This window comes from Saccharothrix sp. DSM 118769 (assembly GCF_052936295.1).
On record NZ_CP193627.1, the window covers coordinates 8,185,998 to 8,242,593 of the forward strand.

Genomic DNA, 56,596 nt, shown 5'->3' on the forward strand with positions numbered 1-56,596 from the left:
ACCGCCTCGCCCAGCAGCACCCCGATGCCGAGGTAGAGCAGGAGCGAGGGCAGGCCGAGCCGGATCGACACCCGCACCGCGATGACCGAGAGGAGCAGCACCGCGGCGGCGAGGCCGAGGAAGCCCGTCACACCACCCACCCGACCTCCCGCCGCCGCCCGTCGGGGCCATTCTTCCCGCTCACGCGGAAATGGACTAATCCGGCAGCAGCGGCGACCACCATCCGAACGCCCCTAGCGCGACCGATGCGCGGGCGTGCATGTTGATGTGCGGGTCCGCCGCCCCGGTCACCTCCACTTCCCTGCGGGAGAACACCGTGAAGTTGCGAACGATCTCCACCGCGCTGCTCCTGACCAGCGCGCTCCTCGGTTCGGGTGCGGCCACCGCCGCGCCCGCCGCCGTCCTGGCCGGGCCGAACATCCCGGTCAGCGCCGTCCAGGCCGACCTCGCCCAGCTGCAGTCGATCGCCACGTCGAACGGCGGCAACCGGGCGCACGGCAGGCCCGGCTACCTCGCGTCGGTCAACTGGGTGAAGTCCAAGTTGGACGCCGCCGGCTACACCACCCGGGTGCAGTCGTTCACCAGCAACGGCGCCATCGGCTACAACCTGATCGCCGACTGGCCGGCGGGCGACGCGAACAACGTCGTCATGGTCGGCGGGCACCTCGACAGCGTCTCCGCCGGGCCGGGCATCAACGACAACGGCACCGGATCGGCGAGCATCCTCGAAGTGGCGCTGGCCGTGCGGTCCAGCGGTTTCCAGCCGGGCAAGCGCTTGCGCTTCGCCTGGTGGGGTGCCGAGGAGCTGGGCCTGGTCGGCTCGACCTACTACGTGAACTCGCTGTCCACAACGGACCGGTCGAGGATCAGGAGCTACCTGAACTTCGACATGACCGGCTCCCCGAACCCCGGCTACTTCGTCTACAGCGCGTCCGGGCAGCCGTCCGGCTCGCTCGCCCTCCAGCAGGTGCTCCAGGGGTACTTCGGGTCCATCGGCGTGCCCACCGAGCTGACCAGCGTGGGCGGCCGGTCCGACCACGCGGCGTTCGCCCGCGCGGGCATCCCGGTCGGCGGCACGTTCACCGGCGCGGAGGGGGTCAAGACCTCGGCGCAGGCGCAGAAGTGGGGCGGCACGGCGGGCACGGCGTTCGACCGCTGCTACCACCGCTCGTGCGACACCTCGTCGAACGTGAACGCGACCGCGCTGGACCGCAACGCGGACGCCATCGCGCACGCCGTGTGGACGCTGGGCGCCTGACAGCGGGCAGGCGGCGCGGCGGGCGGCGGGCGGCCTCAGTCGCCGAGCAGCCGTTCCAGCACGTCCCGGGCGTCGGCCGGGGCGGGGTCGACCTGCACGACCTTGTCCCGGCCGCGCTCGCCCGCGACCACCTCGACGTCCTGCCTGCGCACGCCGAACGCCCTGGCCAGGGCCTTGCGCACGGCCTCGTTGGCCTTGCCCTCGACAGCGGGCGCGGCGACCGCGACGACCAGCGCGCCGCCGTCCCACCGACCGCCGACGGCCTCCCGCCGCGCGCCCGGCTTGACCCGGACCGCGAACCGGAACGCCTCAGGCACGGCCGACCACCGCCGCCAGCGCCTCGTCCACCGCCGCCGCGTCGACCTGCCCGGAGGACGCCAGGTGGGCCTGCCCGAGGTAGACCGAGCAGGCGAGCACCGCCCGCCGCCGGGCCGCGTCGGGCGGGAACCCCAGCGCGCGGAACAGCGCCTCCAGGCAGGCTGCCCGCCGTTCGGTCACCCGGCGCAGCACCGGCGCCACCGCCGGGGCGTCCCGGGCGGCGAGCATCGCGACCTCGACCGCGGTGTCCGCGGGGCGCTCCAGCGCCGCGGTGAGCAGCAGCCGCAGCCCGTCCTCCGGGCCGGCCGCCGCGACCGGGGCGAGGACGGCCTCGGCGTAGTCGCGCTCCCAGCGTTCGAGGGTGGCCCCGAGCAGGTCCTCCCGGTCGGCGAAGTGCCAGTAGGCGCTGCCCTTGGTCGCGCCGAGCCGGGCCGCCAGCGGCTCCACCGCGACCGCCGCCACGCCCCCCGCGGCCAGCGCCTCCAGGGCGACCGCGGTCCAGTCGTCCCGCGTCCTCCTGGCCACGTTTCCATACGCTACCGTACGGTCGCCCGCCGCGCGGTTCACCCCGACAGGTGATCACCGCGGGTCCGCTTGCCGCCCGCCGCCACGAGGAGGAGCGTCGGACGACCGGCGTGACGGGTTTCCTCCACAACCCGCGGTCCCGTCCGTCTACTCGGTACGGGCACCGAGCGAGGGGGAGGAGGGTTCGTGCCGGAAGACCCCGACGACGAGGCCGGCTTCACCGACTTCTACCACCGCGAACGCACCAGGATGTGCCGGTTCGCGGCGGTGGTGTCGCCCCACCTCGACCACGAGTCGGCGGTGCAGGACGCCTTCGTCGGCGCCTGGCGGAACTGGCCGGTGATCGCCCCGTCGGCGCGACGTGCTTGGCTGGTGAGGACGATCCGCAACCTGCTGGTGGACCAGGCCCGCCGGCGGGAGCGGCCGAGCGAGCTGTCCGACGAGGTCGTCGCCCGGCAGCGCGGCACGTTCCGCGTCCTGGTGCAGCGGCACCGGGACGCCGAGGCGTGGCACGAGCTGACCAGCACGCTGGCCGCCGTCGCGGCCCTGCCGGAGCACCTGCGCACCGCGCTGGTGATGCGGTTCTGGGACTTCGACGACGACGAGATCGCCGACGTGCTGGGGTGCCGGCGGGACTCGGTGCGCCGGTACGTGTCGGAGGCGCGGGCGAAGGTCAGCACGCGGGTGGGCAACGAGGAACGCCGCGTGCGCGGGAAGGGGACTGCATGAGCGACGAACTGGACCCTCGGCTCGACCACCTGCGCGCGGAGCTGTCCGAGGCCATCCCCGACGACCCGGAACCGGACGACCTGGGCCTGGCCGCCGTCATGGCGCAGGGCTCGCCGCACGACCGCCAGGCCGCCCTCGTGGTCGCCGGCCGGGCCGGGTCGCGCGAGGCGCTGGACGCCCTGGTCGTCGAGCTGACCCCGCTCGTCTGGCACGTGGCCCGCGGCAACGGCCTGGACCAGGCGACCGCCGAGGACGTCGTGCAGACGGTGTGGCTGAGCCTGCTGCGCCACCTGGACCGCCTGGCCGAGCCGCGGGCCGTCGCCGGCTGGCTGATCGTGGCCACCCGCCGCGAGTCCCAGCGCGCGTGGCGGGAGCGCCACGGCCGCCCGGCCCTGTCCGCGGACTCGGCCCTGGACGTGCCCGACGACCGCTGGCTGCCGGAGCCGGAGGCCCTGCGCGACGACCGCGACCGCCGCCTGTGGCGCGCGTTCGGCGAGATGACGAGGCGCTGCCAGGAGCTGCTCCGCCTGACCGTGCTGGCGGGCCGGGCCGAGTACCGCGCCGTGGCGGAGGCCCTGTCCATGCCGAGGGGCTCCATCGGCCCCACCCGGGGTCGGTGCCTGGGGCAGCTCAGGGACCGGTTGGAGAAGGACGGCGTCATCTGACGGCGGGTCCCCGCGGACCGCCGACAGGCCCGGCACCGCCGTACCCGACCCGCCACCGACAAGCCTGGCCCACCGCCGACCTGCCCAGGCCGCCACCGACGTGCCCGGCCCACCACCAACGTGCCCGGCCCACCGCCGACCTGCCCCGATCGTCCGGCGGACCCCGGATTGTCGGTGCCCGCCGGCAAAATAAAAGCAGGGGTCCCCCGGGCGGGGACCCCTGCGGTCAGCTCAGACCCTGGCCACCGAGACCCGGACCTTCTTCCCGTCACCCACGACGCCGTCGGAGCCCTCGGCCACCGCGCCGTACTCGACGGCCTCGGTGAGGGTCTCCTCCCGCACGAACGCCTCGAACGCGCGCACCGCCGCGTCGACGTCGCCCGGCAGGTCCAGCACCAGCGAGATCCGGTCCGACACGTCCAGCCCGGCGTCCTTGCGCGCCTGCTGCACCACCCGCACCAGGTCGCGCGCGACGCCCTCCGCCGCCAGCTCCTCCGTCACGACCGTGTCGAGCACGACGAGACCCGAGTTGTTCGGCAGCGCCGCCGTCGCGCCCCGGTCCGTGGCGACCAGCCGCTGCTCGTACTCCTCCGGGAACAGCTCGATCCCGGCGGCCACGACGCGGCCGTCCACCTCGGCCCAGTCACCGGCCTTGACGGCCTTGATGACCTTCTGCACGTTCGGCCCGAGCCGCGGCCCGGCCGCCCGCGCGTTGACCGCGAGCTGGAAGTGCCCGTGCGCGTCCACGTCGTCCGTCAGCTCGACGGACTTGACGTTCACCTCGTCCCGCAGCACCTCGGCGAACGGCTCCAGCAGCGCCACGTCCGGCGCGGCGATGACGAGCTTCGCCAGCGGCAGCCGCACGCGCAGCTTGTTCGCCTTGCGCAGCGACAGCGCGGTGGACGCCACCTGCCGCACCTTGTCCATCGCCGCCACCAGGGCGTCGTCGGCCGGCAGGTCGGCGGCGGCCGGCCAGTCGGCCAGGTGCACCGAGCGCCCGCCGGTCAGCCCGCGCCACACGGACTCGGCCGTGAGCGGCAGCAGCGGCGCCGCCACCCGGCTGACCACCTCCAGCACGGTGTGCAGGGTGTCGATCGCGTCCTGCTCGCCCGCCCAGAACCGGTCGCGCGAGCGCCGCACGTACCAGTTGGTCAGCACCTCCAGGAACTCGCGGACCGTCGCGCACGCGCCCGAGATGTCGTAGGCGTCCAGCTGCCCGGTCACGGTCGCGACCAGGTCGTGCGCCTTCGCCAGCGCGTACCGGTCGAGCACGTGCGCCGAGTCGGTCCGCCAGGTCCCCTCGCGCCCCTCGGCGTTGGCGTACAGCGCCAGGAAGTACCAGGAGTTCCACAGCGGCAGCACGGCCTGGCGCACCGCGTCCCGGATGCCCCGCTCGGTGACGACCAGGTCGCCGCCGCGCAGGATCGGCGACGCCATGAGGAACCACCTCATCGCGTCGGACCCGTCGCGCTCGAACACCTCGTTGACGTCCGGGTAGTTCTTGCGCGACTTGGACATCTTCTGGCCGTCGTCGCCCAGCACGATGCCGTGCGCCACGCAGTTGCGGAACGCGGGCCGGTCGAACAGCGCCGTGGCCAGCACGTGCATGGTGTAGAACCAGCCGCGCGTCTGGCCGTTGTACTCGACGATGAAGTCACCCGGGTAGTGGTCCTCGAACCACTCGCGGTTCTCGAACGGGTAGTGCACCTGGGCGAACGACATCGAGCCGGACTCGAACCAGCAGTCCAGCACCTCGGGCACGCGGCGCATCACCGAGCGACCCGTCGGGTCGTCCGGGTTCGGCCTGGTCAGCTCGTCGATCACCGGCCGGTGCAGGTCGGTCGGGCGCACGCCGAAGTCGCGCTCCAGCTCGTCCAGCGAGCCGTACACGTCGACCCTCGGGTACGCCGGGTCGTCCGACACCCACACCGGGATCGGGGAGCCCCAGAACCGGTTGCGGCTGATGTTCCAGTCGCGGGCGTTCTCCAGCCACTTGCCGAACTGGCCGTCCTTGATGTGCTCCGGCACCCAGTTGATCTGCTGGTTCAGCTCGACCATGCGGTCCTTGAACTTCGACACGGCGACGAACCACGACGACACGGCGCGCTGGATCAGCGCGTTGTCGCACCGCCAGCAGTGCGGGTACGGGTGGTCGTAGGTCTCGTGGCGCAGCAGCAGGCCCGCGTCCTTCAGGTCGCGGATGATCGGCTTGTTCGCCTCGAACACCTGGAGGCCCTCGTACGGCGGCACCTCGGCGGTGAACCGGCCGTGCGCGTCCACCGGCACGACGACCTCGATGCCCGCCGCGTCCGTGACGACCTTGTCCTCCTCGCCGAAGGCGGGGGCGATGTGCACCAGGCCCGTGCCGTCCTCGGTGGTGACGTAGTCGGCGGCCAGCACCTGGTGGGCGTTCTCCCGGCCGACGAAGAAGTCGAACGGCGGCGCGTACTTCCGGCCCACCAGGTCGGCGCCCTTGCAGCGGGCCACGACCGGCGGCTCCTCGCCCAGCTCGCGGGCGTAGGCGGGCACGCGGGCCTCGGCGAGCAGGTAGCGCTCGCCGTTCGCCTCGACCGTGACGTAGTCGACGTCCGGGTGCACGGCGGCGGCCAGGTTCGACGGCAGCGTCCACGGCGTCGTCGTCCAGACGAGCGCCAGCTCACCGGTCTCCAGGCGCAGGCCGACGGTCACCGCCGGGTCCTGCCGGTCCCGGTAGGTGTCGTCCATCTTCGTCTCGGTGTTGGACAGCGGCGTCTCGCAGCGCCAGCAGTACCAGAGCACCCGGAAGCCCTCGTAGACCAGGCCCTTGTCCCACAGGGTCTTGAAGGCCCACATGACGCTTTCCATGTAGTCCAGGTCGAGGGTCTTGTAGTCGTTGTCGAAGTCCACCCAGCGGGCCTGCCGGGTCACGTAGTCGCGCCACTGGTCGGTGTAGCGGAGCACCGAGGTGCGGCACGCCTCGTTGAACTTCTCGATGCCGAACGCCTCGATCTCGCTCTTGGACGAGAACCCGAGCTGCTTCTCCGCCTCGACCTCCGCGGGCAGGCCGTGCGTGTCCCAGCCGAACCGGCGCTCGACGTGCCTGCCGCGCATGGTCTGGTAGCGCGGGACGACGTCCTTGACGTAGCCGGTCAGCAGGTGGCCGTAGTGCGGCAGGCCGTTGGCGAAGGGGGGGCCGTCGTAGAAGACGAACTCGTTGGACCCGTTGTCCCCCGCCGGGCGCGCGTCGATCGACGCCTGGAACGTCCCGTCGGACTTCCAGAAGTCGAGGACGCCCTCTTCCAGGGCGGGGAAGGACGGCTGGGAGGGAACGGACCCCTCGCCTGCCTTCGGGTAGGCCATCGTGCTGCTCCTCGCGTGCGTCCATCCGGCTCACGGGGACGACGCGCCGACGGACGGCGCACCGCGGTACCACCCCGCTTGCCAGGGCGCGAAGGCTCTGGCCTCTCGTTGACGGCTGTCACGGGCCGCACCCGTCCGGTTCTACTGGGGCTCGCGCCCGTTCTTCCGGAGGCTCCCCGGTGATGGCCGGATCGACGCCTTGCTACGACCAAGGGTAGCCGAGCGGTGCAAACCGCTTTGAGTAGTTCCCCCCATGGCGGCGGGACAAGCCGGCTCGACAACCTGGTGGGGCAGGTACCGATCACGAGGGGGACACCGTGGGAAGAACCACCGCACTGCTGCTGGCGGCCCTGGCGCTGCCGGCGCTGGCACCACCGGCACTGGCATCACCGGCGCCGGCACTGCCGGCACTGGCACTGCTGGCCTCGGCCACCGAGGAGCGGGTCGCGACGTTCGAGGTCCGGTCCGAGGCGGGGTCGTTCCCCGTCGGCGAGCGGGACGTGGACTGGTCCACCCCGGGGGACGACGTCCGGGTCTGGGAGTCGGGGGGCGTCCTCAAGTTCGACGTGGACTCGGTCGCGGGTCCCGACCTCATCCGGGTCGAGCTGGCGGCGGCGGGCGGCGCGACGCTGGAGGTCGGCACGTACACCGACCCCACCTGGCGGGCCGACCCGGCGAAGCCGACCCTGCGGGTGATCGCCAAGGGGCTCGTGTGCGCCCCGGTGTTCGGGCACTTCACGGTCCACCACGTCGAGCGCGACCCCGGGACGGGGGCGCTCACCGACGTGGACGTGGAGGTCGAGCAGCGCTGCGGCGCCGCCGACGCGCCCGCGTTCCGGGGGCGCGCCACGCTGAGCAGCTGAACACCTGACCGGTCGAGCAGACCGGTCGGTCCGCTGATCCGCTAGGACGCCTCGGTCTCGGCCGGTTCCCCGGAGCCGGCCGAGCGCGCGGCCGCGGCCAGCGAGGAGTCCGGGCGGCACACCGCGCACGGCGTGAACCCGAGCTGGCGCGCCTCCCCGATCGGCAGCCCCAGCGAGGTCCGCTCCCCCAGCCACGAGCACGTGGCCAGGTGGTAGCGGGGTCGCTCGTCGAGCACCCTGACCTCGTCGGTCAGGTCGGCCACGACGAGCGCGTCGGCGGCGTCCGCGTCCTCCTCGCCGGGCTCGGCGTCGGAGCGGTCCACCTGATCGGGTGAACGGGGGGTGTCGCGCACCCCCTCGGTCCCGGCCTGTTGATCACCATCGCTAACCTGGTGGTCGGCGACGACCGCCGCGGCGCCGGCAGCCCCGGCGCCCGACCGGCGGCGGAGCCACCAGTCGAGCACGAGGACCACGGCAGCGGCCCCGCTCGCACCCACCGACAGCCACGCCCAGAACGTCTGGGTCGTGGTGAGGGCGGGCACGAGCAACCCCAGGGCTGCCAGCACCAACAGCAGGACGATGAACAGCACGTCGAGCAGACTAGATCAGCAGCGCCGATCAGCCGGCCTCGGCACGCGCCCCGAACGAGTAGCCACCGGGCTGGCGGCTGTCGGACGGTGCGGCCGGGCCCCGGTCCTGGAGGTCGCGCAGCGACGACTCCAGCATGGTCTTGAGCCGGGTCCGGTACTCGCGCTCGAAGGTCTGGAGCTTGTCGATCTGCTTCTCGAGCGTGTTCTTCTCCTGGGTGATGTTGCCCATCACCTCGGCGTGCTTGCGCTGCGCGTCGCGGTCGAGCGCACCGGCCTTCTCACGGGCCTGCCGCTCCAACGTCTCGGCACGCGTCCGCGCGTCGTTGAGCATGGTCTCGGCACGCGTGCGCGCCTCGTTGACCATGGTGTCGGCCTTCGCGCGGGCCTCGCTCAGCAGCTGCTCGGACTTCGTCCGCGCCTCCGACAGCATCCCGTCGGCCTCGGCCTTGGCCTCGCCGGTGAGCCGGTCGGCCATCTCCTGGGCCAGACCGAGCACCTTGGCGGCCTGGACGTGGTGGTCCCCACCACCACCGGGCGACGTCTGCTCCAGCGCCGAGGGGGGCGGCACCGGCGCGAGCCTGCGCGGCTCGTCCACCACTCGGCTGGGACCGACGCCTGCCGCGACCTTGGCACGGGCGTCTTCGAGGTCGGCACGCGCGGTCTCGACCTGCTGGTCGAGCTGTTCGACCTGCTGGCGCAGGTCGTTGTTCTCCTCGATCAGGCGAGCGAGCTCGCCCTCAACCAGGTCGAGGAACGCGTCCACCTCGTCCTCGTTGTAGCCCCGCTTGCCAATCGGCGGCTTGCTGAACGCGACGTTGTGCACGTCCGCGGGGGTCAACGGCATCAGATCACCTCACGCACTCCTGGGCTGTGGACATCCCCGGTCCCCTCACCTGGGATCGGCTACTCGCATCAGAATGATAACGACCAGCAACAGCACAATAATGGACAAGTCCAGCCCGATGCCCCCGATCCGCACGGTCGGGATGAGCCGACGCAGCAGGCGGACCGGGGGATCGGTCACGGTGTAGACGGTCTCCAGAGCAACTGCCACCCCGCCCGCAGGCCGCCATCCCCTGGCGAAACTGCGGACCAGCTCGACGACGACACGCGCCGTGAGCAGCAGCCAGAACGAGAACAGGACGTAGTAGACCACGAGCCAGAGGGCATCCACATCGTCAACTGTGCCACCACTCAGTCCCGCTTGAGGAACCCGCCCTCGGCGAGGCGCCTCCGGTCCTCCGCAGTCACCTCGATGTTCGGAGGTGAGAGGAGGAACACCTTGTGGGTCACCTTGTCCATGGACCCGCGCAGCGCGAACACCAGGCCGGCGGCGAAGTCGACGAGGCGCTTGGCGTCCGCGTCGTCCATGTCGGTGAGGTTCATGATCACCGGGGTGCCGTCGCGGTAGTGCTCGCCGATGGTGCGCGCCTCGTTGTAGCTGCGCAGGTGCAGGGTGGTGATCCGGGCCAGCGGGTTGCCCGCCGGCTCGGGGGTCGGGCGGAGCCTGCTCACCGGCTCGCGCTGCGGCTCCACGGCCAGCGCGCCGTGCGTCTCCGGGCTCCACGACGACCGGCGCGACCGGGTGCCGCGCTCGGGCTCGTAGTCGTCCGCCTCGTCCAGCTCGGCGCGGTAGGCGCCGGCCGGCCTGCGGCGGGGGCCGCGCTGCTCCGGGTACGGCTCGTAGTCGTCGGACTCCGGGTACTCGGACCGGTAGTCCGAGTAGCGGCGCTCGCCCTCGTAGGCGTCGGGGTCGTCGGCGTACTCGGCGGGGACCATCCCGAAGTAAGCCTTCAGCTTGTGAAACCCGCTCATGGTTCGAGCCCTTCCTCCGCCGATCCCTACCCGCAAGGACGTCGCGGTCGTCCCAGAGGTTCCAGACAGTTACGGCGAGGCTAGTCTCCGGCTGCCCATCAACGCTGTTCCGACACGCACGCACGTCGAACCGTGTGCGATGGCATCTTCCAGGTCACCGCTCATCCCCGCCGAGAGCACGGTGGCATCGGGATGATCGTCCCGCAAGCGGGTTACCGCTTCGTATAGAGCGGCAAACGCCTGCTGTGGAGACATGGAGAGGGGTGCGACGGTCATCACACCTCGCAGAAAAAGTTCACTCGTAAGTGCTACGTGATCGGCCAGTCGCGGTAGGTCACGGATCGGGTAGCCGCCGCGCGCCTCGTCGCCGTCGATGCTCACCTGGAGCAGCACCTCCACCGGCTCCGTCGCGGCCTTGGCGAGGGCGTCGGCGAGCCGGGTGGAGTCGACCGTGTCGACCCGGTCGGCCCAGCCGAGCACCGAGCGCGCCTTGTTCCGCTGGAGGGACCCGACCATCCGCCACGCCGCGGTCGCACCGGGCCGCAGCTCGGCGAACTCGGCGACCTTGCGGCCCGCCTCCTGGTCCCGGTTCTCGGCGAACTCGGTGAGCCCCAGGTCGGACAGGATCGCCACGTCGGACGCGGGCCACGTCTTCGTGACCGCGAGCAGCGACACCTCGTCCTCCGACCGCCCGGCGGCCCGGCAGGCCCGCGAGATCCGCCCGCGCACCTCGGCCAGCGACCGCGCCAGCTCCTCCCGGCGTTCCCCGTCGTCCACCCGCACCGCCCCGCGCTCCACGCCGTCGCGCTCCACGCCGCCGTCTGCCACGCCGCCGCCCTCCCGCTCGCTCACCGCTCCTCCACCCACACCACACCGGCCAGCCGCCCGGTGCCGGGCGTGCGGCGGTGGCTGAACAGCGTCCGCTCCTCCACCGTGCAGCGGGGGTCGACGCCGATCTTCCCGATCCCGGCGTCCGCGAGCTGCTGCCACAGCCCGGCCCGCAGGTCGAGCGCGGGCCGGCCGGCCCGGGTCTTGCTCGCGCTGCCCGGGAGGTGCTTCTCGACGTCGGCGCGCATGTCGGCGGGCACCTCGTAGCACTGGCCGCACACCGCGGGCCCCAGCAGCACCTCGACCCTCTCGCGGACGGCGCCCAGCTCGACCATCCGCTCCACCGCGGCGGGCACCACCCCGACCCGCGCGCCGACCCGCCCGGCGTGCACGGCGGCGACGACCCCCGCCTCGGGGTCGCCCATCAGCACCGGCACGCAGTCGGCGGTCAGCACCACCAGCCCCAGCCCGGCCTGGTCGGTGACCAGGGCGTCGGTGGCCTCCAGCGGTTCGGCGACCGGACCGCGCACCACCCCGACCGTCCGGCCGTGCACCTGCTCCATCCAGACCAACCGGTCGGGCGCCAACCCGATCCCCTCGGCCAACCGCTTCCGGTTGGCCTCGACGGCCGCCGGGTCGTCACCGACGTGGTCGCCGAGGTTGAACGAGTCGTAAGGCGGCTTGGACACCCCACCCTCACGGGTGGTCAGGACACGACGGATGCGCACCCCCCAAGCCTCCCAGACCCGCCCCACCCCCGAGAGTCCAACACCCAGGACCCGAGAGTCCAACGCTCAGGTCCCGAGAGTCCAACGTCCAGGCCCCCTGAGTTCTTCACCCAGGACCCGCACCCGGCAGGTGCCGAAAACGCTCAGGACCCCCGAACGTAGAACTCGGGGGTCCTGAGCGTTGGACTCTCTAGGCCCGGGTGTTGGACTCTCGGGGCCTGGAGGTTGGACTCTCGCGGGTCAGCGGCGCATGAAGGGGGGGACGTCCACCTCGTCGTCGGGGTCGTCGGTCACCGGCACGGCGCGGTTCGGCAGCGAGCCGGTGCCCGGGAGGCCCGGGGACAGGGTGCGCGGCGCGGCGGGCTGCGGCGCGCCGTAGGGGGACGCGCCGTTGCCCTGCACGGGCTGGGGCTGCTGCGGCACGGTCGGGCGCTGCGGCACGACCGGGGGCTGCTGCTCCACCGGCGGGGGCGGGGGCGGGGGCGCGACGACCGGCGGGGGCTGCTGGGGCGCCGACAGCTCGCCCGCGGTCGCCGTGGCGACCGGGTTGCCCCGGGCGGGGCCGGCCAGCACCTGCGGCTCCAGCTTCTTGTGCGTCGGCCCACCGCTGTCGAACCCGGCCGCGATCACCGTCACCCGCACCTCGTCGCCGAGCGAGTCGTCGATGACCGTACCGAAGATGATGTTCGCGTCGGGGTGCGCGGCCTCCTGGACCAGCGACGCCGACTCGTTGATCTCGAACAGCCCGAGGTCGCTGCCGCCCGCGATCGACAGCAGCACGCCGTGCGCGCCCTCCATCGACGCTTCCAGCAGCGGCGAGTTGATGGCCTTCTGCGCGGCCGTCACGGCTCTGCCCTCGCCGCGCGCCGAGCCGATGCCCATGAGGGCGCTGCCCGCCCCGGACATCACGGACTTCACGTCGGCGAAGTCGAGGTTGATCAGACCGGGGGTGGTGATGAGGTCGGTGATGCCCTGGACACCGGACAGCAGCACCTCGTCGGCCGAGCGGAACGCGTCCATCAGCGAGACACCGATGTCGCCGAGCTGGAGCAGCCGGTCGTTCGGGATCACGATGAGCGTGTCGCACTCGTTGCGGAGGGCCTGTATGCCCTCCTCGGCCTGCTTGGCGCGGCGCTTGCCCTCGAACGAGAAGGGCCGCGTCACGACGCCGATGGTGAGCGCGCCGAGCTTGCGCGCGATGGAGGCCACGACGGGTGCGCCGCCGGTGCCCGTGCCACCGCCCTCGCCGGCGGTCACGAAGACCATGTCGGCGCCCTTGAGGACTTCTTCGATCTCCTCGCGGTGGTCTTCGGCGGCCTTGTGGCCGACCTCGGGGTTGGCGCCTGCTCCGAGACCGCGGGTGAGTTCGCGGCCGATGTCGAGCTTCACGTCGGCGTCCGACATCAGCAGAGCCTGGGCGTCGGTGTTCACCGCGATGAACTCGACGCCCTTGAGCCCGACCTCGATCATGCGGTTGACGGCGTTCACGCCGCCACCGCCGATGCCGACGACCTTTATCACCGCGAGGTAGTTGTGCGGGGGCGTCATCGGTCCGCCTTCCTGATCGTGTCCGTGCTCATGTGCTGGAGTGGATGACCACCGGTGTCACAGCCCGGACGGATCTCCACCCGGATTGAAACTCTCAACCAGAGGTCGAGAGTTGTGTCAACCCCGTATGTTCCTGCTGGACGTTATGCACCATGAATGCCTCGGTCCAGCAGCCACGCCGTGTCGTGTCCTGACCGGGTGAGCGGTCCTTACTCGCCGGTCGTCCCGTCGAGCAGTTCCCGCACCGCGTCCAGGTGTCCCGCGTGCCGACCCGTTTCCTCGATCATGTGGATCAGCACCCAGCGCGCGGAAAGGCGTTCGCCGCCGCGGAACGCCACCTCGTGGTCGAGGTCGAGGCCCGCGGCGAGGTCCCGACTCGCCGTGCACTCCGAAGCGTAGTCGGCGAGCAATCCGGAGATCGTCTCGCCCGGCTCGACCCGCCAATCCACGTCCGGGTCGTCCCGGTCGTAGGGGGCCTCGCTGGGCTTCCCGGCGAGGACCACCTGGAACCAGTAGTGCTCCACCCAGCGCAGGTGCTTCACCACGCCCGCTGCCGTGGTGAGCCGCGAGGGCAGCACCGGGCGCGTGGCGTCCTCGTCGGCGAGGTCACGGCACTTGTGCGCGACCGTGCCGCGCAGGTAGTCCAGGAACGACGACAGCAGGGTCCGCTCGTCCCCGGTGAACGGCACGTCGACGCGGTCGTCCGCCTTCTGACTGGTCATGGTGCGGCAGTATCGCCGGCCCGGCGGCCCCTGACGAACGGGTTTCCCGCCGCCAAACCCGTTCCGGGTGTGGGGGTTTTCACTCGTCGTCGCCACTCACGGTGGGCAGTTCCGGGCTGGAGACGTCGAACACCGTGCCGCTGCGGGTCAGCAGGACCTCCAGCACGGCGGCCTTGCGCGGGGTGTCGTCCGGCGAGCCCCAGCGGACCTCGCGCCCGGCGGGGAGGGTGAGCCGGACGTCGGCGGGCGACCCGGCCACGACGGTCAGCACCTCCCGGCGCAACCCTTCGGGGAGCTGCGTGAGCACGCTCACCGCGGCGGTCACCGCGGCCGGCTGCGCGGCGGTCAGCTCGGGCAGGCCCACGGGCGGCTGCGCCACGACGGCGTAGTCGCGCCCGGTCGCGTCGACCAGGTGCGCGCCGTCCTCGGCCCTCAGCACCGCGACCGGCTCGCGCTCGTCGACGGTGAGCCGCACGGTCGACGGCAGCACGCGCTCGACCGTGACGCCGGCGACCCGGGACAGCCGGTGCACGCGGTCGGCGACGGCGCGGGTGTCCAGCTGCACGAGCGGCGTGCCCTCGTCGATCGCGGCGACCTCGCGGACCTGCGCCTCCGTGAGGTCCACCACACCGGCGACCTCGACCTGGCGGACGCCCAGCGCGGGCGTGAACCAGACCGTCACGACCAGTGCCGTGACGACGACCAGCACGAGGACCGCGACCAGCCGCCTGCGCAGCACCGTGCGCCGGGACGGGCCGCGCGACGGGCGTCGCCGCGCGGCGGCTGCGGTGCTGGCCGGGCGACGACGCGCCGTCCGCGTGCTCACGGGCGGTCCAGTTCCCCGACGATCTCCGGGCCGAGCATCGTCACGTCGCCCGCACCCATGGTGACGACGAGGTCACCGTCCGACACGAGGCCCTTCACGAGCGCGGGCACCCGGTCGAACGACGGCTCGTAGTGCACCTTCGCCGCGTCCAGCGGCACCTTCCCGGCCACCAGCGCGCCGGTGACGCCCGGTTCCGGGTCCTCGCGCGCGCCGTAGACGTCGAGCACGACGACCTCGTCGGCCAGGCCCAGCGCGGCGCCGAACTCGTCGGCGAACAGCCGGGTCCGCGAGTACAGGTGCGGCTGGAACACCACGACCAGCCTGCCCTCCCCCGCCACCGGGCGGGCGGCGGTGAGCTGCGCGGCCACCTCGGTGGGGTGGTGGGCGTAGTCGTCGTAGACCCGCACGCCGCCCGCGACGCCCTTGAACTCGAAGCGGCGGCGCACCCCGCCGAACGCGGCCAGGCCCTCCAGCACGCCGGCGCGGTCCGCGCCCAGCTCCAGCGCGGCGACCAGCGCGGCCACCGCGTTGCCGGCCATGTGCTCGCCGGGGACGGCGACGCGCACGTCCACGACCTCGCCGTCCAGTTCGACGCGCGCCAGGCCGCCGTTGCCCTCGGGCCGGTGGTCGACCAGGCGCGCCGAACCGGGCCCGGTGGCCGTGCGGCCGTACGAGCGGACCCGGATGCCGAGCTTCGCGGCCCGTTCGGCCAGCGCCGCCGAACCCGGGTCGTCCGCGCACGCGACGAGCACGCCGTCGGGCTGGACGCGCTCCAGGAACGAGTCGAACACCGCCGTGTACGCCTCGACGGTGCCGTGGTGGTCGAGGTGGTCGGCCTCGACGTTGGTCACCACCGCGACCGACGGCGCGAAGTGCAGGAACGACCCGTCGCTCTCGTCGGCCTCGGCGACGAACACGCCGCCGGAGCCCTGGTGGGCGTTCGCGCCCGACTCGTTCAGGTCGCCGCCGATGGCGAACGACGGGTCCATCCGGCAGTGCTGGAGGGCCACCGTGAGCATCGACGTGGTCGACGTCTTGCCGTGCGTGCCGGCGACGCAGGCGACGCGGTGGTCGTCCATGAGCGCGGCCAGCGCCTCGGCGCGCCGCAGCACGGTGACGCCGCGTTCGCGGGCGGCGACCAGCTCGGGGTTGTCCGCGCGGATCGCGGTGGACACCACGACCGCCGTGGGGCCGCCGTCGAGCTGGTCGAGGTTCGCGCCGTCGTGGCCGACCGCGACCGCCGCGCCCTGCGCGCGCAGCGCGAGCACGGTGCGCGAGTCCTTGGCGTCCGATCCGGAGACCTGCGCGCCGCGGGCGAGCAGGATGCGCGCGATGCCGCTCATGCCGGCACCGCCGATGCCGACTAGGTGGACCCGGTCCAGGACGTCGCTCACTTCTTGACCACTTCCAGGACGATGCGGGCCAGCACCTCGTCGGCCTCGCGGTGACCGGTGCTCAGGGTGGCGGTGGTCATCGCGGCCAGCCGGTTGCGATCGGCGACCAGCGGCACCACGTTCCGGGCGACCCACTCGGGGGTGAGCTGCTCGTCGGGGACGAGCAGGCCGCCGCCCACCGCGACGACCGGGTCCGCGTTGAGCGCCTGCTCGCCGTTGCCGTGCGGCAGGGGCACGAACACCGCGGGCAGGCCCACGGCGGACACCTCGGCCACCGTCATCGCGCCCGAGCGGCACAGCACCGCGTCGGCCGCCGCGTAGGCGAGGTCCATCCGCTCCAGGTACGGCACCGGCACGTACGGCGGCGCGCCGGGCACCGACTGCACGGCGACGGTGTTCTTCGGGCCGTGCGCGTGCAGCACGCCGATGCCGGCCTGCGCGAACGCGGGCGCGGCGGCGGAGACGGCGTTGTTGATCGACCGCGCACCCTGCGAGCCGCCGAACACCAGCAGCACCGGCGCGGTCGGGTGCAGCCCGAAGTGGGCGCGGGCCTGCTGCCGCAGCGCGGCCCGGTTCAGCGAGGTGATCGAGTGGCGCAGCGGGATGCCGATGACCTCGGCGTCGGTCAGGCCGGAGTCGGGCACGGCCGCGGCGACGCGCTCGGCGAACTTCGCGCCCACCTTGTTCGCCAGGCCGGCCTTCGCGTTGGCCTCGTGCACCACGATCGGCACGCGGCCGCGGGCGGCGAGGTAGGCGGGCAGGGCCACGTAGCCGCCGAAGCCGACCACCACGTCCGCCCGCACCCGCTCCAGGACTTCCCGGGTGTGCTTGACCGCGCCGCGCACCCGCAGGGGGAGCTTGAGCAGGTCGGGGGTGGGCTTGCGGGGCATCGGCACCGGCGGGATCAGCTCCAGCGGGTAGCCGCGGGCGGGCACGAGCCTGCTCTCCAGGCCGCGCTCCGTGCCGAGCGCCACCACGCGCGCGTCGGGCCGCAGCCGCATGACGGCGTCGGCCAGGGCCAGTGCGGGCTCGATGTGCCCGGCGGTGCCGCCGCCGGCGACCACCACGCACGGTCCGTTGGGGACAAGCCGATCGCCGGACAGGGGGACCTCCAGGGTGCGGGAAAGCTCGTCGAGTCGACGGGGCGAGCCTAGCAACGGCCTCGCCGGGCACCGGGCGGAACCACACCGCCGCACCCCTCGGGCGGCCGGGCGGGGCGGGTCAGCGGCCGTCGCGGCGGCGGGAGCGGACGTCGCGGTCCTGGGTCACCCGGCGGGTCTCGCGGCGGCGGTACTCGGACGGCGGGGCGTGCCGGCCGGCCATCCGCCTCTCGTCGACCGGCGGCGGGGCGGCCTTGCGGCCCCTGGGCGGCGTGGAGGGGCGCGACGGGCGGCGCTTGGGCGGCGGCTTGTACGCCTCGGGGGCGGGGAGCTTCAGCGCGCCGCCGACCCGGCCCGGCCCCAGCGAGCGCAGCGCCGACACGGCTTCCGGCTCGTGCCGGGCGCAGCTGGCCAGGATGCCGAACACCACCATCGTGGTGACCACCGACGTGCCGCCGGAGGAGATCATCGGCAGCGTGATGCCGGTGACCGGGAGCAGCTGCACGACGTAGCCGATGTTGATGGCGGCCTGCGCGACCAGCCACACCGTGAGGGTGGCCGAGACCATCCTGATCCACGGGTCGGTGTTGCGGGCGGCGATGCGCAGGCCGACCACCGCGAGCAGGGCGAACAGGCCCAGCACCAGCAGGCAGCCGATGAAGCCCAGCTCCTCGCCGATGACCGCGAAGATGAAGTCCGAGTGCACGTTCGGCAAATAGCGCCACTTGGAGCTGCCGTTGGTCAGTCCCTTGCCGAAGAACCCGCCCTCGGCCAGCGCGTACAGCGCCTGGAGGGCCTGCAGGCCCGCGCCCTGCGGGTCGGCCTCGGGGTTGAGGAAGGTCTGCACGCGGGCCAGCCGGTAGGACGCGCCGATCGCCAGCACGACCGCGCTGGTCACCGCGGCGACGGCGATGATGCCGAACAGCCGCATGGGCGCGCCGACGAACCAGAGCAGGCTCATCAGCACCACGCCGAGCGTGATCGTGCCGCCGAGGTCGGGTTGCAGCATCACGAGGGCGAACACGACCAGCGCCACCGGCACGACCGGCACCAGCAGGTGCCGGTACTGGTCGAGCAGCGCGCGCTTGGTGACCAGCACGTGCGCGCCCCACAGCGCCAGCGCCAGCTTCGCCGGCTCGATGGGCTGGAACGACACGGGACCGACCGTGAACCACGACTGCGCGCCGCCCGCGACCGTCCCGAGTGGAGTGAGGACGAGGCTCAGCATGATCACGCAGACGAGCATCGCCATCGTGCTGCCGTGCCGGAACCTGCGCAGCGGGATGCGCAGCACGACGAGGAACGCCACCGCGCCCACGCCCACGTACAGCAGCTGCTTCTTGAACACGCTGTACGCCGACGCGCCCTCGGCCACCTCGCCCGGCGCGGACGCCGAGAGCACCATGATCAGGCCGAGCGCGGTCAGCATGCCGAAGATCGCGAGCAGCAGGTGGAAGTCCGCCAGCGGCCGGCCCAGCCACGCGGTCAACGACGTGCGCGACGGTCGCCGCGGGCGTCGTGGTCGGGCCGCGCGCGCGGCGGGTCGCTGTTCCACCGCAGTCATGCCCCCATGGTCTCCCGCGGGTGCGGAGAAAACATGAACATCCACCGCGTGTCGCGTGAGGAGCCGGTGGCGCGCGGCGGGCGCTCAGCCCCCGACCAGCGCCCGCACGGCTTCGGCGAACGCCTGGCCCCGGTGGGCGTAGTCGCTGAACATGTCCATCGACGCGGCGGCCGGGGCGAGCACCACGGCGTCGCCGGGCCGCGCCATCGACCGGGCCGCGCGCACGGCGTCCTCCATGGTCGCGTCGTCCAGCACGGCCACCGGCACGGCGGGCGCGTGCCTGGTCAGCGCGGTGGCGATGACCTCGCGGTCCGCGCCGATCAGCACGGCCCCGCGCATCCGGTGCGCCTCGGCGCGCACGAGGTCGTCCACCGACGCGCCCTTGAGCAGCCCGCCCGCCACCCACACGACGCTCGCGTGCGACCGCAGCGACGCCGCCGCCGCGTGCGGGTTGGTGGCCTTCGAGTCGTCCACGTAGAGCACGCCGCCGGCGGAGGCGACGACGACCGCCCGGTGCGCGCCCGGCCGGAACGCCCGCAGCCCCGCCGCGACCGCCTCGGCCGGCACGCCGTGCGCGCGGGCCAGCGCGGCGGCGGCCAGCGCGTCGGCCACCCCCGGCGGACCGGCCGGTCGCACGTCGGCGACCGGCAGCAGCACCGCGTCCGGGCCGAACGCCCGGTCCACCAGCGCGCCGTCGCGCACGCCGAGCTGCCCCTCCCCGGGCTCGGAGAGGGTGAAGCCGACGCGCGCGCGGGCGGGCGCGTCGGTCAGCAGCCCGGCGACCACCGGGTCGTCCACGCCGCCGATCGCCACGTCGCCGGTCAGCACCCCGGCCTTCGCCGCCGCGTACGCGTCGAACGTGCCGTGCCAGTCGAGGTGGTCCTCGGCCAGGTTCAGCAGCACCCCGGCGAACGGCCGCACCGACGGCGACCAGTGCAGCTGGAAGCTCGACAGCTCCACCGCCAGCACCCGGTGCCCGGCCAGCAGCGCGTCCACGACGGGCAGGCCGACGTTGCCGCAGGCCACCGCGTCGATGCCGGCCGCGCGCAGGATCGACTCCAGCATCCCCACGGTGGTGGTCTTGCCGTTGGTGCCGGTCACCGCGAGCCACGTCGGCGGGTCGGCCAGCTCCGCGCCCATCCGCCAGGCCAGCTCGACCTCGCCGATCACCTCGACGCCCGCCGACCGCGCCGCGACCAGCAGCGGGCTGTCGGGGCGCCACCCCGGGCTGGTCACGACCAGGTCGGTGCCGGGCGGCGGCGCGACCAGGCCGGGCACCAGCTCCACGCCGGGCAGCAGCTGCTCCAGCGCGGCCAGCCGGTCGGCGGAGCCGTCGGTCACGGTGACCTCGGCGTCCGCCGCCAGCAGCGCCTCGGCCGCGGAGCGACCGGTCACGCCCGCGCCGGCGACCAGGACGTGGCGTCCCGCGAGGAAACCCACGGCGTCAGCTCTCCACCGCGGTGAGCCACTCGCTGTAGAACAGGCCGAGCCCGAGCATGCAGCACATGCCCGCGAGCAGCCAGAACCGGATGATCACCGTGGTTTCCGCCCACCCGGCGAGTTCGAAGTGGTGGTGGAACGGCGCCATCCGGAACAGGCGTCGCCGCGACGTGCGGAACACGGCGACCTGGAGCACCACCGACAGCGCCTCGACCACGAACAGGCCGCCGATGACGACCATGAGCAGCTCGGTGCGGGTCGTGATGGACAGACCGGCGACCAGGCCGCCGAGCGCGAGCGAGCCGGTGTCGCCCATGAAGATCTTGGCGGGCGCGGCGTTCCACCACAGGAAGCCGATGCAGCCGGCCATCGCGGCGGCGGCGACGAGCGCCAGGTCCAGCGGGTCGCGCACGTCGTAGCAGCCGGCGACGAGCAGGTTGGAGCAGTTGTAGCGGAACTGCCAGAAGCTGATGACCACGTAGGTGCCGAGCACCATCGCGGACGTGCCGCCGGCCAGGCCGTCGAGGCCGTCGGTCAGGTTCACCGCGTTCGACCACGCGGAGATCGCCGCGTAGCAGAACACCACGAAGCCGACGACGCCGAACGACACCACGCTGATGTCGCGCACGAAGGACAGGTTGACCGACGCGGGCGTCCAGCCGTCCTTGTTCGGGAACTGCACGACCAGGACGGCGAAGATGATCGTGGCGACGAACTGGCCGACCAGCTTCGCGGTCTTGTTCAGGCCGAGGTTGCGCTGCTTGCGGATCTTGATGAAGTCGTCGAGGAAGCCGACGACGCCGAGCGAGGTCGTCAGCATCAGCACGAGCAGGCCGGACGCGCTGGGCGTCTGGTCCTGCGCGGAGGCCGACATCGAGTTCACCAGGTGCGACCCGAGGTAGCCCGCCCACATCGCCACCAGGATCGCGACGCCGCCCATGGTGGGCGTGCCGCGCTTGGTCTTGTGGCTCTGCGGGCCCTCTTCGCGGATCTCCTGGCCGAAGCCCTGCCGCGAGAAGATCTTGATCAGGTACGGCGTCAGCATGATCGACGTGATCAGCGCGATGGCCGCCGCGATCAGGATGCTCTTCACTTGCTGCCCGCCTCCAGGAGAGCCTCGGCAACCCGCCACAGGCCGTATGAATTGGATGCCTTCACCAGCACGACGTCACCCGGTCGCACCTCGTCGCTCAGCAGCTGGACCGCCGCGGCGACGTCCGGCACCAGAACCGCTTCTTCGCCCCATGATCCTTCCAGGTGCGCTCCCTGGTGCATCGCGCGGGCGTCCTGCCCGACGACGACCAGCTTGTTGATGTCCAGGCGGACCACGAGCCTGCCGATCTCGTCGTGCGCGCGGACCGAGTCCGCGCCGAGCTCCGCCATCGGGCCGAGCACCGCCCAGCTGCGGCGGGGCGGGGTGGCGGACCGCGAGATGGTGGCCAGCGACTTCAGCGCCGCCTTCACCGACTCGGGGTTGGCGTTGTACGCGTCGTTGACGACGGTCACACCGTCAGGACGTTCGGCGACCGCCATGCGGTGCGCCGACACCCGCTCGGCCTTGCCGAGGGCGTCCGCGACCTGCTGCGGCGTCGCGCCGAACTCCAGCGCGACGGCGGCGGCGGTGAGCGCGTTGCCGACCTGGTGCGGGCCGTGCACGGCGAGCCGCACGCGCGCCTCGCCCTGCGGCGCGACCAGCGTGAAGCCGGCGCGGGCCTGCTCGTCCAGCTCGACGTCGACCGCCCGGACGTGCGCGTCGGGGCGTTCGCCGACCAGCACGACGCGGGCCCGCGTGCGCGGCGCCATGCCCGCGACCAGCGGGTCGTCGGCGTTGAGCACGGCCACGCCGTCGGCGGGCAGCGCCTCGACCAGCTCGCCCTTGGCCTGGGCGATGCCCTGCTTGGAGCCGAACTCGCCGACGTGCGCGCTGCCCACGTTGAGCACCGCGCCCACGCGCGGCGGCGCGACCTCGCACAGCTCGGCGATGTGCCCCTTGCCGCGGGCGGACAGCTCCAGCACCAGGAACCGGGTGGTCGCGGTGGCGCGCAGGGCGGTCCACGGGTGGCCCAGCTCGTTGTTGAACGACCCGGGCGGCGCGATGGTCTCGCCGAGCGGCGCGAGGACCTGCGCGATGAGGTCCTTGGTGGAGGTCTTGCCCGACGAGCCGGTCACGCCGACCACGGTGAGGTCCGGCAGCCGGTCGACGACGTGCCGGGCCAGCTTGGCCAGCGCGGCCAGCACCGCCGCGCCCGCGCCGTCGACGTCACCGGACAGCACGTACGCGTTGCCGGTCTTGACCAGCGGCGGGACCACCACGGACGGCGCGTCGACCGGGCGGCCGGCGAGCACCGCCACCGCGCCCGCCCCGATCGCCCGCGCGGCGAAGTCGTGGCCGTCGACGCGTTCGCCGGGCAGGGCCAGGAACAGGTCGCCGGCGGCGACCTTCCGGGTGTCGAACTCGACACCGCCGGTGACGACCTCGTCGCCGGTGGCGTGGTGGACCTCGCCGCCGACGACCTCGGCGATCTCGGCCAGGGTCAGGGGGATCACCGCGCGGCTCCTCGGATGGCGTCGGCCAGGGTTTCGACGTCGGAGAACGGGTGCACGACACCCGCGACCTCCTGGCCGGTCTCGTGGCCCTTGCCGGCCACGACGACGACGTCACCGGCACGGGCCTCGCCCACGGCGTGCGCGATGGCCAGGCGGCGGTCGCCGATCTCCACGACCTCGCCGCGCTCGGCGTCCGGCACCGCCAGGGCGCCGCGCAGCATCGCGGCCCGGATCTCGGCCGGGTCCTCGGTGCGCGGGTTGTCGTCGGTCACGACCAGCACGTCGCTGCGCCGGGCCGCCTCCTCGCCCATGAGCGGGCGCTTGGCGGTGTCCCGGTCGCCGCCGCAGCCCAGGACGGTGATGATCCGGCCGGTCGCCCGCGCCCGCACCGCGTCCAGCGCGAGCGCGACGGCGGCGGGCTTGTGGGAGTAGTCGACGACGGCGGTGAAGTCCTGCCCCTCGTCGACGCGCTGCATCCGGCCCGGCACCTCGACGTCGCGCAGGCCCGCGCGGATGGCCCCGTGGTCGATGCCCCGGGCGTGCAGGCAGCCGATCGCGAGCAGGGCGTTGGCCACGTTGAACTCGCCGGGCAGGCGCAGCTCCACGTCGATCGACGCCCCGTCGGGGCCGTGCGCGGTGAAGCTCTGCTCGCCGGTGGCGCTGACGGTGACACCGCTGGCCGTCCACACCGCGTCGCGGGTGGTCGCCACGGTGACCGTGCCCGGCTTGACCAGCCGCGGGCCCCAGTCGCCGTCGACGCAGACGACCTCCGTGCGGGCCCGGCCGTCGAACAGCTCGGCCTTCGTCCGGAAGTAGTCCTCCATGTCCGGGTGGAAGTCCAGGTGGTCCTGCGACAGGTTGGTGAACGCGCCGACCGCGAACCCGACGCCGCCGACCCGGCCCAGGCGCAGGGCGTGGCTGGAGACCTCCATCGCCACGTCCGTGGTGCCGCGCTCGTGCATCACGGCCAGCAGCGCCTGGAGGTCGGGCGCCTCGGGCGTGGTGAGCGCGCTGTCGAGCCGTTCGCCGGCGATGCGCGTCTCCACCGTGCCGATCAGGCCGGTGGCCCGGCCGGCCGCCTTCAGCGCGGACTCGACCATGTAGGTGGTGGTGGTCTTGCCGGACGTGCCGGTCACGCCCCACACGGCCACCCGCGCGGACGGGTTGCCGTAGACGCGGGCGGCGAGCGCGCCGAGCACGGCGCGCGGCTCCGGGTGCACCAGCACCGGCACGCCGCGGACCTTGGCGGCGCCCTCGGCGTCGGTCAGCACGGCCACCGCCCCGGCCTCGACGGCCCGGTCGGCGAAGTCGGCGCCGTGCACGCGGGTGCCCGGCAGGGCGGCGAACAGGTCGCCGGGCCGCACGTGCTGGGCGCGCAACGTCACCCCGCTCACCAGGACGTGGGCCCGGTCGGGTGCGGTCAGGTGCGCGTCGACGGTCGTGGCGAGCTCCGACACGGGAACGGGCTGGGTGCGGGAAGGGCGAGGCGGGGCGGTCGCGACCTTGCCCTCGAGCTTGGCAGGCACGCGCGGAAGGCTACCGGCGCACGCAGAGTGGTCATGCGGCACGTCCACCGCGGACGTGCCCGAAACCGGTTCCGGCACGTGATCCGCGGTGATCGCGCCGCGTTCGTCGCGTTCGCCCGGCCGGCCGACGAGGCGTTACGGCTTGAGGATCAGCGGCACGACGGGGCTCTGCTCCGCCGACATCGGCACCTGGTAGCGCTGCGCCAGGTAGGACGCGACGTCGTGGAACAGCGGCGCGGCGGACTGCACGCCCCGGGTCGGGTTGTCCAGCACGATCCCGATGACGTAGCGCGGGTTGTCGGCCGGGAAGATGCCCGCGAACGTGATCCAGTACTGGCTCTGCGAGTAGCAGTCGCACTTCGGGTCGACCTGCTGCGCCGTGCCCGTCTTGCCGGTGACCTGGTAGCCGGGCAGCGCCGCGGACGTCCCCGTGCCGCTCTGGTCGGGGTCGCTCGTGGACTTCTGCACGACCGCGCGGAACATGTCGCGGACCGTCTTCGCGGTCTCCGGCGACACCACCCGCACGCCCTCCGGGGCCTGCGCCTCCTTGCGGGCGCCGTCCGCGGAGACCTGGGCGCGGATGATGCGCGGCGGGACGCGCACGCCGTCGTTCGCGATGGCCTGGTACATGCCGGTCATCTGGAGCAGGGTCATGCTCAGGCCCTGGCCGATGGGCAGGTTGCCGAACGTCGAGCCCGACCACTGGTTGCGCGGCGGCACGTACCCCGCCTCCTCGCCGGGCAGGCCGGACTGGGTGCGCTTGCCGAGGCCGAACTTGGTGAGCATGTCGGCGTACCGGTCCTCGCCGATCGCCTGCGCCGCCATCAGCGTGCCGACGTTGGACGACTTGGCGAACACGCCGGTGAACGTCATGTCCTGGAGGGGGTGGTGGACGGCGTCCTTGATGACCCGGTCGGCGACGGCGATGCTGCTGTCGACCTGGAGGACGCTGTCCGGCTGGTAGAGGCCGTCCTCGACGGCCGTGGCGGCGGTGACGACCTTGTTCACCGAACCGGGCTCGAACACGGAGGACACGGCGGCGTTGCGCACCTGGTCCTCGGTGGCCTTGCCCAGCTGGTTCGGGTCGAACGTCTTGTCGTTGGCCATCGCCAGGATCTCGCCCGAGCGCGCGTCGAGCACCACGGCGGACCCGCCGCGGGCGGCCGTGTCCGCGGTGTAGTCGGTGACCATGCGCTGGAGCGCGTACTGCGTGTCGATGTCGAGCGTCAGCTCCAGGCTCTTGCCCGGGGTGGCGGCGGCCAGCTCGCGGGAGCGGCCCGGCCCGGGGATGACCACGTCGTCGTTGCCCTGCATGGTGTCGACGACGCGCCGCCCCTTGTTGCCGGCCAGCAGGTTGTCCTCGGAGATCTCCAGGCCCAGCAGGCCGTGCGTGGCGGGCGGGTCCTCGTTCTTGCGCCAGTTCGCCGCGCCGATGATGTTCGCCGCCAGCTCGCCGTTCGGGTAGACGCGCACCGCCCGGTACTCCGAGCCGATGTTGAAGTACTTCTCGGTGATGACGGCGGCCTTGCCCGGGTCGACGTTGTCGACCAGCTCGACGTAGGTGGTGTCCTGGGAGAGCTTGGCCAGCACGGTGTCCCGGTCGGTCCGCTGGCCGTTGACCTCCTTGCCGAGCGTCTGCTCGACGAACGCCGCGATGTCGGCGATGCGGTCCTCGAAGCTGCCGATGTCCGGGTCGCGCTCCTGCGCCTTGGCCCACTCCTTGCGCATCAGCTGCGGCACGGCGTACAGGGCGCGCGCCTCCACGCTGAACGCGAGCTGGTTGCCGTTGCGGTCCAGGATGGAGCCCCGCGCCGCGGGGATGTCGATGGGCGTGGCGCGCTGCTGCTCGGCCTGCGCGGACAGCGCCTCGGCCTGGAAGCCCTGCACCTGCACCAGCTTGATCCCGGCGGCCAGCAGGGCGCCCACGAGCAGCAGCCGCCCCACCGCCAGGCGGACCCGGCTGTTGCCGCCGCGTCGCCGCTTGGGGGCGGAGCCCCGGACCGACAACGGGCGACGGGCGGGCCTGCCCCGGCTGGGCCCCGGCATCACTGACCTCCTGGTACCGACTGTCCTTCGGGCGGTTGCGCCCCCTGCTCCTGCGCGGGGGGCGGCGCGGCGGGCGGCGCCGCGCTCTGGGTCGTCGTCTGCGGGGGCGGGGGCGGCTGCACGGCGGATGGCTTGCCGTACACCTCGACCGTCCCGTCGGGCAGCTGCCGCAACCGGGCCGGGTCGCCCGCCGGGAGCAGCCCGAGCTTCTCGGCGGCGGCGGCCAGCTCCAGCGGCGACTCGGCGAGCGCCACCTCCTGCCGCAGCTGCTCGACCTGCCGGGCGAGCCTGGTCTCCTCGGCCCGCGCGTCCTGGAGGCGGTAGGAGTCCGCGGTGGCCTGCGTCGACAGCCACATGATCGCGGCGATGCCCACGCCGAGCACCACCATGACCATCACGACGAACGGCGCCTTGGGCGCCACGACGGGTTGCCGCGTCACGGCCGGGCCGCGCCTGGGCGACGTCCGCTGCGCGCGCCGCGCGTAGGCCCGCTCCGCGGCGGGCGACCTGCGGCGCTCCGCCGGGACGGACCGCAGGGCGCGCTCGCGCGGGTTCGCCCCCGTGCCCGACCGGGGCTTGGGCGTCGGCACGCCGCCGCCGGTCCGTGCCGGTGCGGTCATGTCGCCTCCCTGATGCGTTCCGCGGCCCGCAGCCTCACCGACGCGGCCCTGGGGTTGTCCTCGATCTCCTGCTCGTTGGCCTGCTCGGCGCCGCGCGTCACCAACCGCAGCTCGGGGCTGTGGCCGGGCAGCTCGACCGGCAGGTCCAGCGGTGTCGTGGAGGCGGCCAGCTCGGCGAACGCGCGCTTGACCATGCGGTCCTCCAGGGACTGGTAGGACTCCACGACGATCCGGCCGCCGACCGCCAGCACCGACAGCGCCGCGGGCAGGGCCGCGCGCAGCGACTCCAGCTCCTGGTTGACCTCGATCCGCAGCGCCTGGAACGTGCGCTTGGCCGGGTGCCCGCCGGTGCGCCGCGTCGCCGCGGGCACCACGTCGTAGAGCAGCCGGACCAGCCGGCCGCTGGTGGTGAACGGCTCGCGCGCCCGTTCCCGCACGACCGCGCCGGCGATCTTGCGGGCGAACCGCTCCTCGCCGTAGTCGCGCAGCACGCGGGTCAGCTCGCCGGCGGGGTACTCGTTGAGCACGTCGGCCGCCGTCGGCCCCGAGCCCGCGCTCATCCGCATGTCCAGCGGCGCGTCCCTGGAGTAGGCGAACCCGCGCTCCTCGGCGTCGAGCTGCAGGGACGAGACGCCGAGGTCCATCAGGACGCCCTGCACCTTCACGCCGTCGACCGCCTCGACGATGTCGTCGTAGGTGGTCTGCACGAAGGAGACGCGGTCGCCGAACGGCGCGAGCCGCTCCTTCGACAGCGCGATGGCCTGCGGGTCGCGGTCCAGCCCGATCAGCCGCACGTTCGGGTGCGCCCGGAGCACCGCCTCGGAGTGCCCGCCCAGGCCGAGCGTGCAGTCGACGAACACGGCGTCGTCCCGGTCGGCCAGCGCGGGGGCCAGCAGGCCGAGGACGCGATCGAGCAGCACCGGCACGTGCCGCGCCTGCTCCACCACGACCCCTCCCTGGATGGTCCCCCCTCGTGCAACGGAAAAATTCGGGTGTCGTCAGGTCCCCGCCCGCCCGTCGGACCTGGCGCCGGGGAAGGTGCGCCAGGGCCGAAAGCCGAGCGGACCGAGGCCTCACGGCACCCGAAACCTCGAATCACGGCCGATCAGAACAGACCGGGGAACACCTCCTCGCGGGCTTGCGCGTACCGCTCCTCGTGCTCGTCCATGTAGCGCTGCCACGCCGTCGCGTCCCAGATCTCCAGCCGGGTGATCGCGCCGATGACCACGCACTCCTTGGTCAACCCCGCGTACCGGCGCAGTTCCGGGGCGATGAGCACCCGGCCCTGGCCGTCCGGCCGCTGCTCGTCGGTGCCGGCGAACAGGTAGCGCTGGTAGGCGCGGACCGCCTCGTTCGTGAACGGGGCCTCCGCGACCTTGCGCGCCATCTGCTCGAACTCGGCCCGCGGGAACACGTAGAGGCAGTGGTCCTGGCCCTTGGTGACCATGAGACCCCCCGCTAGCGCGTCCCGGAACTTCGCAGGCAGCGTGATCCGACCCTTGTCGTCCAACCTCGGGTTGTGCGTGCCCAGGAACACTGCGCACCCACCTCCCGGGGCCGGATGTCGAACTGACGACCGGCAGTGGGGCCCCCGTCTGCCCCACCGGCCGCCACAGTACCCCACTTTTCCCCACAGTCAACGCTGAAACGGGGGGAGGCGACCCCTCCCCCGGAACGTTTGCGCAGGTAGAGGCGATATGACCAGTGGGGCGGGCGGTGGGGGAAGCGCGCCGTCACCACCTCGCCGGGTGAGCTGAACAGGGCCGAACTTCACCCGAACGGCTCAACAAAATCGGGCAAAACCGGTTCAGCCGGCACCGAGGTGGGGAATCGTGGTGGGCGGGCCTGGACCGGTGGGGCACGCGGGCCGTGGAAACCGGCCGCGCGAGAATGTTCAATCGGTGTGGGGCGCTTCGCCCTGGTTTGACACACTGCGTGAAACGCTCACCGCCACCGCGAACCGGTCGCGGGAGGGCCGCGCCCTGCTCCAGGAGGTCGAGTGACTCCGAGTACCCAGCCAGCCGCGCCCGAGCACCCCTACGGTGCCGGCGGCCCCGCGGTGAACCACGTGGACCAGACGGTGCCGGTGAACGGCTCGCCCCGGCTGGACGAGGTGCTGGGCGAGCTGCACACCGTGGTCGGCCGGATCGCCGCGAACGTCGAGAAGGTCATCGTCGGCAAGCCGGACGTGGTGCGCGTCGCCCTGGTCACCCTGCTGGCCGAGGGGCACCTGCTGGTCGAGGACGTGCCGGGCGTCGGCAAGACGTCGCTGGCCAAGGCGCTGGCCCGGTCGATCGACTGCACGGTCAGCCGCATCCAGTTCACGCCCGACCTGCTGCCCAGCGACATCACCGGTGTGTCGATCTACAACCGGCAGGACAACGACTTCGAGTTCCGCCCCGGCCCGGTGTTCGCGAACATCGTGGTGGGCGACGAGATCAACCGCGCCTCGCCGAAGACGCAGTCCGCGCTGCTGGAGTGCATGGAGGAGCACCAGGTCACCGTCGACGGGCAGACCTACCCGCTCGGCGCGCCGTTCATGGTGATCGCCACGCAGAACCCGATCGAGATGGAGGGCACCTACGCCCTGCCCGAGGCGCAGCGCGACCGCTTCACCGCGCGCGTGTCGATCGGCTACCCCGACCCGCAGGCCGAGCTGGCCATGGTCGACGAGCACGCGGGCCACGACCCGATGTCCGACCTGCGGCCGGTGTCGGACTCCGCGCAGGTGCTCAGGCTGATCCAGGCCGTGCGGCGGGTGCACCTGTCGACCGAGATCCGGCGCTACGCCGTCGAGCTGGTCGGCGCCACCCGGCGGCTGCCCGAGCTGCGGCTGGGCGCGTCGCCGCGCTCGACGCTCCAGCTGGTGCGGTCGGCGCGGGCGCAGGCGGCGCTGGCCGGTCGCGACTTCGTGGTCCCCGACGACGTCCACGCGGTGGCCGTGCCGGTGCTCGCGCACCGCCTGGTGCTGACCGCGGAGGCGCAGGCGGCCCGGCGGTCCTCGGCCGACCTGGTGCGCGGCCTGCTCCAGCGGGTACCGGTGCCGCAGGCCGCGCTCGACCCGACCGGCCAGTTCCTGCACAACACCAACCCGAACCACCACCGCTGACATGCGGGGAGCGCTGTCCGGCCTGACCACCCGCGGCCGGTGCCTGCTGGCGGCCGGGTTCGCCGCGGGCCTGTGCGCGGTCGTGCTGAACGAGCGCGACCTGCTCCGCGTCGCGGCGTTCGTGGTGGCGCTGCCGCTGCTCGCCGCCCTGCTGGCGCAGCGGGCGCGGGTGGGCCTGCACGCGGACCGCGTGCTGCACCCGAGCCGGGTCCAGGTGGGGTCGCCGACCGACGTGCGGGTGGAGCTGCGCAGCGCGGGCCGGCTGCCGACCGGCGGGCTGCTGCTGGAAGATGCGGTGCCCTACGCGCTCGGCGCCCGCCCGCGGTTCGTGGTGGAGCGGCTGCCGCGCAACACGGTGACCGTGCTGCGCTACCCGCTCAAGCCGGTGATGCGCGGCGTCCAGCAGGTCGGACCGCTGCTGGCGCGGATCACCGACCCGTTCGGGCTGGCCGAGTTCGACCGCGAGATGGCGGGCCGCAGCAGGCTCGTCGTCGTGCCGCGGGTGGTGCAGCTGACCGGGCTGCCGAGCGGGTCGGGCATGGGCTCCGGCGACGACGGCTCGATCCGGCTGCGCGCCGGGCAGGGCGAGGACGACGCCGTGGTCCGCCCGTACCGGCACGGCGACGACCTGCGCAAGGTGCACTGGCGCTCGACGGCGCGGCGCGACGAGCTGATGGTGCGCGTCGAGGAGCGGCCGTGGCGCGGCGGCACGACCGTGCTGCTGGACCACCGGCTGGCGGGGCACCGGGGCAGCGGTCCCGGCGCGAGCCTGGAGTGGGCGGTGTCGTTCGCCGCGTCGATCTCGCTGCACCTGCACCGCTACGGCCACCAGGTGCGCCTGGTCGGCGACGACGGCCGGGTGCTGGCGGGCGGACCGGGCGGCGGCGGGTACAGCGACGCGGTGGCGCTCGACGCGCTGGCCGCGTTGCAGCCCTCCCACCGGCGCGAACCCGCCGTGGGCGTCGACCCGGGCGCGGGTCAGGAGGTCATCGCGATCCTCGGCGGCTGCACGCCCGCCGTCGTCGACGCGCTGGTGCGCAACCGCCCGCGCGGGACGCGCAGCCTCGCCGTGGTGCTGGACGTGCGGGCCTGGGCGTCCGCGTCGGAGGACCCGGCGCCGGACCCCGCCGACGCGCGGGAGCTGTTGAGCGGTGCGGGGTGGGGCGTGGTCGTGGCGCGGCCGAACACGCCGATGGGGCAGGTCTGGCAGGAGCTGTGCCACAGCGCGGGGAACCGCGGCCCGGTGGTGCGCACGGAGGTGGGCTGAGTGACCGGCAGGACGGCTGCTCCGGCGGGCGGGAACTGGGTGGTGACCGCGACGCCCGCGGTCGCCGGGCTGGCGACGCTGTGCGCCGCGACCGCGTTGTCGAGCGTGCTCGACGGCGTGCTGTGGATGGTGCACCTGGCGGTCGCGATCGTCGTGGTGGCGGGCAGCGGCGTGCTGCTGCGCTCGTCCAGGCTGCCCGCGCCGCTGGTGGTGCTCGGGCAGGTGGTGGCGCTGCTGTGCCTGCTCGTGGCGCTCTACACGACCAGCGGCGTGCTGGTGTTCCTGCCGGGCCCCGAGTCGTTGCAGGACCTGGGCGCGGTGCTGGGCAACGCGATCGGCGAGGTGCAGACCGGCGTGCCGCCGGTGCCCGACAGCCAGAACATGCGCTGCCTGGTGATGGTGGCGATCGGCCTGGTGGCGGTCGTGGTGGACGCCCTCGCGGTCGGCGCGGCGGCCCCCGCGGCGTCCGGCCTGGTGCTGCTGTGCGTGTTCGCGGTGCCCGCGTCGCTGGCCGACGAGATGCTGCCGCTGTGGACGTTCGTGTTCGGCGCGGCGGCGTTCGCGCTGCTGCTGGCCGTGGACGGGCAGCACCGGCACGAGGCGTGGCGCGGCAGGCTGCCGGGGGCCGGGCAGAGCGGTTCGGGCCCGGCGGCGACCGCGGTGGCGGGCATGGCTGTGGTGATCGCGCTGCTCGCCGGCGGCAGCCTGACGCTGGTCGGCACCGTGGGGCGGCTGCCCGGCACGGGCGACGAGCTCGGCGGCGGCTCCGGCGGGCTCGGCATCGACCCGATCACCGAGCTGCGCGGCATGCTCAACCAGGGCCAGAGCCGCGAGATGTTCCGGGTGCGCGACCTGCCCGAGTCGGCCTACCTGCGCGCGATGACGCTGCCGCAGTACGTGCCCGACAAGGGCTGGACCGGCGGCGGCGACCTGTCGGGCGGCGTGCCCGCCCGCGGCGACCTGCCGCCCCAGCCGGGCGACCCGCGCGACGGCGAGGTCGTGGAGGTCAAGATCGAGCCGGTCACCTGGCTCGACTACTGGCTGCCGGTGTACGGCCGGCCGAGGTCGATGCCCGACGTCGACGAGGCGTACCAGTACGACGCGGGGCGCGGCATGGTCTACGCGACGCGGGCCCGCAAGTCCGGGACGTACACGCTGCGCACGGTGCTGGACACGCCGTCCGCCGACACGCTGCGCAGGGCGACCGGCCCCGTCGACGTCGACCCCGCGTACCTGGAGGCGCCGGGCGTGGAGGACCGGGTCGTCCGGCTGGCGCGCGACATCGTGGCCGGCGAGGACAACCAGTTCGACCGGGCGAGCGCGCTGTACCGGTACTTCACCGACGGCACGCAGGGCTTCACGTACACCACGGAGACCACGAACGACATGAGCGCGGGCGCGCTCGAGGACTTCGTGCTCAACGGCAAGAAGGGCTTCTGCGAGCAGTACGCGTCGGCGATGGCGATCATGGCCAGGTCCGTCGGCATCCCGGCCCGGGTGGCCCTCGGCTTCACCGCCGGGTACCCGACCGGCGACTTCCAGACGATCACCTCGCAGGACGCCCACGCGTGGGTGGAGGTCTACTTCCCCGGCCACGGGTGGATGACCTTCGACCCGACGCCCCTCTCCGACGGCCGCGGCGTGGCCCCGCCGTACATCTCGGGCAACGAGGCCGACGACGAGGAGGACGGCTCCAGCGCCGCCGCCGCCACGACCACCACCACGACCACCGCGCCGGACGCCTCGGCGTCGGCCTCGGCCGCGCCGGACGCGCAGGGCCAGGACGGGACGTCGCAGACGGCCGCCCCGACGCCCGCGTGGCACCTGATCACCCTGGCCGCGGCGGTCGCGACCGCGCTGCTGCTGCTGGGGCTGCTCGTCTTCGGCGGTGTGTGGCTGACCAGGACGACCAGGCTGCGCCCGGCCTTGCTGGCCGCGTCGGCGGTGCTGTGGGCGATCGCGGTGGCCCTGGTCCTGGCGCTGGTCAGCTGGTGGCTGGCCGCGCTGGTGATCGTGGTGGCGCTCGTGGTGGCACCGGCCCTGGTGCGCGCCTGGCGCCGCCGCGAACGGCTCCGCGCCGTCGCCGGCCTGGGCCCGGGCGCGGCGGGCGCGGCGTGGCAGGAGCTGGTCGCCGAGTCCGTGGACCGGGGCACCCGCGTGCCGAGCACGGAGACGATCCGGGTCGCCGCCCGCCGGTTGGCGAAGGCGCACAACCTGGACGACCAGGGCCGCGACGGCCTGCGCACGGTGGTGGGCGCGGTGGAGCGCGCCTGGTACAGCACGCACCAGGAGGCGGACCCGGCCCTGCCCAAGGCGGTGGACGACGTCCGGGCGAGCCTCGGCCGCAACGCGCCCCTGGCCCTGAGGGCCAAGGTCCTCCCCCGCTCGGTGCTCCAGCCGAAGCCGCCCGCGGAGAGCGACCCCGACGACTGAAGACCGGGCGGTCGAGAGCCGGGCGGTCGAGAGCCGGGCGGCTGAAGGTCGGGCCGCTCGGCCTCACCCCGGCCCTGCCCCTCACCTCGACCGCCCGGACCGGACCAGGTCAGGTCAGGTCCGGGCGGTCGAACCCGCCGTCACACCGGTCCCGGCCTTTCCCGGTCTTTCCCGGTTTTCGCCCGGACGTGCGCGAAGTGCCGGTTTTCCGGGCAGGCGCGAATACTGCGGAAACCCGCACGGCCCGCCCCCTGGTGCTCGGGGCGGGCCGTGCGGACGTGTTCAATCGGGGCTGTTACGCGGACTACTCGTCCTCGAAACGGCGACGGAAGCGTTCTTCCATCTTTTGGGAGAACGAGCTGCGGCTGGGCCGGCTTCCCTCCTTGCTGGGCTCCTCGGCAGCCTGGTCACCACGACGGAGTGTCGTCACGGTGAGCAGTACGCCGAAGAACATCAACAGGAAGCCGACCACGCTCACCACCGGGATACCAGCGAGCTTCGGCAACATCACACCTGTCACCAGCAGAGCCACACCCACGGCGAACAGCGCGATGCCTTGGATGCGACGCCGTCGGGACGGCTTGCGCAGCTTGGCGCCGCGCACGGTGGATGCGAACTTCGGGTCCTCGGCGTAGAGCGCGCGCTCGATCTGGTCGAGCAGTCGCTGCTCGTGCTCGGAGAGTGGCATGGCTCCTCCTCCGGCACAGCGGTCGCGGGCGCCGGGTAATCACGGTTGCCGCCGGTCCCGGCGGACGCCCCGCCCTGGGGGCGTCACAACCAGGATACGATTCGGGAGGCTTGGCGACTACCCAGTCCGTGCCCCTAAGCGGTTCGTTCGGTCACCATCATCCTCACGGGTCAACGGTCAGACCTTCGTGAGGTGGCGCACGACCACCCCTTGGTCAACTGTCAAGCCCCTCCAGTCGGTTCTTCCAGCCGGTTCGCACACCGGCCGACACACCGCGTGACCAGCCAACTACGCGGACTTCGACGGCACTCGAACACGCGATGGCCGGCAGTGGACGGGTCGCACGCCGCACACCGCCCCGCCGGCACCGCCCACCACGAGGTGCCCGCCGCACGGACATCACACTTTCGAGTCGTCTGGCCCCGCACCGCCCGGCACGCCTGCCGAGCACACCCACCCGATGGGTGACGGCGGGCAGAAGTCGTAGTCGGGTGGCGGTCCCGGCGGCTCACACCGGCGAGAGCAGAGCGGTCGGCGGTGGGCAGCGGTCGGCGGTGCGGTCGGGCGCGGCGGTGAGATCGGGCGCGGGGGTGGAGCCGGGCGCCGCGGTGCGGTCGAGGACGGCGGTGGGGTCGGGCGCGGCGGTGGACGGGTGGGTGGTTCGGCGGGTGTGGGGGCGGGCGGCTCGGTGGTGGGTGGCTCGGTGGTGGGTGGCTCGGTGGTGGGCGGTGATCGGGGGCGTGGGGCGGCTCGTGGCGCGGGTCGCTGCGGTGAGCAGGGTCCTGGCCACTTCGGTCGGGGCGTGGCGCAGGTGGGCCGGGGAGGTGTGGACCACCACGGCACCCGTCGCGGCGAGGGCGGGGGCATGGGGGTTGCGGGTGGCGAACTGCCAGGCCAGGCCCAGGTCGTCCCACCAGGCGTCGGCCGTGCCCAGGGACCTGCCCGCCGCCGAGCGCAGCGGGACGCCCCACCTCGGTGGCGGCAGGGGCAACGTGGCCAGCAGCGCCTTCGCCCACGCCTGGGGCGCCGAGCGGACGCCCTCCGCCAGTTCGGCCAGGACCTGCTTGGCCGGGGCCGACGCCCTGGACAGGTGGGGGCGCAGGTCGTCGACCCCGACACCACCCCGGCGCAGCGCCCCGGTGAGGACCGCCCGGATGTCGTCGCGCGTCTCCAGGGTCCTGGCGGCGTCGGCCGCCGCCCTCGCCAGCGGCGCGGTGAGGAACCCCCTGCGCAGGACCGGGTCCGGTGGGTGGCGGGTCCTCGTGGTGCGGACCCTGGTCGTCGGCTCCACCGGGCGCGTGGCCAGGACGTGGACCGGGCCGGTGGCCGGCAGGGCGCGCACGCCGTGCAGCTGGAGCGCGTCGAGGCCCGTGACGACGCTGCCGGGGCCGCAGTGGCGCAGGGCCGCCTGGACGAGCTGCGGGCGCGTCGGCGGGCTGCCCGACAGGAGCAGGACCCCCGGCAGCACGCGCTGCCACTCGCCCCCCGGGCGGCAGCGGCGGGACAGCTCCTCGGTGCCCAGGCCGAGGGACAGCAGGTCGGTGGCGGTCGCGACGCGGTGCGGGAAGAGGGCGGCCAGGGCGTCGACGGCGATCGTGGTGCGGGTCGTGGTGTGCATGGGTCCACGATCGCCCCCGTCGACGGGTGGGTCGAGGAGGTGATCGCGAACTGTGGACAACTCCCGGGCCTGTGGACAACTCCGGGTAAATGAGGCATTCCGCGGGCCCGACCGCCCGCGGAATGCCTCGGAGGACGGCGGCCGCCCCTCGTCGGCCACCGCGTGGTCTTCACAGCCGGACGAGGTCCTCGCGGATCTCCAGGTCCAGCTCCTTGCGCACCGCGCGGACGTCGCGCCACGAGTCGTGCACCGCGACCAGGGCGCCCGCGAGCACCAGGGCGACCGCGAGGGCGACGACACCGGCGCCGTCACCGGCGCTCTCGAACCTGGCCACGATCACGACGGCCGCCCACAGCTGGAGGGCGGTGAACACGAGCGTGCAGGCAAGCCGTTCGGTGAACCGGCGGCGGGACTTGGCGGGTTCCTCGGTGTGGTTCATGACTCCCCCTCCGACCAGGACTGATAGGTCATTTCTAGGGGGGTTCGCGACACTTCACCGCGTCAGGTGACGCACAACGGGTATCAGTTGGTGAAATCGTAGAGCCGGCTCACCCGGTGGATCTCGATCTTCCGCCGGCCCGTGCTGATGATGCCCTCCTCGCGCAACGCGCGCAGCACCCGCACGAGGGATTCCCGCGACGTGCCCGCGATGCTCGCCAGCTCCTCCTGGCTGAGCGCGACGGCACCCTGGTCGGCGATGCCGCGCCGCAGCGCCACGTCGATCAGCACGGCCGCGACGCGCTGGGTCGCCGTGCCGCTGATCTGCACGCGCTGCCGGTCGGTGTCGCGCTGCCGGGCGACGACCACGGTCAGCACCGTCCACGCGATGCGCGGGTACCGCTGGCACAGCGAGGCGAACCCGGTCGCCGACAGCACCAGCGCCCGCACCGCGCCCAGCGCCTCCACGGTCGCCGAGCGCGGCAGCCCGTCGACCGCCGAGCGCTCACCGACGATGTCGCCCGCGCCCCGCACGGCCAGCACCTTCTCCGCGCCGCCGGACGTGGTCGCGGTGACCCGCAGCAGGCCGCGCCTGACCACGAGCACGTGCCGCGTGACCTCGCCCTCGCGGTAGATCACCGTCCCGGTGGCGTAGTCGCGCTCCGTGCCCGTCGTGCCGAGCAGCTCGTGCTCGGACTCGCTGAGGAGACCCCAGAACCGCTCCACGGCTCCAGCGTGCACGGTGATCGTCCCGGCGGCGGTGATCACGCCCCCGAACCACCCGAACGGCCCGGTCCGGGGTCGGTGGCCCGCGGCGGCGCGGCCCCGGTCAGCGCTCGGGGCGGGGTTCGGTCTCCGCGGACCGGGTCGGCCCCTGGTCCAGCAGCGACGCCGGGCGCACCGCGGCCCGCCCGAAACGCGACCGCGCCTGGTCCGCCGCCTGCTCGGCCTCGCGCCACCCGCGCTCCGGCGCGTCGAACATCAGCTGCTCGCCGCCGTCGCCCTCCACGAGCTGCTCGACCCGCACGCCGATCAACCGCACCGCGCCCGGCGGCACCTGCTCGTCCAGCAGGGTCGACGCGGTCCGGTAGACCTCCTGCGCGACGTCCGTGGCGACGCGCAGCGTCCTGGACCGGGTGATCGTGGTGAAGTCGCTGAACCGCACCTTGATCGACACCGTCCGGCCGCGCAGCCCGCGCGAGCGCAGCGTCGCCGTCGACCGCTCGGACAGCCTCAGCAGCTCGCGCCGCAGCAGCTCGCGGTCGAAGTGGTCGACCTCGAACGTCTCCTCCGCGCCGATCGACTTCTCCCGGGACGACGCCACGACGGGCCGGTCGTCGTGGCCGCGCGCGAGCGCGTGCAGGTGCTCGGCCAGCGCCACGCCCAGCACCTTGCGCAGCCTCGGCAGCGGTGTCGCCGCCACGTCCGCCACGGTCTCCAGCCCCACCTGGTCGAGCTGCTCGGCGGTCCGCTTGCCCACGCCCCACAGCGCCGACACGGGCAGCGGGTGCAGGAACGACAGCACCTCCGTGCGCGGCACCACCATCAGCCCGTCCGGTTTGCACATCCCGGACGCGAGCTTGGCCAGGAACTTCGTCGGCGCGACACCCACCGAGCAGGTGACCCCGAACGCCTCCTCGACCTGCGCCCGGATGAGCTGCCCGACCGCCGCCGGGGTCGCCCGCATCCGCTTGAGCGCGCCGCTGACGTCGAGGAACGCCTCGTCCAGGCTCAGCGGCTCGACCAGCGGCGTGACGTCGCGGAAGATCGCCATCACCCCGCGCGAGACCTCCTGGTAGCGGGCGAAGTTCGGCGGCACGAACACCGCGTGCGGTGCGAGCCTGCGGGCGTGCGAGGTGGGCATGGCAGAGCGCACGCCGAACTCGCGCGCCAGGTAGTTGGCCGACGCGACGACGCCCCGGTTCGCCGTGCCGCCCACGACCACGGGCCGGTCCGCCAGCTCGGGCCGGTCGCGGATCTCGACCGAGGCGTAGAAGGCGTCCATGTCGACGTGCAGCATCGGGCAGCCGGTGTCGTCGGGCCACGCGTCGCCGCGCGCGAGGAAGCGGTCGACCAGACCGCGCGGCAGGTTGGCGCTGCGGCCCACGTTCCCCTCCCCCGAACCCCGAACACCCGTTCGACACCCTACGCCGGCGGTCGTCGGCGCCGCGGACGGCCGTGCCCGTCCCGACCCGGGGTGGAGCGGGTGCGCGTGGTCAGCGGCTCGGACCCGGTCCCCGCAGCCGCTCCAGCGTGAACAGGTCGTCGGTCGGGTCGACGGTCGCGCGCAGCCGCGCGCCGAGCCGCAGCTCCGGCACGCCACGGCGAGGGCGCGCAGCCCCAGCGACGTCCCGGTGCCGCCGATCGACGCCTGCCTGGCGGTGGACTCCCCTTCGGCGGTCATCCGAGCAGGTCAGCGAGGTGCCGCCGGACTTCCCGGGGCCGAAGCGGGCGGGCGCGGACCCGGCGGCGGCACCGGGGTCCGCCGCGCCGATCGCCGACGTCGTCGAGAGGTCGTGCTAGTCGTGACCGAGCGTCTTGCGTAACCGGGCCAGCGCGCGGTGCTGCGCCACCCGGACCGCCCCGGCCGTGGACCCGACCATCTCGGCGGTCTCCTCCGCGGACATGCCCATGACCACGCGCAGCACCAGGATCTCGCGCTGCCGCTCGGGCAGGACGTTCAGCAGCTCCCCCACCTTCGAGGACAGCTCGCCGTCCAGCGCGCGTTGCTCCGGCCCCGGCTCCTTGCCCGCGCCGTCCGGCAGGTCGGGCACCGACTCCGACCGGTTGCGCGCCGTCGCCCGGTGCGCGTCGGCGACCTTGTGCGCGGCGATGCCGTACACGAACGCCAGGAACGGCCTGCCCTGGTCCCGGTAGGACGGCAGCGCCTTGAGCACCGCCAGGCACACCTCCTGCGCCACGTCGTCCGCCGACGACTGCGACCGCTCCCCGCGGCCCACCCGCGCCCGGCAGTACTTCACGATCAACGGCCGGATCAGCGCGAGCAGCGCCTCCACCGCCCGCCGGTCACCCCGGATGGCGGGCTCGACCAGCGCGTCCGGCCCTCCCTCCGCCGACACCGCCGACACCTCCGCCGACGACATCGACACCGGCACCGGCACCGGGGACACCTCCGCCGGTCCGACCGCCGACGGACCCGAGGACACCGGCTCGTCCTCGTGCTGCGCGGACATCACCGACCTCCTCCCGAAGACGTGCGGCGCACCGCGACGTCCCGGTACCACTCCGAACCCGACCACCGCTGCTGCTTCCATCCCGAGCTCCTCGGCGTCCGTGCGCTGGACCACCCGTTGGGGCACATGTGAACGCGACGTCGATCCCTCACGTGGATGACGCAACTCACTCGAAGTTGCTCCGAACGGCGGCGTTTAAGAGGCGGTCGGAGCAATGTACTACAGCAATTGGTCGCTCTGAGTAATTGTCAGCCGGGCGTGTCGCCGGACTTCCCCGCGCAGCCGGGACAGCGCCCGGTGCTGGGCGACCCGGACCGCGCCGGGCGTGGCGCCGACGACGGCGGCGGTCCGCTCGGCGGAGAGCCCGACCACGACGCGGAGCAGCAGGACCTCCCGCTGCTTCGCCGGCAGCAGGCGCAGCAGCTCGCCGAGCCCGGCCGACACCTCCGCGCGCAGCAGGCGCTGCTCGGGTCCGGCCGACCCGTCCGGGGCGTCGGGCACCTCCGGCACGGGCTCGGCCCGGTCGCGCAGCGCGGCGCGGCGCGCGTCGGCGACCTTGTGCGCCGCGATGCCGTGCACGAACGCGAGGAAGGGCCGACCGAGGCCGGCGCGGTAGGCGGGCAGCGCCGTCAGCACGGCGACGCAGACCTCCTGCGCCACGTCGTCGGCCGAGGTGCCCGAGCGCTCGTGCCGGCCCAGGCGGGCGCGGCAGTAGCGCACGACCAGCGGCCGGACGGCGGCCAGCAGCCACGCCGTCGCCGCCCGGTCACCCGCGACGGCGCGGCGGACGTGCTCCTCCAGGTCGTCGGGGTCCGGAGCACCTCGGTCCGGGCCACCTCGGTCCGGGCCACCTCGGTCCGGGCCACCGCGCACCGGGCCACCGCGGCTCGGACCACCGCGGGCGGGACCACCGCGGTGCCGGGCGCGGTCCGGGGTGGTCACCTCCGGAGCGGGTCCTCCGCGGCGATGGACCTGCGACAGGCGGCGCACTTCCGTCCCACCCCGGGGTCAGGCGGACTTCCGGCCCATCACGTGCAGGCGCGCGGCCACGTCGCGCAGCGGCGAGCGGGTGGACGCGGCCAGCTCCAGCTCGGCCAGCGCCTCCGCCGCGCCGGGGTTGGCGTCCAGCACCGCGCCCGGGACCAGGTCGGACACCACGCCGTGCCCCTGGAGCAGCTCCACCTTCAGCCCGGCGGCGAGCACCAGCGCCTCCAGCCCGGCCACGTCGAACCGGCGCAGCAGCGGGTCGCGGGTGCCCGTGAGCTGGCCCGACTCGTCGTCCAGCAGCCGCCGGGCGTCCACCAGCCGGCCCGCGATGGCCCGGTGCAGCACAGCCGCGAACCGGTTCGCCACCAGCACCGACACCGCGCCGCCGGGCACCGCGGCACCGGCCAGGGCGGCCAGGGCGGCGCTCGCGTCGTCCACGACCTCCAGCACGCCGTGCCCGAGGACGAGGTCGGCGGCGGCGTCGCGCTCCAGCGCGTCCGTGTCGCCCTGGACGGCCGTGATCCGGTCCAGCACGCCCACCTCGGCCGCGCGGCGGTGCAACGTGGCGAGGGCGTCCGGGCTCGGGTCCACGACCGTCACCGAGCACCCGGCCAGGGCCAGTGGCACGGCCCACACGCCGCTGCCCCCGCCCACGTCGAGCACCCTGGGCGGTTTCCCGCCCCGGCGGTCGCGCGCGGCGGCCAGTTCGGCGTCGAGCACCCTCTGTACGGCGTCCGGTCGCATGGCACCAGAGCCTAGGGGCCGTAGGCTGGCTACGTGCATACGGTGGCGGTGCTCAGCCTCAAGGGTGGCGTGGGCAAGACGACGGTCGCGCTCGGTCTCGCGTCCGCCGCGCTGCGGCGCGGCGTTCGCACGCTGGTCATCGACCTCGACCCGCAGTGCAACGCCACCTCGACCCTGGAGCCCGAGGACACCGACCGGAGCATCTTCGACGTCCTCCAGGAGCCGACCGCCGAGAACCTGCGCGACGCCATCTCCCCCAGCGGCTGGGGCGACGGCGTGGACGTCCTGGCCGGTTCCGAGGACGCCGAGTCGCTCAACCACCCCGACCCCGGCGAGACCCGGCTGGGCAAGCTGCGGGAGGCGCTCGCGCTGCTCAAGGAGGACGACGAGCCGTACCAGCTGGTGCTGCTGGACTGCCCGCCGTCGCTGGGCCAGCTGACCCGGTCGGCGCTGGTGGCGGCGGACCGCGCACTGCTGGTGACCGAGCCCACGATGTTCGCGGTGGCGGGCGTGCAGCGGGCGTTCGAGGCGGTGCAGTCCGAGCGGGAGCACAACCCGGAGCTCCAGCCGCTGGGCGTGGTGGTCAACCGGGTCCGGCCGCGCTCGCACGAGCACCAGTTCCGCATCGAGGAGCTGCGCGACATCTTCGGCCCGCTGGTGATGCCGGTGGCGCTGCCCGACCGGCTGGCCGTCCAGCAGGCGCAGGGCGCGTGCATGCCGATCCACGAGTGGGGCACGCCGGGCGCGCGCGAGGTGGCGCTGGCGTTCAACCTGGTGCTGGCGCGCATCCTGCGGATGAGCCGCAGCCGGCGGCGCATCGCCCACCAGGACTTCGACGACGACGAGATCCACGAGGCCGTCGACAGCGGTGCCCGAGGGTGACACGGTCTTCCTGGCCGGTCGGCGCCTGGACGAGGCGCTGTCCGGCCGCACGCTGCTGCGCGGTGAGCTGCGCCACCCCCGGTGGGCCGCGGTCGACCTGACGGGGCGGGAGGTGCTGGGCGTCCGGTCGGTCGGCAAGCACCTGTTCACCCGCTTCTCCGGCGACCTGAGCCTGCACAGCCACTTCCGGATGGACGGCGCGTGGCACCTGTACCGGCCGGGCGAGAAGTGGAAGCGGCCCGGCCACCAGGTGCGGGCGCTGCTGGAGGTGCCCGACCGGGTCGTGGTGGGGTTCTCGCTGCACGACCTGGAGCTGCTGCCCACCGGCGAGGAGGAGCGGCTGGTGGGGCACCTGGGCCCGGACCTGCTCGGCGACGGCTGGGACGAGGTCGCCGAGGACGAGGCGGCGCGCCGGCTGTCCGCCGACCCGGACCGGGAGCTGGGCGTGGCGCTGCTCGACCAGCGGGTGCTCGCGGGCGTGGGCAACCTCTACAAGGCCGAGGTGTGCTTCCTGCTGAAGGTCTCGCCGTGGAGCCCGGTGTCGGCCGTGGACCCGCTGGGGGCCGTGCGGCTGTCGCGCAGGCTGCTGCTGGCCAACGCGTGGCGGCCGGAGCAGAGCACCACCGGCTCGCTGGCCCGCGGCCGGCAGCACTGGGTGTTCGAGCGGACCGGCAAGCCGTGCTTCCGCTGCGGCGCGCGGGTGCGCGTGGGCGGGCAGGGCGAAGGGGTCTACGAACGGCCCGCGTACTGGTGCCCGCGCTGCCAGCCAGGGCCGATCGCTTAGGGTTACCGCCGTGGTCTACAAGAGCGTGGTGCGCAGGGCGTTGTTCCGGATGCACGGCGGTGACGCGGAGCGGGTCCACGAGACCACCCTCGGCCTGCTGGCGGCGGTGAGCCCCGCGGCGAAGGTCGTGAAGCGCCGGCCGGCGCTGCGGCGCACCGTCTTCGGCGTCACCTTCCCCAACCCGGTGGGCCTCGCCGCGGGCCTGGACAAGAACGGCCGGGCGCTGCCCGCGTGGGGCGCGCTCGGGTTCGGGTTCGTCGAGGTCGGCACGGTCACCCGGCACCCGCAGCCGGGCAACCCGGGGCCGCGGCTGTTCCGGCTGCGCGGCAGCGACGCGATCATCAACCGGATGGGCTTCAACAACGACGGCGCGCAGGCGCTGGCGGACCGGCTGGACCGGCTGGGCCCGCTGTCCGTGCCGCTGGGCATCAGCCTGGGCAAGTCCAAGGTGACGCCCGTCGAGGAGGCCGTCGAGGACTACCGGGCCTCGCTGCGCGCCCTGTACCGGCACGGCGACTACTTCGCGATCAACATCAGCTCGCCCAACACGCCGGGCCTGCGCAGCCTCCAGGACCGGGGCGCGCTGACCGAGCTGCTGTCCGGCCTGGACGAGGCCGCGCGCGAGCTGGCGGGCCCGGCGCCGCGCAAGCCGATCCTGGTCAAGATCGCGCCCGACCTGACCGACGAGGCCATCGGCGAGGTGCTGGAGGTGTGCGCGGCGCACGACGTCAGCGGCCTGATCGCGACCAACACCACGCTGTCGCGCGACGGGCTCGCGCCGGCCGACCGGGCGCTCGCGCACGAGGCGGGCGGGCTGAGCGGGCGACCGCTGACCGAGCGGGCGCGCGAGGTCGTGCGGTTCGTGTCCCGGCAGACCGACGGGAAGCTGCCGATCATCGGCGTGGGCGGCATCGCGTCCGCCGACGACGCCGAGCGGATGCTCGACGCGGGCGCGAGCCTGCTCCAGGTCTACACGGGGTTCATCTACGAGGGGCCCGGCCTGGTGCGCCGGATCAACCGGGCCCTGGCCCGGTAGCCGGCGGGTCGGCCCCGGCTCAGCCCTTGCGCACGGCCCCGAGCCGGCGCAGCACCGGGTGCAGGATCACGACCAGCAGCGAGCCCCACACCAGGCCGCCCAGCTGCATGTCGCCCAGCCGCAGGGTCAGGTCGCCGACGCCCGCCACCAGCGCCGCGCCGCCGACCAGGGCGTTGCCGGGGTTGGTCAGGTCGACCCGGTTGTCCATCCAGATCCGCACGCCGACCAGGCTGATCAGGCCGAACAGCACGAGCGTCGCCCCGCCGACCACGCCCTGCGGCACGGTCGCGAGCAGCGCCGCGGCCTTCGGCGAGAACGCCAGCAGCACCGCGGCCACCCCGGTGACCGCGTACGCGGCCGTCGAGTAGACCTTGGTCACGCCCATCACGCCGATGTTCTCCGAGTACGTGGTGGTGCCCGGCCCGCCGCCGACGCCCGCGAGCGCGGTGGACAGGCCGTTGGCGATGATCGAGTCGCCGATGCTGCCGTCGAGGTCGCGGCCGGTCAGCGCGCCGACGGCCTTCACGTGACCCACGTTCTCCGCGACCAGCACGATCACCACCGGCAGCACGAGCAGGGTCACCGAGGGCCTCAGCTCGGGCGAGTGGAACACGGGCAGGCCCACCCAGGCGGCGCGGGCCACCGCGGCCGTGTCGACCAGGCCGAGCCAGAAGCCGAGGGCCCACCCGACGACCACGCCGATCAGCACCGAGAACCGGAAGGACGTGCCGCGGCCCAGCACGCCGCACAGCAGGATGATGCCCATCGTCACCACGGCGGGCAGCGGCTGCTCGGCGAACGAGCCGGTGGCGCGGTGCGACAGGTTCAGGCCGATCAGGACGACCACGGCGCCCGTCACGACCGGTGGCATCACCGACTCCAGCATCCGCACGCCCAGCGCCTTGACCGCGACGCCGATGATCACCACCAGCAGGCCGGCCGCGAGGACGCCGCCGAGCTGCGCGGCGATGCCCTCGTCGCGGGCGGCGGACAGCGGGGCGATGAACGCGAAGGACGCGCCGAGGTAGCTGGGCACCCGGTTGCGGGTGAGCACCAGGAAGATGAGGGTGCCGACGCCGGAGAACAGCAGCGTGGTGGAGACCGGCAGGCCGGTCGTGGCCGGGACGAGGATCGTGGCGCCGGCCATGGCGACGAGGTGCTGCGCGCCGAAGCCGATGGTGAGCGGCCAGCTCACCCGCTCCTGCGGCGCGATGGCGTCGCCGTCGGTGGGACGGCCATCGCCGTGCACGGTCCACAACGCCACTCGACGACCTCCCCGGCGATCAGACCGGACAGCCCTGTCCGACGCGGCGATACTGCCACGCCACGTAGTGGCAGCCGCTATATAACGGTCTGATAATCACACTATTGCAGCAGCGTACGCCACTGCACCGAGAACGTCAGCCCAGCTTCGCTACGCAACGTGATGCAACCGGTGTTCGTGCAGATGGCCGTGCGTGTGCGCGTGCCGACGACTTCGGGGGCCCGCCGCGCCGGGGCGGTCAGCGGGACAGCTCGCGCAGCGCCGACGCCAGGCCCGCCAGGTGGTCGGTCGCGTCGCCCAGGACCTGCCGGGGGTTGGTGGCGGTGCTCTCGGCGAGCACGCGGCCGGCGGCGGCGACCAGGCCGCAGTAGCCCTCCACGCCCTCGTCGAGCTGGGCGCGCAGCCGCCGCACGCCCTCGACGAGCGGCCCCCGGTCCAGCGGGGGCGCGGTGTCGCGGGCGCGTTCGACGGCCTGGAGCTGGTGGGACACGGCGCGGATCGCCGCGCCCGCCTCGTCGCCGGTCGCCCGCGCCTGCTCAACCGACTCGGTGGGCACCGAGGTCAGCGCCGCCGAGTCGAGCTGCCGCAGCAGCTCACGCAGCGTGTCCTCGGCCTGCTCCAGCCGTTCCATCGGCTGGCGCGCGGCCGAGGCGCGACCCGGCAGCGGGGTGCGGACCGGGGCGGCGCTGAGCTGCCGCCGCCGCCGGTCGACGTCGCGCATCCTCATGTTCGTGCGCACCGCCAGCACGGAGGTGCCGGCGAACCCGAGGGCCGCGCCGACACCCGCCGCCACCGGCAGCGCGTTCACCAGCGTGAGCACGCCGACCACCGCGAGCAGCGCCAGCACGATGAGCCAGAAGGTGAGCACGCGGCCCGACCGGCGGTACTGCCGGTCGAGCTTGGCGCGCGGGTCGTTCCACGCGGCTATGCGCCGCTTGACCTGGTCCGCGATCGGCCCCTGGAGCTGGCCACCGACGATCTGGGCGATCTCACCGGTCACCTTCCGAGCTGGGTGCACCGCGGACGCTCCCCTCTCAGCCCCCGTGGGGCTACTGGCCCTGGCTGGGCGGCTGCTGGATCTGCTGGGTCTGCTGCGGCTGCGCCTGCTGCTGCACCCGCTGCTGGATCTCCTGCTGGATGCTCGCGCTCGCGCTGCCCGGCTTGCCCGCGGTCACCTCGCCCGCGACCTTGCCGCCGGCCATCGAGGCGCGGATCTGCTCCAGGCGGGACGAGCCCGCCATCTGCGTGGTCGACTGCTGGACCTCCAGCATCCGGCCCTGCACCGAGTTCTGCGCCAGCTCCGCGGAGCCGAGGGCGGTGGTGTACCGCTTCTCGATCTTGTCGCGGACCTCCTCCAGCGACGGCGTGTTGCTCGGCGCGGCCAGCTCGGTCATCTGGCGCAGCGAGTTCGACACCTGCTCCTGCATCTTCGCCTGCTCCAGCTGGCTGAGGAGCTTGGTGCGCTCCGCCAGCTTGCCCTGGAGCACCATCGCGTTGCGCTCGACGGCCTGCTTGGCCTGCTGCGCGGCCTGCAACGACTGGTCGTGCAGGGTCTTGAGGTCCTCGATGCTCTGCTCGGCGGTCACCAGCTGGGTGGCGAACGACTGCGCGGCGTTCTCGAACTCCGTCGCGCGCTGCTCCTCGCCCTTGCCCCTGGCCTCGTCGGCGAGGACGAGCGCCTGGCGTGCGGACGCCTGGAGCTTCTCCACCTCGCCGAGCTGCCGGTTCAGCTTCATCTCCAGCTGCCGCTGGTTGCCGATCACCGCCGCCGCCTGCTGCGACAGCGCCTGGTGCTGGCGCTGCGCCTCCTCGATGGCCTGCTGGATCTGCACCTTAGGGTCGGCGTGCTCGTCGATCTTCGACGAAAAAGCCGCCATGAAGTACTTCCACGCCTTCACGAAAGGGTTGGCCATCTCCTACGCCTGCCTTCTCCGCACGTCCCTGGCTCGCGCTCGTGATTGGCAACGACCCGGTGCTGTTGTTGGTTCCATCGTTCCAGTTGTGGCGCGCTGCTTCCACCGACCGGGGGAGATATCCGGGTTCACCCTGAGTCACCCCCGAAACTTCGGTCGACGCGGTCATCCTCCCCCGCCGTCGCCGGCGGGGGCGCGGTGACCCCGGGCGGGTTGCCAAGTCGTTGTACGCCCGCGTGGCCAGCCAACGCCGAGAGCCGAGCCGGATCACCGGCTCGGCTCTCGTTCGCCTGGCTGGGGCTACGCCGCCACCACCGCGCCGCGCGGCTTGCTGATGGAGGTGGACAGCCGGTGCGTGAGCACGGGCTGGAGCCGCAGGTCGGACAGGTCGTTGCCGATCATCGCGGGCACGATGGTGCCGCCCTCCAGGCCCGCCGGGGCGGCGGCGGTCCGCTCGGTCAGCTCGGCGGGGCTGGTCACCGGCTGCTGGACGGCGCCGATGTCCGACGCGACCAGGTGCAGCAGTTCGTAGAGGGGCAGGTCCAACGCCTCGCAGATCGCGGCCAGCAGCTCGCTGGACGCCTCCTTGCGGCCACGCTCCACCTCGGACAGGTACCCCAGGCTGACGCGGGCGGTCCTGGAGACCTCGCGCAGCGTGCGGCGTTGGGTGGTGCGGGCATGGCGGAGCCGATCACCGATCGCCTCGCGTAGCAGCACGGTCATCGCGCGCCTCCTTCCGGCCGGCCGTGCCACCACGTTACCGACCCGTCCCGTCGACGGGCAGTGACTTCATGACACGTCCGCTAAGGGTGAACGGGTGAACACCCGCGGAAGTTCCCGCGCGGCCGAGCGGATTTCCGCGCGAAGCCGCAGCTCAGGTCACCCGACCGGGATCTTGAGGTGGACGCGGAGGAGATCGAGGGCCCCCTCGGCGGACCGGGCGCGGATTTCGTGCCTGTCACCACCCAGAGTGAGCGTTCGCGTGAAAGAACCGGGCGGACCGGACAAACCGAGGTGGACGGTGCCGGGCGGCGCGCCGTCCTGCGGGTCGGGGCCGGCCACGCCGGTCAGGCCGAGGCCCCAGGTCGCGCCGCACCGCTCCCGCGCGCCCGCGGCGAGCTGCCGTGCCACTTCCGGGTGAACCGCGCCGTGCTCGGCGAGCAGGTCCGCGGCCACGCCCGCGAGCGAGTGCTTGAGGTCCGTGGCGTAGACGACGAGCCCGCCGCGCACGACGGCGCTGGCACCGGGCACCGCGGTGAGCGCCGCCGTGACCAGGCCCGCGGTGAGCGACTCGGCGGTGGCGACGGTCTCCCCGCGCTCCCGCAGGGCGCGCACGACGTCCTCGGCCGGCGGGAACCTCACGCCCCCGCCACCGCCCGCTTGCCGCGCGCCCGCAGGCGGAACGCGCGGATCACGTAGTCGACGCCCGTGACGACCGTCAGCACGACCGCCAGGCCCATCGAGCCCACGGCCAGCGGCTCCAGCCAGGCGGGCAGCGGCAGCAGGTAGAGGCCGATCGCGAGGACCTGCACGAGCGTCTTGGCCTTGCCGCCCCGGCTGGCCGGGATCACGCCGTGGCGGATCACCCAGAACCGCAGCAGCGTGACGCCCAGCTCGCGCACCGCGATGACGACCGTCACCCACCACGGCAGCTCGCCGAGCAGGCTGAGCCCCACGAGCGCGGCGCCGGTGAGCGCCTTGTCCGCGATGGGGTCGGCGATCTTGCCGAAGTCGGTGATCAGGCCGAGCTTGCGGGCGAGGTTGCCGTCGACGTGGTCGGTCACCGAGGCGACGGCGAACACGGCGAACGCCCACAGCCGCCACACGGGCTCGCCGCCGCCGTCGGCGAACAGCAGGTAGAGGAACACCGGCACGAGCACCAGCCGGGACATCGTCAGCACGTTGGCGATGTTCAGCACCGGCACGCGCGCGGGTTCGGTCACCTCGGGAGCACCTCGATCACGGACACCACCAGGTCGACGCCCTCGGCGGCGTCCACTCGGCACCGGACCAGGTCGCCGACCCGCAGGTCCTGCCCGTCGGCGATCACGCACTCGCCGTCGACCTCGGGCGCCTGGTGCGCGGCGCGGCCGAGGCAGTCGTTCTCGTCGTCCTCCGCGGTCTCGACCAGGACGACGACCTCGTCGCCGACGCGGTCCTCGGCGCGCTGCGAGGTCAGCTCCTCGACCAGGTTGGAGACGCGGGCGACCCGCTCGGCGATGGTGTCCGCGTCGAGCTTGCCGCCCAGGCCCTCGGCCTCGGTGCCGTCCTCGTCGGAGTAGCCGAACACGCCGACCGCGTCCAGGCGCGCCTCGGTGAGGAAGCGCTCCAGCTCGGCCACGTCCTCCTCGGTCTCGCCGGGGAAGCCGACGATGACGTTGCTGCGGATGCCGGCCCGCGGGGCCAGCGCGCGGATCTGCTCGACCAGCCCGAGGAAGGACTCGGTGTTGCCGAACCGGCGCATCCGGCGCAGCACCGGCTCGCTGGAGTGCTGGAACGACATGTCGAAGTAGTCGGCCACGCCCTCGGTGGTCGCGATGGCGCGCACCAGCGACGGCTTGGTCTCGGCGGGCTGGAGGTAGGACACCCGCACGCGGTCGATGCCGGGGACGGCGGCGAGCCGGGCCAGCAGCTGCTCCAGGCCGCCCAGCTCGCGCGGCAGGTCCTTGGCGTAGGAGGTGGAGTTCTCGGAGACCAGGAACACCTCGCGCACGCCCTGCTCGGCCAGCCACGCCGCCTCGGCCACCACCTCGTCGGGGTGGCGGGACACGAACGCGCCGCGGAAGGACGGGATCGCGCAGAACGAGCAGCGCCGGTCGCAGCCGGAGGCGATCTTGAGCGGCGCGACGGGCGTGTCCGCCAGCCGGGTGCGCAGCACGCGCGGCCCCCAGCCGTGGCCGGGCACCTGGACCTCCTCGGCCGCCTTCGGGCGCTGCACGGGCGTCAGCGGCAGCAGCGTGCGGCGGTCCACGGGCTTGTGCGACTCGACGGTCCGGCCGGCCACCACGTCGTCCAGCCGGTCGGCGAGGTTCGCGTAGTGGTCGAAGCCGAGGACGGCGTTCGCCTCGGGCAGGCTGTCGGCCAGCTCGGTGCCGTAGCGCTCGGCCATGCAGCCGACGGCGACGACCTTCGCGCCGCTGTCGGAGGCGGCGAGGAGGGTGTCGACCGAGTCCTTCTTGGCGGACTCGACGAAGCCGCACGTGTTGACCACCACCACGTCGGCGTCGTCGTCGACCAGCTCCCAGCCGCCGGCGGTGAGCCGTCCGGCGAGTTCCTCGGAGTCGACTTCGTTGCGGGCGCACCCGAGGGTCAGCATGGCGACGCGCTTGGTCGTGGTGGGGGAAGACACGGTGCTCAGCGTAACCGGCGCCGGCGCGCGTTCCTGCCGGCCCGGTGGTGGGGGTGCGCACTGGATCACCACGACGGCCCCCGGGGCGGGGACGGGCGAGACCTGAGCGCCGCACCCGGGCGGGTTGGCCTACCGTTGCACCGTGGACGACCCGATCAACGTGCGTCGGGCCCGCACCGGTGACGTGCGGGCGATGAAGGCCCTCATCGACCAGTACGCGGGCAAGGTGCTGCTCTCCAAGCCGCTCGTGACGCTGTTCGAGGACATCCAGGAGTTCTGGGTCGCCGAGGAGGACGGGGTGGTCCTCGGGTGCGGCGCGCTGCACGTGCTGTGGGAGGACCTGGCCGAGATCCGCACGGTCGCGGTGGACCCGGCGCAGGGCGGGCGCGGGATCGGGCACCGGATCGTGACCCGGCTGGTCGAGACGGCGCGCGAGCTCCAGCTGCGGCGGATCTTCGTGCTGACGTTCGAGACCGCGTTCTTCGGGCGGCACGGGTTCGTGGAGATCGACGGGACGCCGGTGTCGCCCGAGGTCTACGAGGAGATCATGCGGTCGGCCGACGAGGGCGTCGCGGAGTTCCTCGACCTGTCCTACGTCAAGCCGAACACGCTCGGCAACTCGCGGATGCTGCTCCACCTCTGACTGTTCGAGCGAAAACTCGAACAGTCTTGACTCGATGAGCGCTGACCCACCAGGATCGGCGCCGTGGAGCAGATGACGGTCGACGAGCTGGCGGTCCGGGTCGGCCTGCCCGGCAGCACCATCCGCATGTACCAGACCAAGGGCGTGCTGCACCCGCCCCGCCGGCAGGGCCGCGTCGCCCACTACGACGCGTCGCACCTGGAGAGGCTGACCCTCGTCCAGCGGCTCCAGTCGCGCGGCTTCTCGCTGCCCGCCATCGCCGAGCTGGTCAAGGCCCGCGAGAAGGGCGCCAGCGTCGCCCAGGTGCTCGGCGTCGGCGACGCCGAGGGCCCGGACGACTGGGTGCGGGTCCGGGTGCGCGACATCAGCCGGCTCGTCCCGATGGGCGACGTCCGCCCGCGCCTCCTCCTCCGCGCCGTGCAGCTGGGCCTGCTCCGCTGGCGGCGCGGGTGGCCGCACGCCCGGCGGTGGGCGCTGGAGGCGGGCAGCAGGCTCGCCGGGCTCAGCGTCCCCTCCGACGACGTGCTCGACCAGTTCGAGCGCCTGCGCCGGGCCACCGACGGCATCGCCGCCGACTTCGTGGCGATCTTCGAGCGGCGGCTGTGGCCGACCCTCGCGGACGGCGCGGCCGAGGACGACCAGCTCGACCGGATGCGCGCGCTGCTCGTGGAGCTGACCTACACCGCCGAGACGGTCGTGGTCGGCACCCTGCGCGAGTCCATCCGGGACGCCGCCGAGGAGTTCGCGCGCCGCCACCGGCTCGTGCCGAACGACGCCTTCCGGCCCGCCTGGGTCGAGGAACCCGTGGCCATCGCCGAGCGCCTCGTCGAGACCGACGTGGACGAGCTGCCCGACGAGCCGACGATCCGGCGGTTCCTCGACCGGGGCGACGACCACGACGAACCGGCGCGGTGATCGCGCTGTGCGGCGCGGTCGTGGGACTGCGTGCGGGATACCGCTACGACCGCTCGACCGGCCGGCACCCGGTCCGCCCGGGGGTGAAGCGCTCGGTGTTCTGGGCGCTGCTGTTCACCGCCGAGTGGCTGCTGGTGCCGTCGACGGCCGTGCTGCTGGGCCCCGCGGTGGGGGTCGCGGCGTTCGGGTACGTGCTGGCGGCGGGCCTGGCCGGGCCGTGGGTGGCGGAGCACTACCGCAGGCGGGCGGCGTGACCGCGCCCTCGGCGGTCCGGCCGGGACGCGCCGACGGGGTGGCGGGCCGGGCACCGGACGAGTACGGGCAGCGCGGCGGCCGGACCCCCCACCCGGAGGTGGCGTAGGGGCTGATCGGGGCTGTGCCGACCGCCGCGAGCCGGTAAGAACCCTCGTGAAACCCGTGTAACGAGGGGAAGAACAGTGCTCGCGAAAACCCTGCGCAACGCGTTCGCCGTCGTGGTCGCCTCGCTCGCCCTGCTGGCGGGGGCCGGTGTCGGCCAGGCCGCCATCAACGCCCCGGCGGTGACCGACGACTACCTCTTCACCAAGTCCCTGTCCCAGTTCAGCAGCCTGCGCGCCCAGCGCCCCTACAGCGACCAGCTCGACTGGTCGTCCGACGGCTGCTCGTGGTCGCCGGACAACCCGTTCGGCTTCAAGTTCCTGCCGGCCTGCCACCGGCACGACTTCGGCTACCGCAACTACAAGCGGCAGGGCCGGTTCACCGAGACCACGCGCCTGCGGATCGACAACAACTTCAGGACCGACCTCTACAACCAGTGCGCGGGCAACTGGTCGTGCAACCGCACCGCGGACCTGTACTACCAGGCGGTGCGCGAGTTCGGCGCGAGCTGAGCCGGGGGGCGGGGGTTCCCGCGACGGGGACCCCCGCCCCACCCCGGCACGTCGCGCGCGTGCCGCACGTCCTCCGGGACGGCCGTCAGTCCTCGTCCTCCGCCGGTCCCCCGCCACCGCCGCCGCGGATCAGGTAGACGACCGAGTCCAGCTCGTCCGGCTTGATCAGCACCTCGCGGGCCTTCGAGCCCTCCGACGGGCCGACCACGCCGCGCGTCTCCAGCAGGTCCATCAACCGGCCCGCCTTGGCGAAGCCCACCCGCAGCTTGCGCTGGAGCATGGACGTGGAGCCGAACTGCGAGGTGACGATCAGCTCGGCCGCCTGGATCAGCAGCTCCAGGTCGTCGCCGATGTCGGCGTCGATCTCCTTCTTCTCGCCCGCCTTCGCCGCCGTGACGCCGTCCGTGTACTCGGGCTGCGCCTGGTTCTTGGTGAAGTCGACGATCTCGGCGATCTCCTCGTCGCCGACGAACGCGCCCTGCACGCGCACCGGCTTCGAGGCGCCCATCGGCAGGTACAGGCCGTCGCCCATGCCGATCAGCTTCTCCGCGCCGGGCTGGTCGAGGATGACGCGCGAGTCGGTCAGCGACGACGTGGCGAACGCCAGCCGCGACGGGACGTTGGTCTTGATCAGGCCCGTCACCACGTCCACGGACGGCCGCTGCGTCGCCAGCACCAGGTGGATGCCCGCCGCGCGCGCCTTCTGCGTGATCCGCACGATGGCGTCCTCGACGTCGCGCGGCGCGGTCATCATCAGGTCGGCCAGCTCGTCGACGATCGCCATGATGTACGGGTACGGCCGGTACTCGCGCTCGCTGCCGGGCGGCGCGCTGATCTCGCCCGACTTCACCTTGCGGTTGAAGTCGTCGATGTGCCGCACCCGGTTGACCTGCATGTCCTGGTAGCGCTGCTCCATCTCCTCGACCAGCCAGGCCAGCGCGGCGGCGGCCTTCTTCGGCTGGGTGATGATGGGCGTGATCAGGTGCGGGATGCCCTCGTACGGCGTCAGCTCGACCATCTTCGGGTCGATCAGGATCATCCGGACCTCGTCCGGCGTGGCCCGCGCCAGCAGGGACACCAGCATCGAGTTCACGAAGCTCGACTTGCCGGAACCCGTGGAGCCGGCGACCAGCAGGTGCGGCATCTTGGTCAGGTTCGCGGTGACGAAGTGGCCCTCGATGTCCTTGCCCAGGCCGATGACCATCGGGTGGTTGTCCTTGACCGTGGACGGCGCGCGCAGCACGTCGCCCAGCCGCACCATCTCGCGGTCGCTGTTGGGCACCTCGATGCCCACGGCGGACTTGCCGGGGATCGGGGCGAGCAGCCGCACGTTGTCGGTGGCCACGGCGTAGGCGATGTTCTTGGTCAGCGCGGTGATCTTCTCGACCTTCACGCCGGGGCCCAGCTCGACCTCGTAGCGGGTGACCGTCGGGCCGCGGGTGAAACCGGTGACCTGCGCGTCGATGGAGAACTGGTCGAGGACGCCGGTGATGGCCTCGATCATCTGGTCGTTGGCCCTGCTGCGGGCCTTCGGCGCGTCGCCGTCCTTGAGGATGGTGGGCGGCGGCAGCTTGTAGTCGCCCTCGACGGCGCGGACGGCCATCCCGGTGTCGCGCGGCGTCGGCTCGGGCTCCGCCTTGGCCTTGATCTTCGGGGCCGGCCGGGACGGCGGGGGCGGCGGCGGGGGGAGCCGGGGCTCCTCCTCGTCGAGCGGCGGTTCGACCTCCTCCAGGGGCGCGAGGTCCGAGGCGGCGGTCTGGCGGCGGTTGCGCGACGGGCGGCGCAGCTTGGCGGGCTTCGGCTCCTCCTCCGCCTCGTCGTCGCGGAGGTCGTCGCGGAAATCGTCGTGCAGGTCGTCGTCGACGTCGGCGAACCCGTCAAGCCGGTCCTCCGCGCGCCGGTGCAGCAGGTTGCCCAGCCTGGACGGCACGTCGCGGATCGGCACGTGCACCAGCAGCAGCACGCCGTAGGCGAAGATCAGCACCAGCAGCGGTCCGGCGACCCACGGCGTGAGCCCCTGGGCGAGGAACCCGCCCGCCAGGTAGCCGAGCGCGCCACCGGCGTCGCGGCGCGCGACCGGGTCCATCGGCAGGCCGCCGACGAGGTGGAACATGCCGAGGAAGCCGACCAGGACGAGGATCGTGCCGATCCACAGGCGGGGCCGGGCCTCGGGGTTCGCGTCGGTGCGCATGAGCGCCACGCCGACCGCCAGCAGCACCACGGGCAGGATCACGGCCGGACCGCCGATCGAGCTGCGGACCGCCACGTCGACCCACTGGCCGACCGGGCCGCCCGCCCGCCACCACACGCCGGCGGCGGTGACCAGGGCCAGCGCGATGAGCAGCAGCCCCAGGCCGTCGCGGCGGTGCTCGGGGTCCAGCTCCTTGCCGCGGCCGACCGCGCGGACCACCGAACCCACGCCGCGCCCGACGACGCCCCACGCCCGGCCGACCGGCGACGGGCCCGATCTCCGCGCCGGGGAACGCCTCGCGGGCGCGCGCTTGGCGGGGGCCCTCTTCGCGGGGGCCTTGGCCGGTGCCTTGGCGGGGGCCCGCTTCGCGGTGGACCGGGACGCGCTCGACCGGGACTTCGACCCCGTCGAGCCCGAGCTGCGGGTCGTGCCCTTGCGCGATGTCCCAGTTCGGCCGGCCATGCCCTTACCGTAGTCCCCCTGATCCCACCAGCCACAGCCGTCACGAGGGACGTGACGTGCGCCGCCGGACGTCCATGGTTGCCCCGAACCCGGTGCGCCGACACCTCGACACGCCGTAGCCTGCCCGCTGTGCCCACACCACTGCTGTGGCGCGTGCTGACCGCCGTCGACCAAGGGGTCGTGGCGTTGAGCGGACGACTCGAAGTCACCGGCGACGTCCCGGCGGACCTGAGGGGCCGTCCCCTGCTGCTCGCGTCCAACCACATCGGCAACCTCGACCCCTTCGTGCTCATCGCGGCCTGCCGGCGGATCGGCCTCGCGCCGCGGTTCCTGCTCGCGGGCGGGCTGCTCGACGCGCCGGTGCTGGGGCCGCTGCTCAGGGCGTCCGGCCACCTGCGCGTGGACCGCTCGTCCGCCGACGTCGGCACCGCGTACGACCGGACCGTCGAGGCGCTGAAGCGCGGCGGCGACCCGATCGCCCTGTACCCGGAGGGCCGGATCAGCCTCGACCCCGGCCTGTGGCCCGAGCGCGGCAAGACCGGCGCGGCGCGGCTGGCGCTCAGCGGCGGCGTCCCCGTGGTCCCGGTGAGCCAGTGGGGCGCGCACGAGGCCGTCTACTGGGGCAACACGCACGTGAACGGCTGGGACGACGCCAAGCCGTACCTGACGTCCTACGCGCGCGGGCTGCGCCGGCGGCCGACGTTCAAGGTGCACTTCGGAAAACCGGTCGAGCTGTCGGACCTGGCGGACGGCAGGCCGGGTGACGCGCGGCGCGCCCACGAGCGGATCATGCGGGCGATCGTGGAGGGCCTCGTGCCG

Annotated in this window: 56 protein-coding genes (2 of these 56 only partly in view); 15 read left to right on the forward strand and 41 right to left on the reverse strand. The window is 73.5% G+C overall.

Features of this window, described 5'->3' with window-relative positions; all coding sequences use genetic code 11:
- Together ACRAKJ_RS34475 and ACRAKJ_RS34480 are read right to left on the reverse strand one after the other, a co-directional pair.
- On the reverse strand, positions 1-131 hold the start of the coding sequence (locus ACRAKJ_RS34475; RefSeq protein WP_438919554.1) for a potassium/proton antiporter. 1,342 nt of this gene lie to the left of the window's left edge; the window shows 131 of its 1,473 coding nt (coding positions 1-131); the start codon lies at positions 129-131; the stop codon falls past the left edge of the window.
- 64 nt (positions 132-195) lie between these two features.
- The gene (locus tag ACRAKJ_RS34480; protein ID WP_438919494.1) at positions 196-339 is read right to left on the reverse strand and encodes a hypothetical protein; all 144 of its coding nucleotides are present in this window, start codon (positions 337-339) and stop codon (positions 196-198) included.
- Here ACRAKJ_RS34480 and ACRAKJ_RS34485 point away from each other — a divergent pair.
- Complete coding sequence (locus ACRAKJ_RS34485; protein WP_438919493.1) at positions 317-1,258, forward strand: M28 family peptidase; 942 nt, start codon at positions 317-319, stop codon at positions 1,256-1,258. The two genes, ACRAKJ_RS34480 and ACRAKJ_RS34485, sit on opposite strands and share 23 nt — an antisense overlap.
- 35 nt (positions 1,259-1,293) lie before the next feature.
- Here ACRAKJ_RS34485 and ACRAKJ_RS34490 read toward each other — a convergent pair whose 3' ends face one another.
- Positions 1,294-1,575, reverse strand: coding sequence for a DUF167 domain-containing protein (locus tag ACRAKJ_RS34490; RefSeq protein WP_438919492.1), 282 nt, complete (start codon positions 1,573-1,575; stop codon positions 1,294-1,296).
- On the reverse strand, positions 1,568-2,101 hold the full coding sequence (locus tag ACRAKJ_RS34495; RefSeq protein ID WP_438919491.1) for a TetR family transcriptional regulator: 534 nt from the start codon (positions 2,099-2,101) through the stop codon (positions 1,568-1,570). The genes ACRAKJ_RS34490 and ACRAKJ_RS34495 overlap by 8 nt, the downstream gene beginning before the upstream one ends.
- 186 nt (positions 2,102-2,287) lie before the next feature.
- Here ACRAKJ_RS34495 and ACRAKJ_RS34500 point away from each other — a divergent pair, with 186 nt between their 5' ends.
- Together ACRAKJ_RS34500 and ACRAKJ_RS34505 are read left to right on the forward strand one after the other, a co-directional pair.
- Entirely contained in the window at positions 2,288-2,830 is a 543-nt protein-coding gene (locus tag ACRAKJ_RS34500; protein ID WP_438919490.1) for a sigma-70 family RNA polymerase sigma factor, read from the forward strand.
- A 98-nt stretch (positions 2,831-2,928) separates the two neighbouring features.
- Entirely contained in the window at positions 2,929-3,495 is a 567-nt protein-coding gene (locus tag ACRAKJ_RS34505) for a sigma-70 family RNA polymerase sigma factor (protein WP_438919553.1), read from the forward strand.
- A gap of 231 nt (positions 3,496-3,726) precedes the next feature.
- Here ACRAKJ_RS34505 and ileS read toward each other — a convergent pair whose 3' ends face one another.
- Positions 3,727-6,834, reverse strand: coding sequence for an isoleucine--tRNA ligase (gene ileS, locus ACRAKJ_RS34510; protein WP_438919489.1), 3,108 nt, complete (start codon positions 6,832-6,834; stop codon positions 3,727-3,729).
- Positions 6,835-7,151: 317 nt separating this feature from the next.
- Here ileS and ACRAKJ_RS34515 point away from each other — a divergent pair, with 317 nt between their 5' ends.
- Positions 7,152-7,697, forward strand: a complete 546-nt coding sequence (locus ACRAKJ_RS34515; RefSeq protein ID WP_438919488.1) for a hypothetical protein — start codon at positions 7,152-7,154, stop codon at positions 7,695-7,697.
- Between the two features lie 41 nt (positions 7,698-7,738).
- Here the strand turns inward: ACRAKJ_RS34515 and ACRAKJ_RS34520 are convergent, their stop codons facing one another.
- The 20 genes from ACRAKJ_RS34520 to mraZ all read right to left on the reverse strand — a co-directional run bounded on the left by ACRAKJ_RS34520 (position 7,739) and on the right by mraZ (position 28,528).
- Complete coding sequence (locus ACRAKJ_RS34520; RefSeq protein WP_438919487.1) at positions 7,739-8,287, reverse strand: hypothetical protein; 549 nt, start codon at positions 8,285-8,287, stop codon at positions 7,739-7,741.
- A gap of 28 nt (positions 8,288-8,315) precedes the next feature.
- Complete coding sequence (gene wag31 / locus ACRAKJ_RS34525; protein ID WP_306750664.1) at positions 8,316-9,131, reverse strand: DivIVA-like cell division protein Wag31; 816 nt, start codon at positions 9,129-9,131, stop codon at positions 8,316-8,318.
- 45 nt (positions 9,132-9,176) lie between these two features.
- Positions 9,177-9,461: a YggT family protein gene (locus ACRAKJ_RS34530; RefSeq protein ID WP_233812844.1), complete on the reverse strand. Its 285-nt coding sequence runs from the start codon at positions 9,459-9,461 to the stop codon at positions 9,177-9,179.
- A 20-nt stretch (positions 9,462-9,481) separates the two neighbouring features.
- The gene (locus ACRAKJ_RS34535) at positions 9,482-10,102 is read right to left on the reverse strand and encodes a cell division protein SepF (RefSeq protein ID WP_438919486.1); all 621 of its coding nucleotides are present in this window, start codon (positions 10,100-10,102) and stop codon (positions 9,482-9,484) included.
- Positions 10,103-10,171: 69 nt separating this feature from the next.
- Positions 10,172-10,879: a YggS family pyridoxal phosphate-dependent enzyme gene (locus ACRAKJ_RS34540; RefSeq protein WP_438919552.1), complete on the reverse strand. Its 708-nt coding sequence runs from the start codon at positions 10,877-10,879 to the stop codon at positions 10,172-10,174.
- A 71-nt stretch (positions 10,880-10,950) separates the two neighbouring features.
- Positions 10,951-11,658 carry a peptidoglycan editing factor PgeF gene (pgeF, locus tag ACRAKJ_RS34545; protein ID WP_438919485.1) on the reverse strand — a complete coding sequence of 236 codons (708 nt, stop codon included), beginning with the start codon at positions 11,656-11,658 and terminating at the stop codon, positions 10,951-10,953.
- Positions 11,659-11,898: 240 nt separating this feature from the next.
- A complete protein-coding gene (gene ftsZ / locus ACRAKJ_RS34550; RefSeq protein WP_438919484.1) occupies positions 11,899-13,206 on the reverse strand; it encodes a cell division protein FtsZ in 1,308 nt (435 codons plus the stop codon).
- Positions 13,207-13,415: 209 nt separating this feature from the next.
- A complete protein-coding gene (locus ACRAKJ_RS34555) occupies positions 13,416-13,928 on the reverse strand; it encodes a DinB family protein (RefSeq protein WP_438919483.1) in 513 nt (170 codons plus the stop codon).
- A gap of 79 nt (positions 13,929-14,007) precedes the next feature.
- The gene (locus ACRAKJ_RS34560; RefSeq protein WP_438919482.1) at positions 14,008-14,754 is read right to left on the reverse strand and encodes an FtsQ-type POTRA domain-containing protein; all 747 of its coding nucleotides are present in this window, start codon (positions 14,752-14,754) and stop codon (positions 14,008-14,010) included.
- Positions 14,751-16,148, reverse strand: coding sequence for a UDP-N-acetylmuramate--L-alanine ligase (gene murC / locus ACRAKJ_RS34565; protein ID WP_438919481.1), 1,398 nt, complete (start codon positions 16,146-16,148; stop codon positions 14,751-14,753). Before murC ends, ACRAKJ_RS34560 begins: the two co-directional genes overlap by 4 nt.
- A complete protein-coding gene (gene murG / locus ACRAKJ_RS34570; RefSeq protein ID WP_438919551.1) occupies positions 16,145-17,263 on the reverse strand; it encodes an undecaprenyldiphospho-muramoylpentapeptide beta-N-acetylglucosaminyltransferase in 1,119 nt (372 codons plus the stop codon). The genes murC and murG overlap by 4 nt, the downstream gene beginning before the upstream one ends.
- Before the next feature lie 106 nt (positions 17,264-17,369).
- The gene (gene ftsW / locus ACRAKJ_RS34575) at positions 17,370-18,812 is read right to left on the reverse strand and encodes a putative lipid II flippase FtsW (RefSeq protein WP_438919480.1); all 1,443 of its coding nucleotides are present in this window, start codon (positions 18,810-18,812) and stop codon (positions 17,370-17,372) included.
- A gap of 84 nt (positions 18,813-18,896) precedes the next feature.
- Positions 18,897-20,252, reverse strand: a complete 1,356-nt coding sequence (gene murD / locus ACRAKJ_RS34580) for a UDP-N-acetylmuramoyl-L-alanine--D-glutamate ligase (RefSeq protein WP_438919479.1) — start codon at positions 20,250-20,252, stop codon at positions 18,897-18,899.
- Between the two features lie 4 nt (positions 20,253-20,256).
- A complete protein-coding gene (gene mraY / locus ACRAKJ_RS34585) occupies positions 20,257-21,345 on the reverse strand; it encodes a phospho-N-acetylmuramoyl-pentapeptide-transferase (RefSeq protein ID WP_438919478.1) in 1,089 nt (362 codons plus the stop codon).
- Positions 21,342-22,799: a UDP-N-acetylmuramoyl-tripeptide--D-alanyl-D-alanine ligase gene (locus ACRAKJ_RS34590; protein WP_438919477.1), complete on the reverse strand. Its 1,458-nt coding sequence runs from the start codon at positions 22,797-22,799 to the stop codon at positions 21,342-21,344. The genes mraY and ACRAKJ_RS34590 overlap by 4 nt, the downstream gene beginning before the upstream one ends.
- The gene (locus ACRAKJ_RS34595) at positions 22,796-24,325 is read right to left on the reverse strand and encodes a UDP-N-acetylmuramoyl-L-alanyl-D-glutamate--2,6-diaminopimelate ligase (protein ID WP_438919476.1); all 1,530 of its coding nucleotides are present in this window, start codon (positions 24,323-24,325) and stop codon (positions 22,796-22,798) included. Before ACRAKJ_RS34595 ends, ACRAKJ_RS34590 begins: the two co-directional genes overlap by 4 nt.
- 135 nt (positions 24,326-24,460) lie before the next feature.
- The gene (locus ACRAKJ_RS34600; RefSeq protein WP_438919475.1) at positions 24,461-26,371 is read right to left on the reverse strand and encodes a penicillin-binding transpeptidase domain-containing protein; all 1,911 of its coding nucleotides are present in this window, start codon (positions 26,369-26,371) and stop codon (positions 24,461-24,463) included.
- Positions 26,371-26,991: a hypothetical protein gene (locus ACRAKJ_RS34605; RefSeq protein ID WP_438919474.1), complete on the reverse strand. Its 621-nt coding sequence runs from the start codon at positions 26,989-26,991 to the stop codon at positions 26,371-26,373. Before ACRAKJ_RS34605 ends, ACRAKJ_RS34600 begins: the two co-directional genes overlap by 1 nt.
- Positions 26,988-27,938, reverse strand: coding sequence for a 16S rRNA (cytosine(1402)-N(4))-methyltransferase RsmH (gene rsmH, locus ACRAKJ_RS34610; RefSeq protein ID WP_438919473.1), 951 nt, complete (start codon positions 27,936-27,938; stop codon positions 26,988-26,990). Before rsmH ends, ACRAKJ_RS34605 begins: the two co-directional genes overlap by 4 nt.
- A 158-nt stretch (positions 27,939-28,096) precedes the next feature.
- The gene (gene mraZ, locus ACRAKJ_RS34615) at positions 28,097-28,528 is read right to left on the reverse strand and encodes a division/cell wall cluster transcriptional repressor MraZ (protein ID WP_438919472.1); all 432 of its coding nucleotides are present in this window, start codon (positions 28,526-28,528) and stop codon (positions 28,097-28,099) included.
- Between the two features lie 462 nt (positions 28,529-28,990).
- Here mraZ and ACRAKJ_RS34620 point away from each other — a divergent pair, with 462 nt between their 5' ends.
- Genes ACRAKJ_RS34620 through ACRAKJ_RS34630 form a run of 3 tightly spaced genes read left to right on the forward strand, consistent with a single transcriptional unit; the run spans position 28,991 to position 33,800 of the window.
- A complete protein-coding gene (locus tag ACRAKJ_RS34620; protein ID WP_438919471.1) occupies positions 28,991-30,100 on the forward strand; it encodes an AAA family ATPase in 1,110 nt (369 codons plus the stop codon).
- Between the two features lies 1 nt (position 30,101).
- On the forward strand, positions 30,102-31,367 hold the full coding sequence (locus ACRAKJ_RS34625) for a DUF58 domain-containing protein (RefSeq protein WP_438919470.1): 1,266 nt from the start codon (positions 30,102-30,104) through the stop codon (positions 31,365-31,367).
- Complete coding sequence (locus ACRAKJ_RS34630) at positions 31,368-33,800, forward strand: transglutaminaseTgpA domain-containing protein (protein ID WP_438919469.1); 2,433 nt, start codon at positions 31,368-31,370, stop codon at positions 33,798-33,800.
- Between the two features lie 304 nt (positions 33,801-34,104).
- Here ACRAKJ_RS34630 and ACRAKJ_RS34635 read toward each other — a convergent pair whose 3' ends face one another.
- The 8 genes from ACRAKJ_RS34635 to ACRAKJ_RS34670 all read right to left on the reverse strand — a co-directional run bounded on the left by ACRAKJ_RS34635 (position 34,105) and on the right by ACRAKJ_RS34670 (position 41,469).
- A complete protein-coding gene (locus ACRAKJ_RS34635) occupies positions 34,105-34,488 on the reverse strand; it encodes a DUF3040 domain-containing protein (RefSeq protein ID WP_438919468.1) in 384 nt (127 codons plus the stop codon).
- 508 nt (positions 34,489-34,996) lie between these two features.
- On the reverse strand, positions 34,997-36,106 hold the full coding sequence (locus tag ACRAKJ_RS34640; protein WP_438919467.1) for a hypothetical protein: 1,110 nt from the start codon (positions 36,104-36,106) through the stop codon (positions 34,997-34,999).
- Between the two features lie 169 nt (positions 36,107-36,275).
- Complete coding sequence (locus ACRAKJ_RS34645; protein ID WP_438919466.1) at positions 36,276-36,545, reverse strand: hypothetical protein; 270 nt, start codon at positions 36,543-36,545, stop codon at positions 36,276-36,278.
- Between the two features lie 83 nt (positions 36,546-36,628).
- The gene (locus ACRAKJ_RS34650) at positions 36,629-37,312 is read right to left on the reverse strand and encodes a cyclic nucleotide-binding domain-containing protein (protein WP_438919465.1); all 684 of its coding nucleotides are present in this window, start codon (positions 37,310-37,312) and stop codon (positions 36,629-36,631) included.
- Between the two features lie 61 nt (positions 37,313-37,373).
- Positions 37,374-38,651: a DNA polymerase IV gene (locus tag ACRAKJ_RS34655; protein ID WP_438919464.1), complete on the reverse strand. Its 1,278-nt coding sequence runs from the start codon at positions 38,649-38,651 to the stop codon at positions 37,374-37,376.
- Between the two features lie 412 nt (positions 38,652-39,063).
- The gene (locus tag ACRAKJ_RS34660) at positions 39,064-39,648 is read right to left on the reverse strand and encodes a sigma-70 family RNA polymerase sigma factor (RefSeq protein WP_438919550.1); all 585 of its coding nucleotides are present in this window, start codon (positions 39,646-39,648) and stop codon (positions 39,064-39,066) included.
- 309 nt (positions 39,649-39,957) lie between these two features.
- A complete protein-coding gene (shbA, locus tag ACRAKJ_RS34665; protein ID WP_438919549.1) occupies positions 39,958-40,539 on the reverse strand; it encodes an RNA polymerase sigma factor ShbA in 582 nt (193 codons plus the stop codon).
- 207 nt (positions 40,540-40,746) lie between these two features.
- Positions 40,747-41,469 carry a methyltransferase domain-containing protein gene (locus ACRAKJ_RS34670; protein WP_438919463.1) on the reverse strand — a complete coding sequence of 241 codons (723 nt, stop codon included), beginning with the start codon at positions 41,467-41,469 and terminating at the stop codon, positions 40,747-40,749.
- 33 nt (positions 41,470-41,502) lie between these two features.
- On the opposite strand from ACRAKJ_RS34670, the gene ACRAKJ_RS34675 reads away from it, so the two are divergent.
- From ACRAKJ_RS34675 to ACRAKJ_RS34685, 3 genes are read left to right on the forward strand one after another with little or no spacing between them, the layout of a single operon-like run.
- The gene (locus ACRAKJ_RS34675; protein ID WP_438919462.1) at positions 41,503-42,351 is read left to right on the forward strand and encodes an AAA family ATPase; all 849 of its coding nucleotides are present in this window, start codon (positions 41,503-41,505) and stop codon (positions 42,349-42,351) included.
- On the forward strand, positions 42,338-43,135 hold the full coding sequence (locus ACRAKJ_RS34680) for a DNA-formamidopyrimidine glycosylase family protein (RefSeq protein WP_438919461.1): 798 nt from the start codon (positions 42,338-42,340) through the stop codon (positions 43,133-43,135). Before ACRAKJ_RS34675 ends, ACRAKJ_RS34680 begins: the two co-directional genes overlap by 14 nt.
- A 10-nt stretch (positions 43,136-43,145) precedes the next feature.
- Complete coding sequence (locus ACRAKJ_RS34685; RefSeq protein WP_438919460.1) at positions 43,146-44,171, forward strand: quinone-dependent dihydroorotate dehydrogenase; 1,026 nt, start codon at positions 43,146-43,148, stop codon at positions 44,169-44,171.
- 19 nt (positions 44,172-44,190) lie between these two features.
- On the opposite strand, the gene ACRAKJ_RS34690 is transcribed toward ACRAKJ_RS34685, so the two are convergent.
- From ACRAKJ_RS34690 to rimO, 7 genes are all read right to left on the reverse strand, one after another.
- Positions 44,191-45,435 (reverse strand): solute carrier family 23 protein, encoded by a 1,245-nt coding sequence (locus tag ACRAKJ_RS34690; protein ID WP_438919459.1) that lies wholly within the window; start codon positions 45,433-45,435, stop codon positions 44,191-44,193.
- A gap of 238 nt (positions 45,436-45,673) precedes the next feature.
- Positions 45,674-46,453 carry a phage shock envelope stress response protein PspM gene (pspM, locus tag ACRAKJ_RS34695; protein ID WP_438919458.1) on the reverse strand — a complete coding sequence of 260 codons (780 nt, stop codon included), beginning with the start codon at positions 46,451-46,453 and terminating at the stop codon, positions 45,674-45,676.
- A 31-nt stretch (positions 46,454-46,484) separates the two neighbouring features.
- Positions 46,485-47,348: a PspA/IM30 family protein gene (locus tag ACRAKJ_RS34700; RefSeq protein ID WP_438919457.1), complete on the reverse strand. Its 864-nt coding sequence runs from the start codon at positions 47,346-47,348 to the stop codon at positions 46,485-46,487.
- A 300-nt stretch (positions 47,349-47,648) separates the two neighbouring features.
- Positions 47,649-48,071 carry a helix-turn-helix domain-containing protein gene (locus ACRAKJ_RS34705; protein WP_438919456.1) on the reverse strand — a complete coding sequence of 141 codons (423 nt, stop codon included), beginning with the start codon at positions 48,069-48,071 and terminating at the stop codon, positions 47,649-47,651.
- A gap of 156 nt (positions 48,072-48,227) precedes the next feature.
- On the reverse strand, positions 48,228-48,710 hold the full coding sequence (locus ACRAKJ_RS34710; RefSeq protein WP_438919455.1) for a CinA family protein: 483 nt from the start codon (positions 48,708-48,710) through the stop codon (positions 48,228-48,230).
- The gene (gene pgsA, locus ACRAKJ_RS34715) at positions 48,707-49,291 is read right to left on the reverse strand and encodes a CDP-diacylglycerol--glycerol-3-phosphate 3-phosphatidyltransferase (RefSeq protein WP_438919454.1); all 585 of its coding nucleotides are present in this window, start codon (positions 49,289-49,291) and stop codon (positions 48,707-48,709) included. The genes ACRAKJ_RS34710 and pgsA overlap by 4 nt, the downstream gene beginning before the upstream one ends.
- Positions 49,288-50,664: a 30S ribosomal protein S12 methylthiotransferase RimO gene (rimO, locus tag ACRAKJ_RS34720; protein WP_438919548.1), complete on the reverse strand. Its 1,377-nt coding sequence runs from the start codon at positions 50,662-50,664 to the stop codon at positions 49,288-49,290. The genes pgsA and rimO overlap by 4 nt, the downstream gene beginning before the upstream one ends.
- Before the next feature lie 175 nt (positions 50,665-50,839).
- Here rimO and ACRAKJ_RS34725 point away from each other — a divergent pair, with 175 nt between their 5' ends.
- From ACRAKJ_RS34725 to ACRAKJ_RS34740, 4 genes are all read left to right on the forward strand, one after another.
- The gene (locus ACRAKJ_RS34725) at positions 50,840-51,340 is read left to right on the forward strand and encodes an amino-acid N-acetyltransferase (protein ID WP_438919453.1); all 501 of its coding nucleotides are present in this window, start codon (positions 50,840-50,842) and stop codon (positions 51,338-51,340) included.
- A 72-nt stretch (positions 51,341-51,412) separates the two neighbouring features.
- The gene (locus ACRAKJ_RS34730) at positions 51,413-52,255 is read left to right on the forward strand and encodes a MerR family transcriptional regulator (protein WP_438919547.1); all 843 of its coding nucleotides are present in this window, start codon (positions 51,413-51,415) and stop codon (positions 52,253-52,255) included.
- On the forward strand, positions 52,252-52,509 hold the full coding sequence (locus tag ACRAKJ_RS34735) for a hypothetical protein (protein ID WP_438919452.1): 258 nt from the start codon (positions 52,252-52,254) through the stop codon (positions 52,507-52,509). Before ACRAKJ_RS34730 ends, ACRAKJ_RS34735 begins: the two co-directional genes overlap by 4 nt.
- Positions 52,510-52,692: 183 nt before the next feature.
- Positions 52,693-53,124, forward strand: a complete 432-nt coding sequence (locus ACRAKJ_RS34740; protein ID WP_438919451.1) for a phospholipase — start codon at positions 52,693-52,695, stop codon at positions 53,122-53,124.
- Between the two features lie 85 nt (positions 53,125-53,209).
- Here ACRAKJ_RS34740 and ACRAKJ_RS34745 read toward each other — a convergent pair whose 3' ends face one another.
- Positions 53,210-55,777 carry a DNA translocase FtsK 4TM domain-containing protein gene (locus tag ACRAKJ_RS34745; protein WP_438919450.1) on the reverse strand — a complete coding sequence of 856 codons (2,568 nt, stop codon included), beginning with the start codon at positions 55,775-55,777 and terminating at the stop codon, positions 53,210-53,212.
- 129 nt (positions 55,778-55,906) lie between these two features.
- Here ACRAKJ_RS34745 and ACRAKJ_RS34750 point away from each other — a divergent pair, with 129 nt between their 5' ends.
- Positions 55,907-56,596 carry the 5' portion of a 1-acyl-sn-glycerol-3-phosphate acyltransferase gene (locus ACRAKJ_RS34750; protein ID WP_438919449.1) on the forward strand. It continues 81 nt past the right edge of the window, so only the first 690 of its 771 coding nucleotides appear in the window; its start codon is at positions 55,907-55,909; the stop codon falls past the right edge of the window.

Excerpts from the sequence above, each read along its gene's own strand:
- ftsW (WP_438919480.1), bottom strand. The coding sequence starts at position 18,812 with ATGACTGCGGTGGAACAGCGACCCGCCGCGCGCGCGGCCCGACCACGA.
- ACRAKJ_RS34670 (WP_438919463.1), bottom strand. The coding sequence starts at position 41,469 with ATGCGACCGGACGCCGTACAGAGGGTGCTCGACGCCGAACTGGCCGCC.
- ACRAKJ_RS34700 (WP_438919457.1), bottom strand. The coding sequence starts at position 47,348 with ATGGCCAACCCTTTCGTGAAGGCGTGGAAGTACTTCATGGCGGCTTTT.
- rimO (WP_438919548.1), bottom strand. The coding sequence starts at position 50,664 with ATGCTGACCCTCGGGTGCGCCCGCAACGAAGTCGACTCCGAGGAACTC.
- ACRAKJ_RS34555 (WP_438919483.1), bottom strand. The coding sequence starts at position 13,928 with ATGACCAGTCAGAAGGCGGACGACCGCGTCGACGTGCCGTTCACCGGG.
- ACRAKJ_RS34730 (WP_438919547.1), top strand. The coding sequence starts at position 51,413 with ATGACGGTCGACGAGCTGGCGGTCCGGGTCGGCCTGCCCGGCAGCACC.
- ftsZ (WP_438919484.1), bottom strand. The coding sequence starts at position 13,206 with ATGACGCCCCCGCACAACTACCTCGCGGTGATAAAGGTCGTCGGCATC.
- ACRAKJ_RS34600 (WP_438919475.1), bottom strand. The coding sequence starts at position 26,371 with ATGCCGGGGCCCAGCCGGGGCAGGCCCGCCCGTCGCCCGTTGTCGGTC.
- ACRAKJ_RS34745 (WP_438919450.1), bottom strand. The coding sequence starts at position 55,777 with ATGGCCGGCCGAACTGGGACATCGCGCAAGGGCACGACCCGCAGCTCG.
- ACRAKJ_RS34625 (WP_438919470.1), top strand. The coding sequence starts at position 30,102 with ATGCGGGGAGCGCTGTCCGGCCTGACCACCCGCGGCCGGTGCCTGCTG.
- wag31 (WP_306750664.1), bottom strand. The coding sequence starts at position 9,131 with ATGCCGTTGACCCCCGCGGACGTGCACAACGTCGCGTTCAGCAAGCCG.
- ACRAKJ_RS34605 (WP_438919474.1), bottom strand. The coding sequence starts at position 26,991 with ATGACCGCACCGGCACGGACCGGCGGCGGCGTGCCGACGCCCAAGCCC.
- ACRAKJ_RS34535 (WP_438919486.1), bottom strand. The coding sequence starts at position 10,102 with ATGAGCGGGTTTCACAAGCTGAAGGCTTACTTCGGGATGGTCCCCGCC.
- ileS (WP_438919489.1), bottom strand. The coding sequence starts at position 6,834 with ATGGCCTACCCGAAGGCAGGCGAGGGGTCCGTTCCCTCCCAGCCGTCC.
- ACRAKJ_RS34645 (WP_438919466.1), bottom strand. The coding sequence starts at position 36,545 with ATGAACCACACCGAGGAACCCGCCAAGTCCCGCCGCCGGTTCACCGAA.
- ACRAKJ_RS34640 (WP_438919467.1), bottom strand. The coding sequence starts at position 36,106 with ATGCACACCACGACCCGCACCACGATCGCCGTCGACGCCCTGGCCGCC.
- ACRAKJ_RS34660 (WP_438919550.1), bottom strand. The coding sequence starts at position 39,648 with ATGTCGTCGGCGGAGGTGTCGGCGGTGTCGGCGGAGGGAGGGCCGGAC.
- ACRAKJ_RS34705 (WP_438919456.1), bottom strand. The coding sequence starts at position 48,071 with ATGACCGTGCTGCTACGCGAGGCGATCGGTGATCGGCTCCGCCATGCC.
- ACRAKJ_RS34505 (WP_438919553.1), top strand. The coding sequence starts at position 2,929 with ATGGCGCAGGGCTCGCCGCACGACCGCCAGGCCGCCCTCGTGGTCGCC.
- ACRAKJ_RS34635 (WP_438919468.1), bottom strand. The coding sequence starts at position 34,488 with ATGCCACTCTCCGAGCACGAGCAGCGACTGCTCGACCAGATCGAGCGC.